We start from the raw sequence: 57,671 nt of genomic DNA on the forward strand, positions 1-57,671 counted from the left end.
GGCGCACCAAACGCACGAACTAACACAGTTCGCCTGTCTGCTTCAGACAACAAGTTTGCAACGGACTCGGGCAACAATTGAAACAACCAGGCCATCGCCAAACAATCGGTTGCAGCCCGGTGTCCTTCATAGAACCAACCTAAGCGAAGCAGCAGGTACTCAAGTTTCCGACTTTCAAAACCCAGTGCCTTCCAATCTATGCCGCTAGCTGAACAGGCCCAAGATAGATGGCCTAATGCAGCAAACCGCTTTTCAAAGAAAGGACGATCAAACTGTGCATTGTGTGCAACCACCAGCGGATCATCGGATAACCAACTCGCTACCAGAGCATCATCAATGCGCTGGCCTTGCACCATCTCATCGGTGATACCGGTTAACTCAGTAATCAGCTCAGGGATTGGCTTGCCGGGATCTTCATACAGGCTGATCACATCAACAATTGACACAATCCGCTTAGCTGATGGGCTGTAAAGCACCTTAACCATACCAAGCTCAATAATGGACTCATCATCGGCAGACAGTCCGGTTGTCTCTGTATCGAGCAGCACCATTGGCTGTTCATCACCGACCATAGGAGAAAGTTCAAGTGGCCAGGACTGCGGCTCACGCGTTAATGGAATACGCTCCAGCAATCTAAAATCTTCTGGTCTTTCTGGGATATCCGCGAGGCGCTCTAGCGGAAATGGCGCAGGGGCTCTTGTCATTGATTGTTCCTCTTCAATTTTATTGTTCGCTTTGATTTATTTCACTGTGCCACAGGTTGTACAAAATGCACCTTGGATACCTCAGCGTTTTTTTTAATCTTTCTACTGGGTGAACCCATGTATGAAGGCTTTGGCTAAGCCTTTCAGGTAGCCTTAGCTAAACCGTTTAGGTAACCCTTACCGAAACCCTTTACGCATGGCTTAGCCAACCCCTTTTCAAACGGTTGCAAAAGGCTTGAACTGAGTTCGACTGAGCATCTTAATGGTGCTCCTGACTTCGCTTTAAGCCTGTAAATTCAATACGAAGCAGAATTTTACTAACTGTTTTTAAACCCTTTGCAAAGGGTTCAACAAGCCTTGTTTGACGGTTACTTGACCCATGCGTTAACCAGTAGCAGTAACAGGATCAGTAACAGAAACAAGAGCAGTAGGCAGAAGCAGTATTGTCCAAGCCTTGCAGGCTTTGACGAGGGCGAGCGATCCCCCACATCAAGCTTTTCAACACAAAAAAGAAATCACTCACGACACAACGTCTTACTCGAACAACTACAATTTTACCTACAATTTTACTTGTAGAAATCAGCATAGCATTAGATACTGTATAAACAAACAGTATTGATTATAATTTTTCGAGGTTCGTCATGAGTATCTCGCTGATAGGCCGTAGCGGCGCACTTGCCTTCATCAAAGCCAAGCGCCTTCGTATTCCATTGTTTATGGAACGTGTTTCTGCTGGTTTTCCCTCACCAGCGCAGGATTATGTTGAGCAAACGCTCGACCTCAACGAGCTGTGCATCAAGCGACCGGCTGCAACGTTCTTTGTGCGTGTTGAAGGTGATTCAATGATTGATGCCGGGATTCACCAAGATGATATTTTGGTGGTTGATCGCTCTGTCCAAGCCGAACACGGTGACATTGTCATCGCGGGTATCCATGGTGAACTCACGGTAAAGGAGCTTCAACTAAGGCCGTGCGTCAAGCTGATCCCAAGAAACCAAGCGTATGAGCCCATCCATATTCCTGAAGGGACAGAGTTAGAGATATTTGGCGTGGTTACCAATGTGGTGCGAAACATGCGCCGCAAGTCGTGACTAGCCCATGCCAGTATTTGCCTTGGTGGACTGCAACAACTTTTACGCCAGTTGTGAGAAGCTGTTTCGTCCTGATTTAAAAGATACGCCGGTTGTGGTGCTGTCTAACAATGACGGCTGCGTGGTTGCACGCTCACGTGAAGCTAAGTTACTCGGTATTAAAATGGGCGTACCCGTCTTTCAAATCAAAGCTGAAATGCAGCGTCATGGCATTTTGGCTTTTTCATCCAACTATGCACTGTATGCGGATTTAAGCAGTCGAGTGATGCGCACTTTGGAAGAGATGGCACCACGAGTAGAGGTTTACTCCATTGACGAAGCGTTTTTGGACTTAACCGGTATTGAGTCTGCCATATCTCTTGTCGAGTTCGGACAACAAGTGCGAGAGCGCATAGGCCACTGGATTGGGATCACCGTCTGTGTAGGCATTGCACCGACTAAAACACTCGCCAAACTGGCTAACCATGCCGCCAAAAAATATCCAGCTACTCAGGGGGTTGTAGACCTGACCAATCCAGATCGGCAACGTCGATTGCTCGCATTAGTCCCGGTTGATGATGTTTGGGGCGTTGGTAGACGGCTTTCTAAGCGTTTAAATGCGTTGGGTATCACCACAGCCTTAGACCTCGCCAATGCCTCTCCTAGAGCCATCAGAGACCAGTTTTCGGTGGTTTTAGAAAGAACCGTCAGAGAGCTCAATGGTGAGTCGTGCATTGAACTAGAAGAGATCCCGCCAATCAAGAAACAAATCGTCTGTAGCCGTTCATTTGGCGTAAAAGTGACGCACTTTGAATTGTTACGTGAAGCCGTATGCGAATACGCAACCCGCGCCACTGAGAAGCTTCGCAAAGAACAGCAGCAAGCCAAAGTGCTGACCGTGTTTATACGTACCAGCCCCTTTAAGGACAACGAGCCGCAGTACAGCAACTCTGCATCGGGTGAATTGCTAATCCCCAGTTGCGACACGCGGGATTTTATCGAGCTGGCCAATCACTTACTCAAGCGGATATGGAAGGATGGTTTTCGTTATGCCAAAGCGGGCGTCATGCTGTCTGACTTTTACGATCCTGGCATGTTTCAACCAGGACTATTCGATGAGGTATCGACCCGCTCCAATAGCCAACAGTTAATGTCTGTATTGGACACCATTAATCAAAGCGGTGCCGGAAAGGTTTTCTTTGCTGGACAAGGTACGAAGAAAGACTGGTCGATGAAGCGAGAGCATTTGTCTCCCGCCTACACAACACGCTGGGACCAGTTGCCACGAGTGAAGTAGACCCTGTGATTCAATAGGCATTCACTCTGCGACGCAGCATGTTGAGCTTATCTACTTGGCGTCGAACATCACTGAAGAATTCTTCTTTCTCCATGGCCAGCGCTAACTCCCATTCTTTGGCTAGACCTTGGCAGTCCAAAAATGAGTATCTCAGCTTCGTCTTTGAAATACGCAGTCCCTTGCTAAAGACCACGCGCTTGCCACGTTGACCGTGAAAACTGTTGATGTACCACTCTATGCCAAAGCCATACTTAAAGTCTCTGATACGGACACCAAGCAGCCCCCAATCTTTAAAGGGCGCATTTTCGCGAACCTTGTAATGGGTAACCCAAAAGTCATCAACTTCAGCTCGTGCCAGCGCTTTTAGCCTGTCTGTTTCTTGCTGAAGTAAATCTGATACCTCTGCTTTCCATTGTTCATTGACGATTTCTACCAAACCAATTTCCCCATCCAATTAACCCCAAAAGCCAAAACCACTATCCGTTTGGCTTTTGGATCGAAACGCCAAACGTAAAACTGCCGTAGCAATCACTGTTTGGCGTCTCGATATAAATCGACTCGCGCAATCCCATATCTGACAAGGGATGCAGCCCGATTTCACTTAAAAACGCCTAAAAAGACGTATCGTCATGAAGATACAAACCGTTTGGCGAGTTCAGGCCAGAATGCAAACGACGTTTGGCGTCTCGATTTTTTTGGCTAGGTTATCCGCCGCCAAACAGAGCCTATTCTCATACTTTTGCGAAAATGCAATAGGCAGATAGATGAAAGGATTTGTCACCTTTCTGCCCACCGGCAGTGCACCAAATCCTGATAATGACATTTGAGTGAACCGCCAGAGCACTTGGAAATGCCCAAGCGTGAACAGCGCGGTTGATTGAAAACTGTTAGAGCACTTTGAGTGCACAGGAGATAAGTATGTTTATACTAGGCGTAGATATCGGTTACTCAAACCTGAAGCTGGCAATTGGCCAATCAGGCAGTGAACCGAAAACTATTATTCTACCTGCGGGTGCCGGTCCTGCGGATCGTATGCCTGAGCGTATCGGTGGAGGCGATGATGACACTTGTTTGTATGTGTCTGTCGATAATGAGCGTTGGGCCGCTGGTGTTCCTGCTGGACGCCTTCAAGGCTGGGAACGAGAGCTTCACCCGGAATATCCGACCACAAAAACCTATAAGGCGCTTTTTCATGCCGCCTTGTTAATGGCTGAAACAGAATCCATCGATTTGGTTGTCACTGGATTACCGGTTTCCCAGTTTCATGAACCACAACGTAAATCTGACCTTGTGAAGCGCCTAAAAGGTGTCCATCAAGTGACGCCTAAGCGCAGCATCACCGTTCATGACGTCAAAGTGCTGCCACAGCCTGCCGGTGCCTATATGGATCTGGTTCAAACAGGTGGTGATTTGGGCTTAATTGAAGAAGGTCGTGTCGTCGTCATCGATCCCGGCTTCTTTTCTGTTGACTGGGTTGCCCTTGAAGCCGGAGAAATTCGCTACAGCTCATCAGGAACCAGTCTTCAGGCAATGTCCGTGCTACTGGAAACCATTGATAAGCTGATTTCAGAAGATCATGGCGCCAAAGTGGGTATGGATCGACTTGAAAAAGCCATGAGAACCGGCGACTTACAGGTGCTGCTATTTGGAGAAAAGGTCGATATTTCACCTTATCTGAATGCTGCCATGAAAAAGGTAGCGCCTGTTGCTCTTACAGCCATGCGCCAATCCATGCGTGATGAAAGCATCAATGCGGACTTGGTATTGATCGCCGGAGGTGGAGCCATGGCTTATAAGGAAGCGGCCAAGGAGATTTTTTCACGAAGCAAGATCATCGTGCCGGAACAATCTGTTTTGGCGAACGTCCGAGGCTTCTGGTTTTATGGGGCATGATTATGAGAGTTGTGGTCAACATTCCCCCAGGGAGCCACCCTGAACTGCTCAAAGAATTGGAAAAGACGCCGCCACGGGAACGCGCTGAGCGCCTGCGGATGCTGGCCACCTTTGGCTTAATTCAAATGAGCCAAGCCAATCTATCCACGACATCTGTACCGGTGGATGGCCTTGCACCGGATGGTGACGTTACTTCTATGAGTACAGCGCCAGAACCCAAAGCAGAATCACGTAAACAATCATTAAAATCAAAACTAGGGCTGGGCCTTCAATAATCGTAAAACTTGGCCTGTATCCTCTACCTTATCAGCGAAAAAAATGACCCTAGAGCAAAGAGCCATAGGGTCAAAATTATCATCAAAAAATTTCATTTTACGCGATACCACGTGATTATTGGCTATCTCGCAAAGACTGCCGTTTCTCTATCCACTCATCAACTTCACTCTCTTTCCAGCCCACCGCTCTCATACCTAGCGGGATTGGCTTAGGAAATTCACCTCTTGAGATAAAAGCGTAGATCGTACTACGAGCGCAGCCAGTTTTCTCACTGAGCTCAGGCATTCTTATAATTCGTACCGTCATATAACCATCTCCTTATTTAGACTCATTAATAGTCTACAAAGCACAGTTTTGTCTGAAGACCATTTAGATGAACAATTTTCACACTTATCTGACTTGCATAACGTTTAAGACCGAGAACGAACCCACCGAGTTCTCTGAAATATAAGAACTCCACTTCTGCATCATTTCTCGGCGACGTTCCAAGTAGTCTGTCCGGTTGTAGGCATTTCGAATTCTATCTCGACCGACGTGTGCTAAAGCGACTTCAATTAAATCTGGATCTTCACCCCACTCATTCAACGTGGTACTTGCTAGTGAACGAAATCCGTGCGCAGTTGTTCGATTTTTAAAGCCAATTCGTCCCAGAGCTTTGTTGATTGATTCAGAATCGATATGACGGCTTAAACTGCGATTGGATGGAAAAATATATGGGCTGTTTGACGATAACGGCCTTATGTTTTCCAGTATCGATAAGGTCTCTGTTGTCAGCGGCACTCGATGCTCGCGCTTCATTTTCATCCGAGTACTTGGGATTATCCATGTGTTGGTATTGAAATCGATCTCATCCCAGCGAGCACCCGCAGCCTCTGATGGTCTTGCCATCGTGTGAAGTTGCCACTCGATAAGGCAGCGTGTTGTTATATATAAATTCGCGTGACCAAGCGCTCTCATTAAATCGGAAATTTCGTCAGGGCTAAGCGCCTTCATGTGCTCAACAATTGGCTTTTTAAAAACATCACGAATTCCACTCAATGGGTTATGTTCGATATAACCGCTGTTTACCGCAAAGTTCATCACCTCATTGAGCAATTGTGCCGTTCGCTTTACTGTTTCGAGCTTACCTTTGCTCTCTAGACTTCTTAAAGCTTCAATCACCATTGGAGCTTTAATCGACTTTAGGGGTATATTTCCCAGCTTGGGGAACGCATGAATCTCGAGTTTACGCCAGTTATCGTGAAGTGTTTTTTGCTTCAGTTGGCTAGATTTAAAATCTCGCCATTCCAGCGCGACTTGACATAAGGTTTGCGCTTGTGTCAGTTTCACTTGCGCCTTTTTCTCAAATTTATCTATCTTCGGATCAATTCCGTCAAGCAGAAGCCTACGCATTTCTTGAGCTTTTTCTCTCGCCTTAGCAAGAGTTATGTCTGGGTAAGGCCCAATCCCCATAAAGGTGTTCTTTCCAGATACTGGTCGTGTATATCTAAACTCCCAATATCGTGACCCCGATGGTCTAATGCAAAGGTATAATCCCCCGCCGTCCGAAAATCGAACCTGCTTATTGTTATCCGCTTTAAGAGTTTGAACTTGCTTTGCAGTCAACTTATTTAAGTTCGCCACGAGCACCTCCTTAGTCAAAAATGTAGGTGGATTAAGTGGTCGAATCTCGTCAAAAAAATCCACCTACACTTTTCGGTTTTATAATTATGATTTTCAATGCTTTAAGTAACTTATAAACATTGAAAAACAACCGTAAATGAATGCGACTTTTAGGGTAAAATAAGATGCAAAGTGTAGGTGGTTAGATAGATGAAAAAATCTGCGTACTATCTAACCTACACCCAAAATGTATATGGTGTAGAGCAACACTAGACATCTTTGGACGTAACTTATTGATTTGTAATATCTAGAGGCGTAAAAAAAGACGCTCTAAGACGTCTTTTTTTAAGAAATGGCGGTGAGTGAGAGATTCGAACTCTCGATTGCAAGCTACCAAGTGTAAACCATTAAATATCAATTACTTAAATTACACCAACTTCTAGCTTTGTACCAACTTTTTGTACAACAATACACGCAATATATAGCTTTAGAAGCTAACTTAATCTTTTCGAACAAATTAGACTCTGCGGTCGACCATTCAAAAGCTCAGCAGAGAACTCATTCATAAGGTGCTAATGTCAACGATGTTCACTTCGGCACCGAGCTAGCCGAAATGCTCCTTTCTGTGACAGTTTGGACATAAGGCTATGGCATTTTCTACAGTATCGTCTCCACCGTCAGCTAGGCGAATCCTATGATGAACTTCTAGGTAAGGCTGACCGTCCGATCTTTTCTCAAACGGAGCCTTGCTATTACAAGACTCACAATAACCCATCGCTCTGCTTAGCACTTCAGCTACAACATCTGGATTACGGTCATACACGTAGGTATGTACCACTCGTCGTTTCGGCTTCTTTGGGGCCTTAGCTAAGCGTTTCTTGCGCTTGTCAGATGACAACCTAAGTGATTCAGTAACTGACTGATTGAATACTTCAATCTCTGATGATTGGTTTATCTCAGGAGTTAATCCTAAAGCTCCAAGCTGGAACCACTTTGCATTTCCTTCGTCAAAATGGTTTAGGTACTTAAAGGCGCCTTTAAATTTAAACTTGGATTCATCATTGGTTTGACGAGTGAAGACAAAAATAGGAACAGAACCTGAATTGATAATGGCATGGTTTTCCTTGTAATCATCTTTGAATACATCACCGATGCTTTTCATGAAGTACTTAAGCAGCTTATTTTCAATCAACCATTTATTTTTATACTTGCCACCCTCGAAAGTTACTTTGACCAAAATACTTTTTAGTTGACCGTTTTCGAAGTATGGCAGAATCCCACCAGAACGAGTGTCATACCTGCCAACGATAGGAAGAAACTCTCTCGAGGAATATTCATTGTCAATGACAAACTCATCGAATGAGGTGAAGTCGTTTAGCTCGTGTTTAAACTTTTTTTCAAAATCAGGCAATATTTGCTCATATGACTTTAGCCCCAGCTGCTCAATTTCATCAACACTACCGTCTCGACTTTTCGTCGTGCTCAACAAGTACTTGTAAACATCACCAACTTTTCTGAAGCCGTTAATCCAAGGAATTTGGCTCTTGGTAACATTCTTCACCTTATCGGAAGTTCGGTGATCGTCAATTGCAGGTTTTAGTACAGACTCAAGAACAAATTTCTTAGCTAATTCAATGCTCACGGCTTCACCAGGTAATAGAGGTTTAGATAATATGGATACTACTAAAGTATACCGATTAGGTATACCCAAACGACTACGGTCAAACCTCCATCAAACAGTACCCATTAGGGTTGAATTAAAATTGTGACCACAATAAAATTTCTAACATCTTAGAGTTAAACGGGTACACCTAATGGCACACATAGCTTATCTGCGAGTTTCGACCACAGACCAAAATACAGACCGTCAACTTACAGATTCTGGTATCACCTTTGATAAGAGCTTTACAGATAAATGCAGTGGTGGCTCAACTAAACGGCCAGCGTTAGAAGCTCTTAAAGACTACGTTCGCGAAGGAGATACAATCCACGTTCATAGCATCGACCGCCTAGCGCGTAATTTGGTTGATTTAAAGCAGCTAATAAACGACTGGACTAACCAAGGTGTTAGCGTGAGATTCCACAAGGAAAACCTAAGCTTTAATGCTGGTGGAAGCGATCATATGTCTGAGCTCATGCTGAACATGCTAGGAGCTGTAGCTCAATTCGAGTTAGCAATGATTCAGGAAAGACGTCAGGAAGGCATTGAGAAAGCTAAAGCAGCAGGGAAGTATAAAGGTAGACCAACTAACACAACTAACCACCAGCGTATCGCTGAGCTACGTTCACAAGGAATGTCTTTAAGAAAGATCGCTTCCGAAGTGGGAGTCTCCTTATCCACAGTCCAAAGAGCCTTGGTAAAAGCTTAAAATACCGTAATCACAAAAAAATGAAAAAACGATCCGCTCATTTGGTGTAAAGATTACTACTAGCCGCAATCATGTTCGATATGTATTACCCCGAACCCTCCCCCCTCCTAGGGTTCCAATCAAACCAAAAAGAGAAACATTAATAATCAGTCATAGACCTACAGGTACATAACACACTATGAATCAATTCATGGCAGATAGCAGATTTGCGTATTTAGACCCTCGAACTCTCATACTCGATCCCGCGATGCAAGCCCGTGACGTTGAACTCATTAAAGACAAACGAGTACGTTCAGCGCAAGAGATTAAGCAAGAGAGTCAAAGCAAGGAGATTCTTGAAGACCTTCGTAATGGACAGCCTATAAGGCAGCCTATCACTGTTTTTGTGGTTGATGATAAGTATTACGTAGTGGATGGTTTCCACCGCACTGGAGCTTGTTTGAAGTACCTTGAAGAAAACCCTGATGCTGAATTGATGATTAACTCGTTGATCATAGAAAACCGTACTTACGCTGAGGCATTCTCAGCAGCCCAAGATGTCAATCAAGCGCATGGGGTTGGAGTTACTAAGGATGAAATAATGCAAGCTCAGTTTCGCAAGCTAATTGTTAACCGAGAGTTTGACCTGAGCGTCTCTCAAGTATGTGAGCTTGTTGGATGTAGTCGTGGTCAGGCTGCACACATTGCTAACGGCTTAAAAGCTTGTAAAGAAGCATTAGGGACTGACATCGAGATGAACGACTTAGAGAGCTTTGTTGAAGGCCTCCAGTTTGGCTTGGAGTCACGTTATTACCTACCCCAAAGCTGCTGGGACTCTAAGGGGTTTCCGAAGATTAGACGCCTCTCAGATGCTTTTAAGGGCAAAGATAATATATCTGACAAAGATGATGAGCAGTGGGAGCAAAAGCAAATTAAAGACGTCTCAAATAGCATCAGCCGCCTCATTGAGTTCTTTGGAGAGGATATCTTCAGGGAAGGTTTAAGAAAGGTCACTAGGGGATCTCAATTAGGTATCTCGATATCTCAACGGAGTAAGTGGCTGGAACAAGCTGGGACTATCGAAGGGAGTATTCAAGATAAAAATAGTGGAAATAAAGCTCCTAACGTAACCGAAAACTACGACTTTTAGAAATGACATTGCGAGCTCGTAAGCCTTATACCACAAGGCCTACGGGCTATTTAAGACCAAAGTGTACACGTGTGAACAGTGGGGAGACTTTAGGTGTACACAACAGTGTAAATACATTAACTAAAAGCTACCAAAGGCGTGGGACAGCCAACCTAGGCAAACAGTCTATTGCTTTCTTCTTAGCCTTCATATCAACCGTACCGTATGCTGCACCGATATTAGCCGGAGCGTGACCAGTGATAGCATCACTAACAGAATCAACCACTCCTAGACCACGCAAAACTGTTCTCAAAGAGTGCCTAAACGAGTGTGATGGCTGCTTGGTTATGCCTACCGTCTTGACCTGTTTACTCCACCACTTACCAATAGCACCAGACCTTTTACCGTGTTTGTTTGGCTTGTGCTCAGGGAATAGAAACTCTCCACAGGACGCCACATAATCCAAAAAGCCTAAATCAATGAGGTGCTCATGAATCGGTACTTGTCGAACAGACTTAACGTTTTTTACGTTCTGCTCTTCACCCTCACGAACATAAATAAAGTGAATATCTTCGTCTGATCGTTGTATATCTGAACTTCTAAGTTGAACCATTTCTTCAATCCGAGAACCCGTATACCTGCATAGAAGAGGCACCCAATAACAAGCCATGCCATAAGGCTTACTAGCAGTGACATCAGTGAATATATCTAGCTTAAATAACTGATTGATCTCACTAGGAGTAAAACCTTTAGCTTCCGCTACCGCAGACTTATTCTGTACTTTAGGAAGTGTTACGCCTTTGTACGGGTTGACGTCTATCAGACCAAGCTCAACAGCATAGCCAAATACAGGAGAAGTCTTTCTGAGAATAGTCTTAACGGTTGAAGGAGAGATTGTCTCAAGCCCTTTTGTTTTAACAAGCTCAAGCTGCTCAGGTACTGATTTGTTTCTAATCTCTTTAGCTTTAGACTTAGGCAATTGTAACAGGGTATCTTTGTATTTTGAGATATGACCTCTCGTTACATCAGCAACATCTAGATCCCCTATTATCTCTATAAGACGCTCTATCTGAGACTCAACCTCTGCCAAGGATTGAGAAGCTTTGCCATTAATAGATGCAGACTCAAGGTAACGCTTCAATAGACTCGAAATGGAGTTCTGAGATGGTTTCAAAGCCCTAGACGGTATCTTATCAGGCCTAGGTACTGAAATGGGCTCACTAGCGATTGAACTGGTTACGGGCTCATACCCAAAGTCTCGCTTGTGACGAGCCAAGCAGAGAGACTCAACTCGACGGGCGTAATCGTAAAAGGCACAGACCAAACGTCTATATGAAGCGCTTGTCTCACATACAACTAAACCTTCTATCTTTAGCTGTTCCTCAATGAAGTCTTTAAAACCTTCCAAAAGCTCTTGGTATTCCTCTTCAGTAGCTTTTGACGCATCTAGACCACTAAACTCAAATGTGTCAGACAAGCCGAATACGTGGAGACGCTTATCGCCCTCAACGCCATACCATTCATATCGAAGATAGCAATCATAGTTACCATTACCATCAACCTCATCTTTGACACGCAGATACCAACGCTCGGCAATGATCGCGCAATCACGGACATTAAGCTCAATATCAGATGAATTAGATAGCTTTAAATTAGCGAACTCGATTTGCTTGAGCGCATCATCAAGATGCTGAGGAAATCGCTGCTTTGCTTCAGAAAGGTTTTTCGTTTGAAGAGATTTCTTGAAGACTGTCTTACCGATTATAGGAACCAGCTTTTTTGGGACAGCCATTCTAAAGTAGTAAACACCAGTTTGAGGATGCTTATAAGGACTTGCCATGATGTTCGACATTGTACCTACTCTTTGTACCAGTAGGCAGCTTACATTAAAACACCAAACCCCTGTATTATAAGAAGTTCTTACACTACAAGGGCTTATAGAATGTGGCGGTGAGTGAGAGATTCGAACTCTCGATACGTTGCCGTATACACACTTTCCAGGCGTGCTCCTTCAGCCACTCGGACAACTCACCGAATCAAATTTTGGTTAGCATCATTGGCTAACGAGGCGCTAATTTAATGATTATGTGCCTGATGGTCAAGGCTAAACATAAAAAAAAGCGCCCTTTTCGAATCGATTGCTCACTAAGTAACTAAATTGAGCAAAACTGGGGCATTTAGATGCTTTGAGAATAACCGGGAACACGGAACCAACGGCGGCACATGTCCAAGAAGTACCCATACAACACACCCATGCCACAAGAAATAACAGCGTTACTTGCCACTGCGGTCACAATTTGATCTGTAGACGCGCCAACTGCGAATAAAATACCCGCATAAACTGGAGATTGAAATAGTACATAAGCGACCAGATCAGAGATGTTCTTCATAAAGGAAGACGGTGACACCTTACTACCTTGATACAGCATCCAATCACGAAAAACCCCATACGGCCAAGCAATGGCGATATTCACTGGAATCGATAGCGTACGCGATGCTAGAGATTGCTCAAATGTCATCCCTGAAATCAAAATCTCGACAATCATCCCTGTGATAAAGCAAAAAACAACCATAGCAAAGGTATCCGCTGCGGCGTGACGAATACAAAATGGTCCACGAGACTTCATTTACAAAACCCTTAAAATCAAACACTGCAATTAATAAAAATAATAAAACTATTAACCACTAAAAAGACATCAAGCCAGTTAATGATGCAATTAGAACACACAAAAACTAGCTTATGGCTCTGTATTTAAAATTAAGTTGTAAATTTATAACCAACTTTTAAAGTAAAAGTAGTTTTTTTCACCAATGGCGAGTAAAAACGCCTAAAATTACGTAAAAATGGTACAAAAACACGGATTTCACTTACATAAAAAGGGGTTACGATAATTATTTTGACGTAAAGTTAGAACAAAACTCGGACTGTAAACAGTCACTCCTATAGCTTATGCTACCAAGCTGCGAAAATTCAGAGTATTACCGATATAATCACAGTAGAAGGTCTTGCTGCTTTACTCGTAAAAGTAAAACTGCAAGCCTGTTCATTGCAGGTTAGAAGAGTTTGTGACGACGCTGGATGACGTATGAATAGTAAGAACAATTTACAGTTGCGCCATATTGATTCAGTTATGGTGAGGCCAGCAAAATCGTTAATGTATCGATATCATCTTGGTCCGGGGATTGCTGACGCTTTAAGTTACTTCTTATCCGTTCGGCGACTGAAGAAACGTCGCCACTGAGTTCAAGGGGAGCCTCCGCAATGATCGCTGAAATAGCCTCAAGTGCTTCATTAAGATGTCCATTATCTAGAGCGACATAGAAGTTGAGTAACCACTTTTCAGCATTAAAGCTATCTGCTGCATTTCCATCAAAGTCCGATTGGTACTGATATAACTGTGGCGCATGAAGATACAGTGCATCATTTAATTCAGACTCCACTATTGGTTTCGCTATTATGTGGTCTGCTCCTACATTAATCATACGCTCTTGTGTTTCTTTGAACACATCCGCTGTACAGCCAAAAATCAGTACCGACTTAGCAGGTGAACTCATTGCTCGAATGGCTGATATGGCCCCAACGCCATCTAGAACAGGCATATGATTATCCATCAGTATCAAATCAAATGGTTTGATCGCAACCTCATCGACTGCAAGCTGACCATTTTCGACACTTGTGCACTCAAAGCCCTTGGCTCGGAGGAAAGTTTCCATAATGATCGCATTTGTTCGGTTGTCTTCAACAATGAGTGCTTTCAACCCTTTACAGTTCAATTTATGTGTATTGATTGACTCTACTTTACCCGGCTTGCAAGGTGTAAGGGCAATTTCGACAGTAAAAGTCGTTCCAGCGTCCTCCTGACTCTCTACAACCACTTGCCCACCCATATGTTCCGCGATTTCTTTGACTATTGCTAAACCAAGCCCTGTACCACCAAACCGTCTAGTCGTTGATGACTCCGCTTGCTCAAAAGGACGAAAAATGCGTTTTTGTGCCTCTTTTGAAATACCAATTCCTGTATCTTTTACCTTTAGTATCAGCTTGGTGCCTGCCTTACTCGATTTCTCGGCTAGCTCTACCTCTACGATGCCACGATCGGTGAACTTAACAGCGTTATTGAGTAGATTGAACAATACTTGACGCAAACGGGCTTTGTCATTGTTGTACCAACGACCCGTTGGTAAATGCGAGACGACTCTAAAGCGAAGACCTTTTTCTGCACATAGCGTTTGATAAACACTCTTGATACTGCCGATAATCGACTCAATTGGGAAAGGCTTATTTTCAAACTCAACATGCCCTTGTTCAATTTTTGAGTAATCTAAAATCTCATTGAGTAATGTCATCATGTGATCACCTGAATCATAAAGTGTTCTCAGGTGCTTACGCTGCTCATCGGTAAGTGGTGTTTTTAACAGTATCTGGGCAGTTCCTAGTACACCGTTCATTGGTGTGCGAATCTCGTGGGACAATGTGGCTAAGAATGCCGTTTTAGCGTTTGTCGAAGCCTGAGCTTTTATTCTCTCCTGCTCTAAATAGATCGTCTTTTCATTGAACTTCTCGATAAGCTGTCCGATTTCGTCATCGCTATCGTAGTCAATATCTATGATCCCACCAGTTTTCGAGTCATCAATCTTAGCGGCAATGCGAACAATTGGTTCAACAATATAGCGATTCAGTAAGTAGTAACCGACCAAGACACACAAGAGCAAAAATGGAATGATCCTCCCCTCAACGCTCATCACTTGTTCAAACACTTGATCAGCGACTTTAGCTTTTGCGTTGACAACTTCCATGCGCCAATCGAACTCTCCGAAATCAAGCTCGCTGACATAAATTTCGTCCGTTAGTTGAAAGTTGTGCTCAATAATCACGTTTGAGTCAGCATCGCGAACCACTACCCCCAAAGAATGCTGGTTCGTGTGCTCTCGAATAAACTGAAAAAGTGCATCAAGTGATAGGTCTACCGTTACAACTCCAGCGAATCGACCGTTTTGGTAATATGGAGAAGATGCGGTAATCATCTGGACCTGAGTAAAGGTGTCGATGTAAACCGTAGACCAACTAACAGAACCTACCGGAGCATCGGCGGCAGCGACATACCAGGGTTCATTATCATAACCGCCAGATTCGGGGTTATTGTAGGAGTGAATTTGGTCAATACCACTATCACTGTTTTTATTGAAGAATAGACTTTTATATCTCCATTGTTCTGCTTTGAGCTCGGGTTTAGGCCATACGCCACCACTAACAAGCATCTTGTCACTCAATTGAAGAATATGTGGAATTATTGTGTTGAGAGATTGAATATTTTCAGTCCCTTGGGCTAGCCCTACTAAGCTGCTCAATACACCTGTAGAACTGAGGATGGGCTCTTTGATCTCAAGAGCCAGGAGTTGGGTACGTAACTCTAGGTTTTGCTCTAGCTTTTGTCTAACCGGTGGCTCAACAACCAAATAGGCGACAGAACCGATAGTGGCGATAAAGAAGCACAGGTAAAGTGTTAGGGCGAGAATGCTTTTTTTTCTAAGTGATGAGCGAATTTCCATAGATGTGTGAATCATTCCCTAATATCGATTTATCACTAATTGATTGGTAAGATGAGCGCAATCAACCAGCCCATTAACAAATGGTATTCTATTTTGAAACTACAAGACATCCTTTCTCTCCCAGAACTTGACGGTAAACTACTAAACCTAGCAAAAACTCAAGGCTTTGTAACAGCGATGGCTGCAGCGCCAAACGTATTAATGCCTCAAGAGTGGTTGCCATTCTTATGGGGTGGAGAAGAAACAGCGCCATTTACTGACGGTGAACAACTAGAGCAGTACATTGACGAGATTGTAGAAATGTGGAACCAAACTCGTCCCGCTCTCCTAGAAGGCACTTGGCAGTGGCCTGCAGGGTGCGCGCTAGATGAGCAAGACATTGTAACAAGTCAGGCTCGCGATTTCTGTGAAGGTGTATTACAAGGCTGGCAACTTGCGCGTGATGACTGGGAAACGTTGATGCCTGAGGATAGCGAAGATAATGCCCTACTCGGTGGTGTTTTACTTTCTCTTACTATGCTTTACGACCCAGAAACGACCATTGAAACATTGGCCGAACAAGGTATGGAAGGCTTAGAGCAGTTTGAGGAAATCTTCAATGCGATGCCAGTGATGTTATGTGGTCTTACCCAGCGCGGTGTTGCATTAGCTGAAGAACAATAGACGCAACGCTGTCGACCATCAAGATTGAACGGCTGAATAGACAAAAAGCTCTCCAAATGGAGAGCTTTTTTGATCATGTTAAAATTACATGTGGAATATACCGCGCCATATCTTGAGTCACTAAGCTACTGTCTTCCCTAATCGAAATACCGGCAGCTCTATCATTGACCAACCAACTGCCAATTAACGTATGGTTTTGCCCAAACTTAGGTAGTGGATGGTATTTCTGGACGATATTGAATTTAGATTCATAAGGCCCTGACGTTTTAACAAAACGTTTTCCATCGATGACGATCTCGATGTTCGCGCCCTCTCGAGAAAATAGTGGCTTGATGACATAATCTCTCATAGTGTTCGCTTTTGAATCGTTAGCAAAATAAGCGGGCAAAAGGTTCGGGTGGTTAGGAAAACGCTCCCACAATAACGGTAAAAGTGCTTTATTGGATAGAATCGACTTCCACATCGGTTCTAACCAGTTTACGTTCGCAGTCGCTAAGTACTTCGCATATTCCTCTTCAAACATAAACTCCCAAGGGTAAAGCTTAAACATCCAACGAATCGCTCTGTCGTCAGCATCCACAAACAGACCATCTTCCGTCACTCCAATATCTTCGACATGCACGAATGCCGTTGCTAACCCTGCCTCTCGCGCGCAATCCTCTAAATACTGGACAGTCCCTTTATCTTCTTCAGTGTACTTGCAGCAGCTAAAGTGAAGTGTTTGTCCTGGTTGGTATTTTGCTATTTCGGCAAAGCGCTCGATCAAAAAGTCTTGAAGAATATTGAATTGATCCGCGCTCTGGTGAACTCGACCTTTATTTACAACATCTTCTAGCCACACCCACAGCCAAAAGCCAGTTTCAAACAAGCTGGTTGGCGTATCCGCATTGTTTTCCAGTAATTTTGCTGGCGAGGTCCCGTTGTACGCGAAATCCAGCCGCGAATAAAGCGAAGGTTCGCTTCGTCTCCATGAAGAAGCGACCTGCTCCCACATAGATTCAGGGATCGCACATTGCGTCAGCAACCGCTCACTCCGAACGACTTCATCCACAATAGCCAGGCACATCTGATGCAGCTCTTCAGTGGGCGCTTCTATATCGCGCTCAATTTGCTCCAGCGTGAATTGATAGTAAGCACTCTCATCCCAATACGGTTGGTCATACATGGTATGGAAACCAAAACCAAACTGGCGTGCTAATTCACGCCAGTTTTCGCGCTCTTGTATTTCTCGTCGAAACATAGTGCTTTTTAACCGCCTCGACTGACCGACACCGCTTTACCAAACCCGCCTCGAGACATCGCCCTGCCAATGGTGCCGCCACCACGTTTATTAAGGCTATTCGTCGCAACTTTGGTCGGCTGATTTCGGTAGGAGCCAAAGAATTGTCCTGATCCATTATAGAATTTGGATTTATAACGGTACATCGGCTCTGAGTAATAGCTCTTGTTATAACCTTTCAACCCGCTTAATGAGCGACTGTAAAAAAAACCGCCAAAGTTAGGTACATAAGCTCGGGAACTGGAACTGTAGTAACAATCATCCTCGTAGAAATCATTCTCGCATTCGAACTCGCTGCGGTAGCGAGGGGCATTTTGTTCGGCACGAGCTAAAGCTTCTTGGTATGCAATGTCACACTGTTCACTAAACTCAGGCGAGTTAGATTTACACTCATCGGCATCAGAAAAAATGTACCCTTCTGTTTTTGACTCGTACGTAGCAAAGAAGAAAATACCACCAAAGGCAGCAAAGGGAAGAATTTTCCCAAGCTTTAAGCTTTTGTCCATGGAAGAACGTTTAACGTTAGAACTCCGCTTCATCGTTCCTCCTAGTAAGTCATGCAAGCGGCATTCAATACGCCAACCGAAACAGAAACTGCGGCTAATACAATACCAGCTGGCAGTTCATCTTTTTCGATACGCTCTGCCACTTTCGGTAGTAAAATAAAGCGTACAATTGCAAATGCGATAATTTGAGCAAGCATTGCGACAACGCCCCATACCATAAAATCGACGATATTGACTGAGTTTTTTGCCGCCCCCGAAATCGCGAGACAGTAACCAAGGAAAGCCCCACTTAGCGCAATCGCTGCTGCTGTATTTTGTTTTTCTTTAATCAGATGCCACTCATCGTATGGCGTCAACTTGACGTAGATGAACTTAAACGCCAATACAAAAATAATAGAAACAGAGAAATAGAGTAAAAAGTTTGGGAAGCCTGCTAACAGGCCGGCAATCATGTGCATTATTGTTCCTTGTTCATTTCTTTCCAGGCAAAATCTTCAATACGTTCATCTGCAATGTAAAACAGCTTGGTACTCGCGGGTACTTCAGCATCTAAATCTGGGTTGAGTTGAATACCATCGCCAATATCAAAAGCAATCAGCGTGGCATGATGGCGTCTTTTGAGAAAAACGAAGAGATTCTCAATAGTGGTGGCAGACTGACCCTCGGGATAAATAACTGAGTATTGCGTCATACCTCGTGTTGAAGCCAAAAGCTCCTGATGAAGCGCACTTGAGCCCGGGTCAACCGCCGCTTTTGCCAACATTTCTGCGCCAACAGCAGGTATGCATTCCGCTTTCGGGCAATGCTGACTTAGAAGTCGGCCGAGCGCTTCATCTTTAAAGTAAGCGACCAAATGAGCGGAAGGGTTTACAGATGCGCAGTACAGAGCGGCTGACAAGGTAATGTCGTCCGAGAGATTATCCACAATAATGCAAGCGGCTTCGGCAATATTGGCGTTTTTCATCTCTTGCGAATCGGTATAACTGGTCACTTTGATAAAACTGATTTCGCCAGGTAACGGGTTCTCTATTTCTGAACGGCTGCATAAAACAATCGGGCGCTTTCCCTCTTCTTCATGTTGTAACATGCGAATAAGGTGCATCGTTCTCGATCCATTCCAGCCCAACAATACAATATGGTTTTCCACTCTTACTCTCCGTTTTCCTAAAATACCCGCTCGCCAATAGTCCATCGCTGCTCCAGCGACACGCCCCAATAATGCGGCGAATAAGCTCAAACCGCCGGGGATTACAAATAGTACGACAACCCATTTACCCAAATCTGTTACTGGAGAATGGTCGCCATAACCCACCGTACTCGCCGTAACCATGAGGTAATAGATAAAGTTAGCGAAACTGTCTGTTAATGCGGTTTCACCAGCGAGAACCAACAGCCACCATGAAAGGCTCACATATAAGCCACTAAAGATGAGAAGGCTTCGGTTGCTCAATTTAAAAAGGTGTGAACTAAGCCACTTTTTAACTACTAACCACACCGCCATAAATTTATGACCTCGATATTCATTGATTGCATCAATAGTAACTCATTGATAGTAAGACACAAAAAAACCAGCCATATTCGGCTGGTTTTTGAGATTTACTTTCAGTTACGCCTACTTTTTAAGCATTACCTTTCACTTGCATATTTAGCTGCTCAGCAAAATCTAGCATGCGGTTAAGCGGTATAAGGGATTTAACACGCAGTTCTTCGTCAACAAAAATCTCGTGCTCTTCACCACCTTCACTAAGCGCTTTCTCAATTGCTTTCAAACCGTTCATTGCCATCCAAGGACAGTGTGCACAGCTGCGACATGTTGCGCCTGCACCTGCGGTTGGCGCTTCGATAAGTTCTTTCTCTGGCACAAGTTGCTGCATTTTAAAGAAAATGCCTTTGTCTGTCGCAACGATCATTTGTTTGTGAGGAAGCTCTTTCGCTGCTTTGATCAGCTGACTCGTTGATCCAACGGCATCGGCAAGTTCTACGACGCTTGCTGGTGACTCAGGGTGAACCAAAATAGCCGCATCTGGATACACGCTCTTCATTTTTCGTAGCGCATCAGCAGAGAACTCATCATGAACCACACACTCACCTTGCCAAAGCAGCATATCTGCGCCAGTTTTGTTAGCGATGTACGATCCTAGGTGACGGTCTGGTCCCCAAATAATTGGCTTATCTTCAGCGTCTAAGTGTTCCACGATTTCAAGCGCAATGCTCGATGTAACGACCCAGTCGGCACGGGCTTTAACCGCTGCTGAAGTATTTGCGTAAACTACAACCGTATGATCAGGGTGAGCATCACAAAACTCGCTGAACTTATCCGCAGGACAGCCAAGGTCGAGCGAACATTCCGCTTCCAACGTTGGCATTAGAATGCGCTTTTCTGGTGTCAGAATTTTGGCCGACTCGCCCATAAAGCGAACACCACCAATAATCAATGTACTTGCAGGGTGACGATTACCAAACTTCGCCATTTCCAACGAGTCACCAACAAACCCGCCAGTGTCTTCAGCTAGGGCTTGAATCTCAGGGTCGGTATAATAGTGCGCGATAAGTACCGCATCTTTTTCTTTGAGTAACTTTTTAATACGCTCAATGTAAGATGCTTTTTCTTCTTCGCTTAATGGAACTGGTTTCGGTGGGAATGGGTAAACAGTGTCGATTTTATCTAATATATGGCTCATTGCTCTTGCTCTACGCAACTTCCTTTAATCCGAGTATTGTAACCTCGTTAATTTTCAAAAACCAACTTGTCGCGGGGATTTCTAGCGGTCTAGCCGTATATCTTTGTTACAGGTAGCATTTCCGAGTAGCGAAATCGGTGCAACACAAGGTCAGAGGCTCTGCATCATTGCTATCGACTTAGCCGTTCTGCACCAACAGAAAATGGAAAAGAAAAAGGAAGCCGAGGCTTCCTTTTCAAAACATAACGTCTTACAGCTTAGAGCTGGCAAGTTTTGCAGATGCACTACCTGGGTATTCATCAACCACTTGTTGGTAGTACTTTTTCGCTTGAGCTGCATTGTTATTACGCTCAGCGATTTCGCCTAATTTAAGCAACGCATCGGCTCGCTTATTGGAGTCTTTGTAAGACACCACAGCGGCAAAACTTTTCACTGCATCCTCATCCTGCTTTTTAGCGAAGTACAACTGACCTAGCCAGTAGTGAGAATTCGCTGAATATGTAGAATCAGGATAATCTTTCTGGAACTGCTGGAACGCTGCAATTGCGCCAGTGTAGTCACGTTTCTTGAGGATGAGGTCGACTGCATTTTGGTATGCCGTTTGCTCATCAACATTTGGTGTGTACTGACCACCTGTTTTAGCCGGTTTCGCTTCTTGCGCAGGCGCGGATTTTATCTCTCCACGAACACGATCCAGCTCGACAAACAACTCTCGTTGACGTTGCAACATTTGCTTCATTTCGTAGCTATTTCGCTCTAATTGACCACGCAATTCACTGATCTCTTGTGACATTTGGTCAATTTGCTGTTGCATTTGGAGCTGAACGCGATTGCGATTTTGTAGCAAACGTTCTAGACGCTCTACTTCCGTTTCAGATGAACGGCTCTTAGAGACGGATGATGTGCTGTTGAGATCGGATACTGGAGCTGGTGCAGCGAACGCAAAGTTCGCTGCACTTGCCAGTAACGTAAGCGCAACAGCGCGCTTAGTGTTACTGAACATGAGGATTACCTCGAATTAGTATACTAGAACCGCGCGACGGTTCTTAGCGTAAACTTCATCTGATTGACCTAGAAGAAGTGGCTTCTCTTCACCGTAGCTAACGATTGAGATTTGGTCAGCTTGAACACCTAGTGCTTGTAGGTAGTTCGCTACTGCTTGTGCACGACGCTCACCTAGAGCAATGTTGTACTCAGGTGTACCGCGCTCATCAGCGTGACCTTCGATAGTTACGTTAAGTGCTGGGTTCTTGCTTAGGTAAGAAGCGTGAGCCGCTAGCATCTCTTCGTAATCTGCTGCAATTGTTGAGTTGTCAAAAGCAAAGTAGATTGTTTGAGTTTCACGTAGCGCTTGCTCTTTTAGCTCTTGCTCTGTCAACTGACCGCTTTGATCAATTGGCGTAGCTACTGTTGTTTCCACTGCGCCATTGTTGTTTGTTGCTGCACCAGTGTTAGAAGCAGCGTCGTCGCTTGAACTACACGCTGTAACAGCCATTACAGGAAGCGCGATTAGTAGCCCTTTTAGAACCTTGTTCAGTTGCATCTTATTTTCCTTTATTAATCAAACTTATTACTACAAAAACGGTGACCATGCAGGCGCTCGAACACGCCCATTTGTTGCCGGTAATCTAGCTTTGAATCGACCATCAATTGACACCATCGATAGTACGTTTTTCTTGTTGTAAATCGAGCTATACACAACCATGCCACCGTTTGGGGCAATACTAGGAGACTCATCAAGCAAGGTCTTAGTTAAGACTTGAAGAGCACCAGTTTCCAAATCTTGTTTCGCCAAATTAAATCCTGCGTTGCTGCGGTTCACCATAACTAGGAATCGCCCATCAGGAGTAATCTGACCACCCAAATTTTGGCTGCCTTGCCAAGTCAAACGGTCAATAGAACCGCTGCCCAAATTTACTTGATAAATCTGTGGTTTACCACCCCTATCCGATGTGAAAATCAACGATTTTCCATCCGGATGCCAGAACGGTTCCGTATTATTTGATCTGCCACGCGTAATTTGCGTCAGCTTACGAGTGTTAAGGTCAAACGTATAAACATGAAGCGAGCCTGTTTTAGAAAGAACAATCGCTAACTTATTGCCATCTGGCGAAAATCTTGGCGCACCATTGTGACGTGGGTATGAAGTAATTTTCTCACGTTCACCGGTGTAGATGTTCATGATGAAGATTTCTGCTTGGCCATTTTGGAAGCTAACATACGCAAGCTTTTTACCATCTGGTGACCACGCTGGTGACATTAATGGTTGCTTAGAACGTAAAACCAGACGCTCATTGTAGCCATCGTAATCAGCGACTCGAAGTTGGTAAGGGAAACGGTCTTTATCGTTCACTACCACATATGCGATACGAGTCATGAAAGCGCCACGGTCGCCAGTTAACTGTTCATACACCAAATCAGAGATACGGTGAGCGTACTCACGCATACGAGGCCCTTGAACAGTGGCTACTTTATTGAATAGCACATGATCTTTTGACAGAACCAATTCACCGTCACTACCAAGCGCCTTACTCTTCCCACCTGTTAACTGACCACGCACAATATCAACAAGTTGATAGTTGATAACGTAGTCACCTTGGTCGTTTTGCTTGATTGAACCAGTCAATAGCGCATCCACACCTAAATTGGTCCAAGCATCAAAATTAACTTCTGATTCACTGAACGGTGTTTGTGGCATTTTGCTCGTTGGAACTGGGCTGAATTTACCACTACGTTGTAAATCCGAGGCGATAACAGCAGAAACATCCGTTGGAAGCGCTTGTGTGCCCTCCCACTTAAACGGAACAACAGCAATTGGTCGTGCTGAATCAATACCATCGGTAATGACCAACTCTAATGCGGCATTCGCCACATTTGTCATACTGCTAAACAGTACAAACATTCCTAGTAAAAGGCGTCTAATCACGTCTTATTCCTTTTAGTCCAAAGCAACAGTTATGTTGATGTCTTTTAGTCTTTCATTGACCGCTGATTCTGAAGATTTAGGGAACGTCCCTACCTGAGCTATTGCTCGCTTCGCCGCAGCACATACTCGAGTATCACCACTCAAAACGGTAACACCAGAGACCATCATATCAGTTCCTGTCGGAATCAATTTGATGTTTACCCTACACTCCTTTCCCAGCAAGTAGTCATCCTTAATCAGCTTTTGCTGAATATTTTGAGTATAGATGGATGACATACGAGAAAGTTCGTCGTCAATAAATTGATTGCGCGCAGCACTGTTTTTACTGACCTCATCCTCGAGACCCGCAAAAATATCATCTAACGCGGCTTCTTGAGCTTTACGCTCACGCTCGGCACGCTCAGCTGCTTCTCTCGCTTTACGCTCTCGCTCCGCTGCCTCTTTTGCCGCTTTCTCTTTTGCGATGCGCTCTTGTTCAGCTTTTTCAGCTGCTTCACGCTCACGACGTGCTTTTTCTTCCGCTTCTTTTGCTGCTTTTTCACGAGCTAAACGTTCTTGCTCAGCTTTTGCGATAGCCGCCTCTTTTGCTAAACGCTGCTGTTCAGCTTTACGCACGGCTTCTTCTTTTTCCTTGCGCTCTTTTTCTAGCTTAGCAGCTCGCTCTTTTTCTTTGCGAACACGTTCTTCTTCCTGCTTGCGCTCTTGCTCTTTTTTCTTACGCGCAGCTTCTGCTTCTCGTGCCGCTTGAGCATCTTTCGCTTGCTGCTCTTTCAACTTGCGAATTTGCTCTTCTTCAGCTTTGCGGTTTTTTTCTAGCTGCTCAGCTTCGCGTCTCAGTTTATCAAGACGCTCTTGTTCTTTTTTCGCTGCCTTTTCGCGTTGCTGGCGAATTTCTTTCGCTTGTTGCTGCACAAGTTTTGGATCGATGACAACAGCTTGAACCATTTGCCCTGTAGGCTCTGGTTTAGACATATTGAAGTCCGTCCCCCAAAGCAGGGCTGCAACTAGAATTGCATGCAAACCAACCGATATTGCTATCGGTTTGGTGTATTGGTTGGGTTTCTTCTTGTGATCTTTCATAGATAATTGATGTCTATTCCCTGATATCGGTCATTAGACCTACCTTAGGGATACCAGCTCGACTTAGTTCATCCAGCAATAGAACAACATCGGCATATGGTGTTGCCGCGTCGCCACCTACCGCAACTGGTGAATCCGGCTTAACCTCTCGCTCCGCTTTCACTCGCACAATAACATCTTGCAACGACAAACCTCGCTGAACTTCTTCATCATTGACGCTTAGGCCTAAATTACCCTCGCTATCAATTTCGATGATAATAAAGCTACTGTCAGTCTCGCCAGCAAGGTCTTGCATAGATTCTGCAGTCGATGTTTTCGGAAGATCAACGTCGACGCCTTGAGTCACAAATGGAGCGGTCGCCATAAAAATGATCAACAGTACGAGCATTACGTCGATATACGGAACAACGTTGATCTCCGCTGTCATTTTTCGCTTTTTAGGTTGATAACCCGCCATGCTTTATTCCTTATCCGCGCTGTCTCGGCCAGCCATCGCTTGACGATGAAGGATGCTGTGGAATTCTTCAGAAAATGTTGCGTAAGTGTGCTCTAGTTTACTCACTTTATTGCTTAGGCGGTTGTACGCCATTACTGCCGGAATAGCCGCAAATAGACCCATCGCTGTCGCGATAAGTGCCTCGGCGATACCCGGTGCAACCATAGACAACGTAGCTTGCTTTACTTCACCCAGCGCAATAAAGGCGTGCATGATGCCCCAAACGGTACCAAATAGGCCGATATAAGGGCTTATAGAACCGACTGTTGCCAAAAACGGTAAGCTTGTTTCTAGCTCATCTACTTCACGAGAAACAGCAACGCGCATTGCGCGGCCAGTGCCTTCCATGATGTAAGCTGGTGAATTTGCGTTGCTCTTACGTAGGCGAGCAAACTCTGTAAAACCTGCGTAGAAGATTTCTTCTGTGCCTTCAATTTCGTCTTTACGCGCTTTTACTTTTTGGTAAAGCTGAGAAAGATCAGTACCCGACCAAAATTTGTCTTCAAACTGCTCTGCATTTTTTGATGCTTGAGAAAGCACTTTGCTGCGCTTGATGATCATTGCCCATGACACAATTGACATGCCAAGCAACGTCAGCATCACAAGCTTTACCAACAGACTGGCCTGAAGAAAGAGATCTAAAATGGAAATATCAGCAGTCACTATTTGTTAGCTCCGAATTTATAAAGGTTGGAATAGCTATTGGTTTCATTTTCTTATTATCGATACATGCTACCTTAACCGAGGCCTTGCACAATATCTTGCCTTGATCATTGACCAACTCTTGACAGAATTGCAGAGAAGCACGTTTTATTTCTGACACTCGGGTTACGACTGTCAGATGCTCGTCCAGCCTAGCCCCTTGGTTGAAATCGATATCCATGTGTCGGACAACAAAGCCGATATTTTGTTCCAGTAACACATGTTGAGAAATGCCTTTAGCACGTAACATCTCTGTCCGTGCGCGCTCAAAGAATTTTAGATAATTAGAATGATATACAACACCGCCCGCATCAGTGTCTTCATAGTACACGGTGATCGGCCAGTGAAAGAGATTTGATGTGCCTTGCAAGGGAGTACCAATATATTCAATTCTTTAAAGTAATTACTATAACTGAAGCGACAGCAATTGGTACCGAGCTAAGGAAATATTTTTGAAATTTGTAGAAAAAATAAAAGCTAGGCGAGATACCTAGCTTTTATTCGATGATTTAGTAACCGACTTTATTACAGCATATTTCAGCCTAAATGAAATAAAGTGCCGTTAGATAAATTAAGATAGCTAACGAGAAATAAGGACTAAACAAAACTTGCCAGTACCAGTTTCTTGGCTTGAAGCCCACCCCATACACCATGCTTGAACATACAGACCAAATCAGTGCTGGTGCGATGATTGAGTTAAAACCACCAATTGCTTGATGGTAAGCTTCAGGGTCCCACATCACCAATCCTACGTGCATAAAGCCAAGGATGAGAGATAAGACTCGTAGCAGAGTCTTATCCATTGGTGCGTGAAGTTTCGCTACCTTATCAGCGAGGTTACTCACTGTCTTTATCCATCATTTCTGAGTGCTCTAGCCAAAGAGCGTTGATGATACCGAATGCACAAGCAAGTAGTACACCTAGAATCCATGCGAAATACCACATAGTAAATGCTCCTTAGTAAAGTGAGTTTTTGTTGTCTTCAATGTACTGGTCATCAAGGCGACCAAACATCTTGTAGTAAGTCCAAGATGTGTAACCAAGGATGATTGGCACCATAACAAACGCAACGCCTGTCATTAGGTTCAGAGTCAGCTCAGATGACGTTGCATCCCACATTGTTAAGCTGTGGCTTGGCATTAAGTCTGAAGGCATGATGAATGGGAACATCGCAAAACCTGCAGTAAAGATAACACCAGCAACACCCAAGCTTGAAGTAATGAACGAAATCGCACATTTTTCAAGACGAGATGCCAATACAGCGAGAAGCGGCATTGCAACACCTAATACAGGAGCAGCCCATAGTAGTGGGTAGTTTTCAAAGTTCTTCATCCACGCACCAGCTTCACGGATAACCTCTTTGTTTAGAGGGTTAGAAGCAGCGTTAGTGTCGATACCGCCAACAATGACGTAGCCATCGATATTTTGGATCCAGAAACCAGCCGCTACAAACGCAGCAACCGTCAGTAAACCAGCCAACTGAGCAACGTTGCGCGCACGCACATGCACTTCGCCTGTTGTTTTCATTTGTAGCCAAGTAGAACCTTGCATCAAAATCATGAACAAGCTTACTAGACCACACAACAGTGCAAATGGGTTTAGTAGACCAAAGAATGAGCCATGGTATGTTGGCATCAAGAACTCACTCAATTGGAATGGTACACCTTGTAGAAGGTTACCAAACGCTACACCAAAGATGATTGGCGGAACAAAACCACTGATTGAGATACAGATATCCCAGGTATTGCGCCATTTTGGATCTTCGATTTTAGAGCGGTAGTCTAGGCCCAGAGGACGAAGCCATAGCGCTGCTAGTGTCAAAATCATCGCTAAGTAGAAGCCTGAAAATGACGTTGCGTAAACCAAAGGCCAAGCAGCGAACAGTGCACCACCAGCAGTGATAAGCCAAACTTGGTTACCATCCCAGTGAGGAGCAATTGAGTTAATCATGACACGGCGTTGCGTGTCGTTTTTACCGATGATAGGTACAAGCGCGCCTACACCCATATCGAAGCCGTCTGTTACTGCAAAACCAACTAGTAGAACACCGATTAGTACCCACCAGATGAGTCGCAAGATTTCGTAATCAAACATCTTGTTATCTCCTTACCTTACGCTTCTACTTGGCGACTAACTTTGTCTTCAACAGAGTCAGCATTTTGCTCGAAGTGGTAGCGACCCGTTTTCAGGCTACTTGGGCCTTTACGAGCGAATTTCAACATTAGGTAAACTTCTGCAATCAGGAATACCGTGTATAGCGCCAGAATTGCGAAGAGTGAAGTCCAGATTTCACCTGCAGTTAGTGCAGAAGCTGCAACATGCACTGGTAAAATTTCACCTACAGCCCAAGGTTGACGGCCGTACTCAGCGACGAACCAACCCGCTTCAATTGCAATCCAAGGTAGTGGAATGCTAAATAGTGCAGCTTTTAGAATCCATTGTTTCTGTTCAATCTTCTGACGACACGTTTGGATAAACGCCGCACCAAAGACAAACAACATGATGAAGCCACAAGCAACCATGATACGGAATGACCAGAATAGCGGCCATACTGTTGGGATTGAGTCGTCCGCAGCAGCTTGGATTTGCTCTTCTGTTGCATCAACAACATTGTCTGTGTAGCGTTTTAGAAGTAGACCGTAACCTAGGTCACCTTTCACTTCATCAAACGCAGTCATGTTTTCTTCTGACTTGTCGCCCGCACGAAGCTTCTCTAGAAGTTCATAAGCGTACATGCCGTCACGAATACGATCGACGTGTTCATCACGTAAATCACGAAGACCTGTTACTTGCTCATCAAAAGAGCGTGTCGCGATAATACCCATTACGTAAGGGATCTTAATTGCGTAATCGGTATGCATCGTTTCCTGGTTAGGAACACCAAATAACGTAAATGCGGCAGGTGCAGGTTCAGTGTGCCACTCTGCTTCAATTGCAGCGAGTTTCACTTTTTGAACTTCACCAAGCTCGTAGCCAGATTCGTCACCAAGAACGATGGTAGATAAGATAGCTGCAATACCGAAAGAAGCAGCAATAGCAAACGAACGACGAGCAAACGCAATGTCACGACCTTTTAATAGGTAGTATGAACTGATGCCTAGAATAAACATTGCGCCACAAGTGTAACCAGAAGCAACCGTATGCACGAACTTAACCTGTGCAACTGGGTTTAGTACAACCTCAGAGAAGCTCACCATTTCCATTCGCATGGTTTCGAAGTTGAAATCTGCGCCTACTGGGTTTTGCATCCAGCCGTTTGCGATAAGAATCCAAAGAGCAGAGAAGTTAGAGCCTAGTGCCACAAGCCAGGTAACCGCTAAGTGTTGGCGTTTAGATAGACGATCCCACCCGAAGAAGAATAGACCAACAAAAGTTGACTCCAGGAAGAATGCGACAAGTGCTTCGATCGCTAGCGGTGCACCGAAGATATCACCTACATAGTGGGAGTAGTAAGACCAGTTCGTACCAAACTGGAACTCCATGGTAAGGCCTGTCGCCACACCAAGTGCAAAGTTAATACCGAATAGCTTACCCCAGAACTTGGTCATGTCCTTATAGATTTGCTTGTTCGTCATTACGTACATCGATTCCATAATGGCCAGAAGGAAGGCCATACCAAGGGTCAATGGTACGAATAGGAAGTGATACATCGCTGTCAGTGCAAACTGCAACCGCGATAGATCAACTACGTCAATCATGGTAACTCCTATGTGTCGGCTGAATGACACTCTCTACATATTGCAATCCATATTCAGGTGTTATTTACACTTGAAAAATGTTGAATTATCACAACTCATTGTTGCAAAAATGTGCTTCATTGGTTAGTTAATTGTTAAGCATCAGCTAATATAGCTAGGGCTAATATTACTTGTAAAAACAGATTGTTTCAAAAGGTTTATAGCCGTAACGCGCTTTGATATACATCAATGTTTATGCGCGGAATTTGCACAAAAATCCATCACATTGATCTAGATCAACCAGTATTGGATACGGATGTTAAGAGAGAGTAATCAGGAGAGAAATTAACCAGTTGCAAGCAAACATCGAGTTAACAATCAATGCTTTTTACTTACTAAACCAGTATGAGAAAAAATTCAAAAAATGTGAGTTTGGTCAACTTTAATGAAGCGCTGGGCAACAAAGGCCCAGCGAGGGAATCTTATTTTTCAATTCCGAAATGCAAATACGCACGATCTGTCGCGATTCTTCCACGCGGAGTGCGTTGTAAATAACCTTGCTGAATAAGATAAGGCTCAAGAACGTCTTCAATAGTGTCCTTTTCTTCACCTATCGCCGCTGCCATGTTGTCGAGCCCGACCGGACCACCACCAAATTTTTCCATAATCGCGAGTAGTAGCTTACGGTCCATGTAATCGAAGCCTTCGGCGTCCACATCAAGCATATTCAACGCCTTATCGGCAACATCGGCACAAATGTGACCATTGCCTTTTACTTCCGCATAATCACGAACACGGCGTAGCAAACGGTTAGCAATACGTGGCGTGCCACGCGCACGTCTTGCCACTTCCAATGCACCTTCAGGTTCCATTGATAAACCTAAACAATCCGCGCTTCGCTGCACGATATCTTGGAGGTCTTTTATCTTATAAAACTCAAGGCGCTGAGTAATACCAAAGCGGTCGCGCAATGGTGACGTTAAAGAGCCCGCTCGGGTCGTCGCACCAATTAACGTAAACGGTGGTAAATCGATCTTAATAGAACGAGCGGCCGGACCTTCACCGATCATAATATCCAGTTGATAATCTTCCATCGCCGGATATAGCACCTCTTCAACCATCGGACTCAAGCGGTGAATCTCATCGATGAACAACACATCGTTTTCTTCAAGGTTGGTTAACAGCGCGGCCAAATCGCCTGCTTTCTCAAGTACAGGGCCTGAAGTAGTGCGAATGTTCACTTCCATTTCATTGGCAACGATATTCGCAAGTGTGGTTTTACCCAAACCTGGGGGACCAAAAATCAAAAGGTGATCAAGTGCTTCGCTACGTAACTGAGCAGCTTTAATGAAGATCTCCATTTGGTCACGGACATGGTCCTGACCTTGGTAATCCGCTAATTTTTTTGGCCGAATAGCACGATCAATGACATCTTCATCACGAAAGGCAGGGTTTTCTGGCGCGATTAAACGATCGGCTTCAATCATCTTTTTACCTTGAAAAATGGTTACCTGAGAGAATAATGCCGCTCGTTTAACAGCAAGTGGCATATTTCTATATCTCGTCATCCTGTACAGCGACGAAGGAGCGTGATACAGGATCTTCTATCCGAGCGATTTATGGTCAAATTGTTTCATTAACCGCTCAGCGTGCTGCTATTAGATTCCCAGTCTCGCCAGGCTCGCTGGAATGACACAAAAAACATCGTTAAGCGATTGGCATTAACCTTAGAGAATGAGTTATCTTGAACAAATGTTCACTGTGCAACCAGCGTTACACCATTGATTTTAGAGCTTCACGGATCATTTGCTCACTGCTCATGTCCGGTTTAGCGATCTGAGATACCACTTTCGACGCTTGAGTCGGCTTGTAACCTAGAGCTAGAAGCGCACTGATTGCCTCTTCTTCCGCGTTGTTGGATGTCGCACTAGAATCCGCAGGAGCAGCATCCGTAAATGGTGTAAATAGATCGCCAGCGCCCCACCCTTTCAAGCGGTCTTTCATTTCAACAACCAATCGCTCTGCGGTTTTCTTGCCAACGCCTGGAAGCTTAACCAGCGTAGAAACGTCTTCATGTTCCACACAAGTAACAAATTGCGTTGCTGTCATACCAGAGAGAATACCAAGACCGAGTTTAGGACCAACGCCATTGGCTTTGATCACTTCACGGAAAAGTGCTCGTTCTTTTACTGTGTTGAAACCGTATAGCAATTGCGCATCTTCACGGACAACAAAGTGAGTATAAATAATGGCTTCTTCGCCAACATTTGGCAGTTCGTAAAAACAGCTCATTGGCATCTGGACTTCATAGCCAATGCCATTAACTTCAATTAATACTTCAGGTGGTTGTTTTTCAATCAGTATGCCACGAAGACGTCCAATCACTATAAATACTCTTTGGAAATGAATTTGCGACAGGATAATAAAGAACTGGATAGACATCCAGTTAATTTTAACGGTAGCGCCCTTTTCTGGCACTGGTTGCTTTGCCCGCTAACGCAACGAGAGTCTTGTTAGTATTGGCATGACAAATCGCCACACCTAAAGCATCGGCTGCATCTGCTTGAGGCTTGGCGGGCAATTTAAGCATCTGCTGAACCATATGCTGAACTTGCGCTTTGTCCGCGCCACCAGTGCCGACGACAGCTTGCTTAATAAGACGAGCCGCGTATTCAAATACCGGCAACTCCGCATTCACCGCAGCAACAATTGCACTGCCACGAGCTTGGCCAAGTTTTAGCGCTGAATCCGCGTTTTTGGCCATAAACACTTGCTCGACCGCGAAAACGTCCGGTTGAAACTGGGTAATGATTTCCGTGACGCCTGCATAAATCTGTTTAAGCCGACCCGGAAGTTCTTTTTCTGAAGTACGAATGCAGCCACTACCAAGGTATTGCAAGTGGCGTCCATTTTGACGAATGACCCCATAGCCGGTAATGCGCGAACCTGGGTCAATGCCCAAAATAATTGACATGAATGTTCCTAAAAATGAGGCCTAATTCGGCCTCAGTCTTTTTATTATTACTTGCTAACTTCGGAGCAAATACCGCTCCCGACACCTTGAGTTTAATCTAGCGTAGCCGCAACGTCGTCAGAGATATCACCATTGTGATAAACCTCTTGAACGTCGTCCAGATCTTCCAAAGCGTCAATCAAACGAAGTAGTTTTGGCGCAGTATCCGCGTCCAAATCTGCTTTCGTAGATGGGATCAGCGACACCTCAGCGTTCTCTGCCTCAAACCCTGCGGCATCAAGAGCATCTTTTACGAGTCCAAAATCGCCTGGGGCCGTGTAGACATCAATCGAGCCATCTTCTGCCGTTTCAATGTCATCAGCACCACTTTCTAATGCTACTTCCATTACCCCATCTTCATCTAAACCTGGGCCATATGAAATCACGCCTTTCTTGTCGAAAAGATAGTTGACGCTACCATCCGTCCCCAGATTACCGCCTGACTTTGAGAATGCATGACGTACGCCAGATACCGTACGATTTCGGTTATCCGTCATACATTCGACCATGACCGCCGTACCACCTGGACCATAACCTTCATAGATCACGGTTTCCATGTTGTCGTCGCCTTCACCACCAGCACCTCGGCTGACAGCGCGGTTGACAGTGTCACGTGTCATGTTGTTAGACAGTGCTTTATCAATTGCTACTCGCAAACGTGGGTTATTTTCTAGCTCACCGCCCCCCTCTTTTGCCGCAACAACGATTTCACGAATTAATTTAGTAAAGATTTTGCCGCGCTTCGCATCTTGCGCTGCTTTACGGTGACGAATATTCGCCCATTTACTATGACCAGCCATAATTCACCTTTTAATGTATTTTGACGCTTAATAACAAAACATGTTCTAAAAGCGTTGCTTGGGAAATTGCTTTGGAAGTTTCTTGGGTTTATTTAAACAAAAACTCCCGCAGTTGCGGGAGTTTTCTTCAAATGTTGTGCGCTTATTCTGCGTCTTTTTCTTTCGCTGCAGTTACTGCGATTGCTAGCTCTTCTAGCGCTGCTGGGTTCGCAATACTTGGTGCGTCTGTTAGTAGACACGCCGCTGCTGTTGTTTTAGGGAACGCGATAACATCACGGATGTTCTCTGTACCACATAGCAGCATTACTAGACGGTCTAGACCAAATGCAAGACCAGCATGTGGAGGCGTACCGAATTTCAGCGCATCAAGCAGGAAGCCGAACTTAAGCTGTTGCTCTTCAGGTGTGATGCCTAGAATATCAAATACGGCTTCTTGCATATCTGCGTTGTGGATACGAACAGAGCCGCCGCCCACTTCGTAGCCATTTAGAACCATATCGTAAGCGTTAGAATTTGCCGCAGCTGGGTTTGCTTTTAGCTCTTCTGCAGTCACACCTAGAGGCGATGTGAATGGGTGGTGCATCGCGTGTAGGTTGCCTTCGTCATCTTCTTCGAACATTGGGAAGTCAACAACCCATAGTGGAGCCCATGCAGACTCATCCGTTAGCTCTAGGTCTTTACCTAGTTTCAAACGTAGCGCACCCATTGCTTCTGCAACGATGCCCGCTTTATCAGCGCCAAATAGGATAATGTCACCAGATTCCGCTTGAGTACGATCTAGAATGCCGTTGATCACGTCTTCATTTAGGAACTTAGCGACTGGAGATTGGATACCTTCAATGCCCGCTGCACGGTCGTTAACCTTCATCCAAGCTAGACCTTTCGCACCGTAGATGCCAACGAATTCACCGTAGCCATCAATTTGCTTACGAGTCAGAGAAGCACCACCTGGAACGCGAATAACGGCAACGCGGCCTTTTTCGTCGTTTGCTGGACCTGAGAATACTTTGAACTCAACGTCTTTCACTAGGTCAGCAACGTCTACTAGTTCCAGTGGGTTACGTAGGTCTGGCTTGTCCGAACCGAAACGACGAATCGCTTCGCTGAACGGCATTACTGGGAATTCACCTAGGTCAACGTTTAGTAGCTCTTGCCACATTTCACGAACCATTTTCTCAGTCGTTGCACGAACTTGGTCAGCCGTCATGAATGACGTTTCGATATCGATCTGAGTGAATTCTGGTTGACGGTCAGCACGCAAGTCTTCATCACGGAAACACTTAACGATTTGGTAGTAACGGTCAAAACCAGACATCATTAGAAGCTGTTTGAATAGCTGTGGAGACTGAGGAAGCGCGTAGAAGCTACCTTTGTGAACACGGCTAGGTACTAGGTAGTCACGAGCGCCTTCTGGTGTCGCTTTTGTTAGTACTGGCGTTTCGATGTCTAGGAAGCCGTTGTCATCTAGGAAACGACGAACAAAGCTAGACGCTTTAGCACGTAGCTTGATGCGGTCGCTCATTTCAGGACGACGTAGATCTAGGTAACGGTACTTCAGGCGTTGCTCTTCAGAGTTCTTTTGGTTGAAATCTAGAGGCAGAACATCAGAACGGTTGATGATTTCAAGACCTTTCGCAAGGATCTCGACTTCACCTGTTGCCATGTCTTTGTTTGCTTGGCTCTCTGGGCGAACGCGCACTTCACCCGTTAGTTTGATACAGAATTCATTACGAAGTGTGTTCGCCACTTCATACGCATCCGCCATATCTGGATCAACAACTACCTGAACGATACCTTCGCGATCTCGCATATCAATAAAAATAAGACCGCCTAAATCACGACGACGGTTAACCCAGCCGCAAAGTTCTACAGTTTGTCCTGCAAGGGACTTGTTCAGGTGACCACAGTAATGGGTACGCATAATGAAATTCCCAATCTCTCAAATGTTGTTAACTACGCTCTGTCAGCCTCATTGCTAAGCAGAGTAAAGATTCAGTTATACGCTGAATGTCCACGAAAATCGACTACTCAACATACAATTACGTGTGTTTTATCATTCACTGGTGCTTTTTAGTACAACAAATGTTCAAAAGCGCACCAAAGCGAAAAAATTGGGGAGGATTATAGCGTGAAATTACCTATTTCAGCAAAACTCTCGTAAAGTATTCACACGAGTAGCAAGCAGTAAAGAATAATGGATAACTTACCTCTTCGACTTGGATTGACAATGTGGTCACACAACCAATGGCAACAAAGTTTTTACGGCAGCGGGACAAAGCCCGCTGAACGTTTAGAAAGGTATGCGCAAGTGTTTCATACCGTGGAAGGCAACACGACATTTTATGCCACACCGACGCTCAATACAGTGCAAAACTGGAGAGCCGCAACCCACGATGATTTTCGCTTTACTTTCAAACTTCCTAAAGCCATCACTCATGAGCAAATGCTAAGAGGTTGCAGCGAACAACTGAGAGACTTCATGAAAGTCATGGAGCCTTTGCATGACCGTGTGGGCCAATGGACAATTCAATTGCCAGCCGCATTTGGTCCTGAACACCTTGTTCGACTGAAAAAGTTCTGTGCGAGCTTTCCACCTAACTTCCCTCTCGGTGTTGAGGTTCGCCATATGGCATTTTTCTCCAAAGGCGAAGAAGAGCGAGCACTTAACCAATGGTTAGTAGAGAATAATATTGACCGCATTATTATGGATAGCCGCCCAGTCTTTGCCGCTAAGCCCGACAATGAGGCGATTATTGATGCACAAATGAAAAAACCACGAGTCCCTGTTCACGCCATTGCTACCGCTTCACATCCTTTGATTCGCTTTATTGGTCATCCAGAAGAACAGCAAAACTACGAGTTTTTTAAACCATGGCTCAGCAAGTTGCCACAATGGATTGCCGAAGGTAAGCAGCCATATGTCATGATCCATACTGCAGACAATATAATTGCGCCAGAGTTGGCTGCAAACCTATATAAAGACATACAAAAGCGTATCACGCTCCCTGAGTTAGCGCCTTTCCCAGCTGACGATGGTAACTCGCAGTTACAGATGTTCTAACGCAACACATGACAGAGGCGCGAAATTCCCATAAAATACGCGCCTTTTTTGGTGCCTGACATTTTCAGGCGGCTTGTATGCAGAGACTTAGTTATGAACCCTAAGAGCAATCCAGATACTATTTTTTCGGCTCCAATCGATAAAATTGGGGATTTCACGTTCGATGAACGCGTAGCGGAAGTATTTCCTGACATGATTCAACGATCGGTACCGGGTTACAGCAATATCATTTCTGCAATCGGTATGCTGGCAGAGCGTTTTGTAAAACCTCACTCAAACATCTATGACCTTGGCTGTTCTTTGGGTGCTGCAACATTGTCTATGCGTCGCCATATCAAACAAGAAGGTTGCCAAATCATCGCAGTGGACAACTCTCCGGCGATGGTTGAGCGTTGTAAACTTCACGTCAACGCTTACCGCAGTGACACTCCTGTGGATGTAGTAGAAGCAGACATTCGCAATATCGAAATTGAAAACGCGTCAGTGGTGGTGTTGAACTTCACTTTGCAATTCCTCTCTCCAGAAGATCGTTACTCCTTGCTCGAAAAAATTTACGCTGGCCTTCGTCCGGGCGGCATTTTGATTCTATCTGAGAAATTCGTCTTCGAAGATGAAGTGTCGAACGAACTGTTAATTGACCTTCACCACGACTTTAAACGTGCGAATGGTTATAGCGAACTAGAAATCAGCCAAAAGCGCAGCGCGATAGAAAATGTAATGCGCCCAGATTCAAAGAAAGAGCATAAAGAGCGTTTCGCTAAAATTGGCTTTTCTAGCTACGATGTTTGGTTCCAATGCTTTAACTTCGGCTCCATGTTCGCGATTAAATAGACCATGCATACAAAGCCTGAACCATACCGATTTCGGCTTTTGTTAATAATTTATACCCATCAACTCAGCGATTAACTAACTATGTTTAACTTTGCAAATTTCTACCAATTGATTGCCCAAGACACCCGTCTTCAACCTTGGCTTAATGTGCTTCCACAACAGCTAACGGATTGGCAAAATGCAGAGCACGGTGACTTTGGTCGCTGGTTGAAAGCCCTGAACAAAATCCCAGCGGGTAGACCGGACAACATCGACATTGTTGATTCTGTCACGATTTCAAACAATGAGCCCATGCCTCAAGGGGAACTTAAAAAGCTAGAAAGCTTACTTCGTACATTCCATCCTTGGCGCAAAGGCCCATACCACGTACACGGCATCCATATTGATACTGAGTGGCGCAGTGATTGGAAATGGGACCGCGTGCTTCCGCATATTTCACCATTAAAGAATCGAAGCGTACTCGATGTAGGTTGTGGTAACGGCTACCACATGTGGCGCATGCTAGGCGAAGGTGCACGCTTAACTGTCGGTATCGATCCATCTCACCTGTTCCTGATTCAGTTCGAAGCAATTCGTAAACTAATGGGCGATGACCAACGTGCGCACCTATTGCCATTGGGCATTGAACAGCTACCTAAGTTAGAAGCGTTCGATACGGTATTCAGCATGGGCGTGCTTTACCATCGCCGCTCGCCTCTCGATCATTTAGTGCAACTAAAAGATCAATTGGTATCTGGTGGTGAACTCGTATTGGAAACACTCGTTATTGAAGGTGATGAGAATGCAGTACTGGTCCCGACTTCTCGTTACGCGCAAATGCGTAATGTCTATTTCTTCCCTTCAGCAAAAGCCCTAAAAGTGTGGTTAGAATTGGTCGGTTTTGAAGATGTTCGTATCGTTGATGAAAACATCACATCCGTAGATGAACAACGTACCACAGATTGGATGACGCATAACTCTCTACCTGACTACTTAGATCCGAACGACCCAAGCAAGACTGTAGAAGGCTACCCTGCCCCTCGCCGCGCGGTTCTTGTCGCTCGCAAATCATAATTCGCTGAGATTCCTGACATTGTCTTAACTCATTTTACGAGTTAAGACATTACCCTCTTTCCTCGTAATGAGCGAGTTTGTTTTTTGAATACATTTGTCACGTCAAAATATAAGTACGCTCTAAATAAGGATGCGCTTTTATGTCCTTGATTTTTGGCTTTTCATCACTATTCCTCAAACAATAAGTAATAGAGAAACATTCTTACTTGTGAGGCTTTATCGATATAAGCTAAACTCCTAAAAAATAAACAACTTAATCCAATCCCAAGGTTTTCAATGTTATTACGATTGACCCCGATTGTTGCCTTCGCCTTACTATCTGGATGCTCACTAACCAAAGGCGAACAGTACCACCAAGAAACGTTAGCGGCGATTCAAAATTCAGAAGCGAATGTCAATAATCGCATTACCAACCTAGAGCTACAGCTCAGCAACCAATCGGACTATATCGACAGCCTTGAAGAACAAGTCGATAAACTACAGGTTGAACTTCTTACATTTCGCGATGAAGCAATGGCAGAAGTAAAAAAACCGAAAGAGCCGATTATTGTCCAATCTCCCGCTCCTGTGGAACCAACCCCAACTCACGATATTGTCCTTGGCTCTATCGAAAAGGTCACTGTAGAGTCGATTAAGCAAACTTTTGATGCACGTATCGACACTGGTGCCGCGACGTCGTCTTTAAATGCCGTTGATATTGAAGAGTTCGAAAGAAATGGCAAAAAATGGGTCCGATTCCACTTAGCAGACACCAGTAAATCCGAAGAAGAGAAAAGTACTTGGATCGAAGCTCCTGTCATTCGCTACGTCAAAATCCGCCAGGTTACCAGTGAAGAGTTAGAACGCCGCGCTGTGGTAGAACTTTGGGTGCGCGTTGGAAAAATTCATGAAAAAGCGCAATTTACGTTGGCAGATCGCTCACATATGAACCATCCTATTTTACTGGGTAGAGAATTTATGCGCGACATAGCACTTGTCGATGTAAGTCGTACCTATATCCAAACGGACGAAGATAAAAAATAATAAGGTAGATTATGACGTCAAAAATACCGTTTTACCTTTCTATCATCTTATTGGTGATTGCGGGCATTGCTCTGAGTGTTTTCAGGCATGAAAACTACGGCGTGCCTTGGACGCCAGGCGAAACTCGCCAGGTGTGGGATGTAGAAGCTCGTATTGAGTTCAATGCTAACGGCAACGAAGTAAAAGCGTCACTTGCAGCACCTCATACACAAAGTGGTTACACACTTATCGGTGAATCTGCTTCCTCATCAGGTTATGGCGTTTCCTACATCAATGACGATTCAGGCCGTCGTGCAGAATGGTCAATTCGCCAAGCTCAAGGGCCACAAACCATATACTACAAAGCCCAGTTCTTAGTAGACCCTCAGGCTAAAGTCACTCCTTTACCGCCAACGGAAGACATTACGCCACCAACGCTATCAGCACCACAAGCAGCAGCGGCAAATGCCCTTATCGAACGTGCGATGAGTCGCTCAGCCGATAATGTGACGTTTACTCGTGAGCTTATCAAAGCGCTTAATGACCCAGATAGCCAAAACTCGTCGCTACTACTGAACGATTTCAGCCGTACTGATGCACTGCATAATATTTTGCTTACCGCAGGTATACAGAGCAAAACCGTCGGTGTTATCGAACTAGAAGATGGTCGTCGACGCCAAACAATTCAACCAATGGTTCAGGTTTGGTCAGGTAAAGATTGGGTACTGTTTTCGCCAAAATCCGAACAAAAAGCAGTGAAACCCAACTTGTTAGTGTGGGATGAATCAAACGTATCCTTACTTGACCTTGTTGGTGGTAAAAATAGCCAAGTGCATTTCTCGATGATTAAGCAAGAAATGACACCACAACAAGCTACAAACAACAAAATAGAAGCAGATGGATTACTGAATATTTCAATTCATAGCCTACCTTTGGAAGAGCAAGCGATGTTCAAAACCATCATGCTCATCCCTATTGGTGCTCTGATCGTTGTGTTCTTGCGTGTGATTATCGGCCTGAAAACATCCGGTACCTTCATGCCTGTGTTGATTGCCGTTGCTTTTGTTCAAACTCAACTATTAACGGGTATTGTCGGTTTCTTGCTAATTGTAGGTACAGGCCTGATTATTCGAAGCTATTTGTCTAGGTTGAACTTATTGCTGGTAGCAAGGATATCTGCGGTCATTATTACCGTTATTATGATCATCTCGGTGTTCACCGTTGTTGCGTTTAAAATGGGCTTAACAGAAGGCCTAACAATTACCTTCTTCCCTATGATCATCTTGTCTTGGACGATTGAACGTATGTCAATCCTATGGGAAGAAGAAGGTGCGAAGGAAGTTGCTCTGCAAGGTGGTGGTTCATTGCTGACAGCGGTATTAGTTTACCTTGCAATGACGAACTCATACATTCAACACTTAACCTTTAACTTCATTGGTCTACAGTTGATTGTTCTGGCCGGTATTCTATTACTAGGTACTTACACAGGTTACCGCCTCACTGAGCTACGACGCTTCAAACCACTAGCGGAGGACTAAACGATGTTCGAAAGTTTTACTTCGCCGTCTAAGCTTCGCCATAAAGGCATTATGGGGATGAACAAGCGTAACCACAGCTATATTGGCCGTTACAATGATCGTTCTAAATACCCACTTGTCGATGACAAGCTAAAGACCAAAATTATTGCACAGGCAGCAGGAGCAACAGTTCCTGCCCTGATCGGTGTCATTCACAACCAAGCTGAAGTTAAGACTATCCACAAAATGGTTGAGAACTGGCCTGGTTTTGTAATCAAACCTGCACAAGGTAGTGGCGGTAAAGGCATTCTGGTTGTTACGTCTCACAAAAACGGGGTATATACCAAACCCTCCGGCTCTACAATTGGTAGGGATGAGGTCGAGCGTCACATTAGTAATGCGCTTGCTGGCCTTTTCTCTCTTGGTGGTAAAAATGACGTTGCTGTGGTTGAAAACTTAATCAAGTTTGATGACTGTTTTGATGGCTTCAGTTATGAAGGCGTACCAGATGTTCGGATCATCGTATTTAAAGGTTATCCAGTTATGGCGATGATGCGCTGTTCTACAGCGGCTTCCGACGGCAAAGCAAACCTTCACCAAGGTGCCGTAGGAGTAGGCATTGACATCGCGACAGGTAAAGCCGTCAGAGCGGTGCAGTTCGATCATCCAGTTACTCATCACCCTGATACAGGTAAAGACCTTTCGACCCTTCAAGTACCGCATTGGGAGCGCTTGCTGGAGCTTGCGTCAAGTGCCTGGGAAATGACAGGTTTGGGATACATGGGTACGGATATGGTGCTGGATAAAGATGAAGGACCTATGGTTTTAGAGCTTAACGCTCGCCCTGGTCTGGCAATCCAAATCGCTAATGGTGCAGGCTTGCTTCCTCGTTTGAAACACATAGAGAGCCTTGGCACACCTGCTGAGTATCCAAAACCGATTGAACGCGTCGCTTACGCGGCAGAGCAGTTCGGTGTGAAGCCGTTGTTCTAACCCTCCGACATAATGTTCGTTATTACTCGCCAGTAATTGTCATGATTACTGGCGTTTTTGTTCCCGCATCCAAAAACCTTGCAGTTGCTCTCCTTATTAAACACATCCTTCTCATATATAAGTTGAATCAATGATCGAGCTAACAAAATCAACATAGATCGTTTCTTTTCTACTTTGCCTTTTGAGTATGATGAGAGCTCCCCTTACTCAACTTGAGAGGTTGGGAAATGCTAATAAAACAAACAAACAATGATGAACCAGAGCTTGAAGAACAAGAGAGCTTAGACCAACACCTACAACGCTTGTCTGAGCTTTCTGTCCAAGCACTTGAAGAGCTTGCTGAAATGATCGAAGTCAGGGACGATATTCCAGAGGAATAAACGTCGCTTCCTCATTAAGTTCCGCTAATAAGCCGAGACTGCCGTCCTACAGTCTCGGCTTATCTTATGTAGTTCGAAGCCTGCCTCGCAAACAGATACAAAAACGCCCGCGTTCATTGCGGGCGTTTTATTAGATTCGGAGTTTACGATTCAAACTCTTCAATCATCTCTTGCGCTTCAGTCTTAGGCTTATCCGTTTGACCAAAACCACGCAGACCAACTACGTGTACGTGCTCGTGGTCTTTAAACACCTTACGCACCAGTTTGTAGGTCGTACCTTTCTCTGGGCTGATGTTTTCAGGTGCCGCGATGAGAAGCTGCATATCCAGACGGTCACACAATTCGAACAATGTCGCGATCGATTTCGCATCCAGACGCGCGGCTTCATCCAAGAAGAGCAGACGACAAGGCACAATGTCTTTGCTGCGTAGACGACGAGACTCTTCTTCCCAGCTTTGAACAACCATAAGAAGGATTGACTGACCGGTACCGATCGCTTCACCTGTTGATAGCGCGCCAGACTCAGCCTGTAGCCAACCATCTGTACCACGGTTCACTTCTACACTTAGCTCTAGGTAGTTACGGTAATCCAGTAGCTCTTCACCCAGAACTTGAGGTGAACGTTGACCCATATCGATGTGTGGGTTCACGCGTTGGAACAGTTTCGCCATTGCTTCAGAGAAGGTAAAGCGAGTCGATTCAAACAGGTCTTTATGCTGCTCTTGCTGTGTCGCTAGGCCGCTCAGTAGCACTTCGTGACTTTCGCGGATCTTCACGTTCAGACGTACGCCCTTCACCTGACCGAACGAAATATTCGACAGGCCTTGGTTCAGCATACGAATACGATTTTGCTCACGCTGAATCGTCTTCTTAATGATGCTCGCTACTGACTCAGAGCTGATCGCTAAGCGGTTTTCACGTTGGGTTAGCTCTTCCGTTAGACGCGCTAGCTCAACTTCCATCTCTTCGATCGCTTCAACTGGATCATCAGTACGGATGATATCCTGACGAATGCGCTCGCGAAGATGTTGGTAAACCGCGATGTAGAACAGAACTTTACGCTCTGGACGTGCATTGTCTTCTGATAGACGCAGCGCATCACGCAGGTCGTCATTGTTCGCAACCGCTAGACGCAGCGCACCCAGTGATTTATCCGACATCGAACGCAGTTCATCCGCTGACATGTAAGCCAGTTCACGCTTGTGTAGACGACGCTCAACATCGTTCTCACGCGCCAAACGAAGTACTGAACACCAGCCGGCTTTCGCTGCAACAACAAAGGTACGCAGCTCAACGTATTCTTTCTGAACTTTCTTCAGACGTTTCGCCAAGCCTTTCATCTCGAGTTCAGTAGAGGTGATCGTGCGCTCGTATTCGCTCTTACGGCTGCGAGACGTGTGTAGACGCTCGTGCAATTCGTCACGACGACGCATTGCGCGCTCTTCTGCACCTTCGTCAGCGTTCACGCCAAACTCTTGAAGCTCTTGTTTGAACTCTTGAACCGTTTCCAGTTTCGCTTGGTGTGAACTCTTCAGAGAAGCCAATACTTGGTTGTATTGGTTCATTTGACCTTGCGATTGCTTCAACTCTTCACGAGAGCGAGTACGCATTTGTTCAGCTTGAACCAGTTTAGCTTTTAGCTGCTCACTCAGTTCGCTACTCTTGTTCAGTAGGTCTACTGAATCTGAGTAAGCGAAGTAGTGACGACGTTCAACGAGATCCGAGAGTGCAAAGATTTGCTTCTTAAGATCTTGTAGCCGCTCGTCTGCCGCTTTGTATTCTGCTTCTAGTGCATCGAATTGCTCTGGGTCAGCATCAAGCGCAGACGCAATATTCTCTAATTGCGTGACGGCTTTTGCATGGTTGTTTAAGAAGTTTTTTGCCTCTGCAAGCTGAGCGATTTTCTCTTCTAGCTCATCAAAACGCGCTTGCAATGACTCATCTTCAACAAGCACCATGTGTGACGCTAGCTTGTCCAGAGAAGACAACGCTTGCTTGCTGGTTTGAAGCTGAGAACGTTGTTGTTGCTCTTTCGCATCCAGATCCGCCAACACGCGAGCAATTTGGTTACGCTTATCACGAATAGTTGCCAGTGCTTGTTCTGGATCGGCGTCAAAAGCAACCTGAATGTGGTTAGACACAAATAGGTTAAACGCTTGGTACAAGCGCTGCATTTTCTGAGAATCAAACGCCGCTTTCGCGTGTTTCTCTACCACTTCTTCTCGTTCGTTACGCAGCAACTCTAGACGCTGCTCACGTGCCGCACGGCCAAACAATGGGATCTCAGGCAAGCGAGAGTAACGCATTTGGCGATCGTTCATACGAACGCAAACCGCGCCCTCTAACTCTTCTGCATCGAACGAGCTGTCATCAAAGGCATCGATGTCACCTTCAATGATGTACAAGTCTTCTGGACAGTCGTCTAGCTCTACCAGTTTTTCTTCGATGCCTGACAAGTCAGAAACAACGATAGCGTGACGAGCCGGACCGTACATCGCACTGAAGTAAGGCGCGTCATAAATCGTGATGTCATCGTAGATCTCAGACAGCAATACACCGCCCAGCGTATCTGCCAAACCTTTCAGGCGAGGGTCATTTGAACCACCAGGAGAAGCAAGACGCTCAATCTCAGCGTCTAGCTGGCTACGGCGCTCAGCAAGCTTATCTTTAGCTAAAGACAGCTCCCTTTCTTGTTCAAGGACAACTTGCATGTGGTTCATTACCGCATGGCGATCCTCAAGCTCTTCACCGCTCTGCTCTCTCAGTTTCTCTAGCGCATCGTTCGCCGCAATCCAAGCTGGTGCTATTGCTTCAAGCTTACTGATTTCTGCCACCGCGTTTTGCTCTAGACGGCGCTGTTCACCACGCTGATCACGAACTTCTTCTTGAGCTATCTCTAGTGATTCGATTTGCGTCGCATGACGTTCACGTTCTTGTTCAAACGTAACCTCATCGGTTAGTTCAACGTGATATTGCTTTTTGTATTCAGCAACCAGTTCACGTGCTTGACGCTGCTGGTTAAGGCTGCGTTCGAGATCACGGTGTTGTGCTCGCCATTGTTGTTCGTTTTGTGCAATTTGTTGTGACTCACGCGCTTTCGCAATTGCGGTTTTCGCATGTTCAGACGCGTCTTTGCGCTCAACTTGACCAACGATGCTTTGTACTAGTTTAAGCGCGGTTTCAAACTGCTCTGCCGCTGCAGAAGACATGTCCAGCTTGTGCTTAACCGATAGCAACGCATTGGTGTTTTCTGATTCTTTGCTCTTAAGCTCAGAGACAAGCGCTTGAGCCGATTCCGCCGTTAGGCTGTCATCGCCAAGTAGCTTCTTCGCTTTCTCCAGCGCTTGAACTGCTTGTTGATATTGAAGGGCGCGAGTTTGCTGAACGTCAAGAGCTTGCTGGTAATCAGCAAGTTGCGTCTTAAGGCTATCCACCTCTTCTTCTGCAACGGTAGCTTGCTCTTCAGCCATCATCACGCGTTCTTGCGCTTCTTCCACTACCATCATTTGTTCTTCAAGACGCTCGCTCAGCTCTTCAAGATCTTCTTGGTAGCGTTCGATCTTCTCTTGCTGACGCAGCGCGTTTTGCACCAGTTGCAAGTGATCAGAAGCCGCTTGGTAGTCTTGCTCTAAAGAAGATTCTGATTCGATCAGCAGTTCCAGCTCTTCTTGAACGCGGTTAAGCAGATTGTTTTGCTCAATCAAGGTCTCGCGAGAACCAAATAACTCTGAACGCAAAGACAATGTCTGTTCTAGTTTTTTACGACGCTCGTTAGCATGGCGCATATAGTCCGCTGCCACGTAGTTAGTCGACTCTGTGATCAAGTGTTTGAACAAGTCACGGTCTGCTTGCGTAGTTTTGATCGCTTCTAGCGTCATGCGGTTTTCACGCAGCGCCGATTCCATATCTTGGAACGCTTTCTTCACGCCGCCGTTTTGTGGCAGAAGGTAGTCACGTAGCGAACGGGTAATCGCACTTGAGATACCACCGTAAAGCGATGCTTCGATCAGGCGGTAGAATTTAGAACGGTCACCAGAGTTACGCAGTTTCTTCGGAATCACACCGAATTCAAACATTTGTGCGTGGTAATCCACGATAGAAGAGAAGGCTTTAAATTGAACGCCTTCAAATTCTGCGATTGATTCTTTTACTTCATTGATTTGACGTACACGAGCTTGAGTCGCAGATACGCTTTCAACCAAGATATCTGTTGGTTTCACATGGCTTGGAAGACCTTGGATAACAAACGGTTTGATGTCTACTTTCTTATCACGACCCGCAACTTGCTGCAGTTTTACTGCGAACAATAGGCGTTGGTTACGTGAGTTCACCACATCTAGCGCCGCATAACATGCGCCCGGCTGTAGCTTACCGTACAAACCTTTGTCGCGAGACGATTGGCTGCTGCCTGCTTCTGTGGTGTTACGGAAGTGCAGTAGCGTTTGGTCAGGAATCAATGCGGTGATGAACGCCGCCATTGTGGTTGATTTACCTGCACCGTTACCACCTGATAGCGTGGTGACCAGACCATCGATGTCAAACGTACGGGCAAAGAAGCCGTTCCAGTTGACCATGGTCAGCGATTGGTATTTACCGCGTTCAATCATGCTCATGCTTCACCCTCTTCTGTCGTTTCTTCTTGGGCTTGGTCGTCTTGATCTTCTTCAGACAATAGGCTGCCTTGGCTTGGCTCTTTGGTGTGCACTACTGCTTCACCATCACGGATCAGACGCAGTTGCGCTTCACGCATGTCATCGCCAATACGTACATCGGCACCAAAGCGGAATACCGCTTCACTGATGCTGAACTTACCGGTTTCACCGATGTTGATGATCATGCCTAGGCGACGCAGACGACGAAGTGACGTACGTACTTTTTCAAACAGCTTTTCTTTATCAAGGTCAGAACCGGTAGCACGGTTCGTCACTAGCTTCATCAGCTTATTTTCATCTGCTAGAGCAAGCAGTTCGTCGTACAGCTCTTGGTTAGTGAAGATGCCTTCGTGCGCAAGACGCTCTGGGCTTAGATAAAGGAAACACAGTACCTTACCCACCAGCATATCCAGTTCAGAAAGAACACTACGGCCAATCAGAGACGTTGAACGAGGACGAAGGTAGAAGAAACCTTCTGGCGCTTTCACCAATTCGGTGTTGTAGCGTTGGTAGAAAGAAGAAAGCTCAAGTTCGAAATCCGACAACAACGCGTGATTGTCTAGATCTTCACTTGAGATATGACGCCCTGCTCGAAGCATGCTGTCTAGCGCTGGGAACAGAGGGTTAGAAATTGCTTTTGCCAGATTCTCTGACATGTATTCATTAGTATCGGTCGATGACATTCGCTTGTACCTTTGCCCCAAATTCGTTGATTGCTTTCCAGTCTGGTTGAATCGCTTGGTAATCCGATTCTGAATACCCTAGACGTACAGCTTGATCGACGATAATGCGAGCTAAATCAAAATGATGAGTGTAAGGGTGCTGTGCAAGGTAATCTCGCAGTACCACACTCAAATCGATTGGTGTGCCTTGATCTTTATGCGCTTTCAGCATGTCACCAATTCGCTCTGCCAACTCATCATTGACTTGTTGAAACTCTTCGTATTCTACTTCCATCGGAACTTGACCCGTGACCTCGTCATCACGCAGTACTAGGGCCTCATCACGAAGGTCGGAAAGCCTCTCCGCATCTGCATAAGTCAGATACCAAGGCGCATCGAAGTAATCTTTGACAGATTGACGCAGACGCGAGCTAAACGCACGATTCTTATCCATATCGATTGCAGTACGGATAAACTTGTGCACGTGTCGGTCGTAACCAATCCAAAGGTCGATAGCTTGCTGGCCCCAGCTTGTGATTCGGTCCAGCTTCATTTGCAGACCAAACAAGGCTTCTTCGATAAACTCCAGCTCAGGGTCACCGTAAACAATTTCTTGAATATCGAGGATCTGAGTTTGCAGTTCATCACTGGCGGCTTGCAGCGTATCTTGAAGTTCACGCAACGTGCTTGATGTTTCTGACAGTAGCGCTTCACAGTTGTTGATCGCTTCACGCCAGTCTTTGTTAAGCAGATCAGCAATCTGTTGTTTAACAGACTGTTGCTGCTCATCCATCACACGTTGGTTAAGGTCGATTTGATCGAAGATCTCGCCTACAGAATATTTCAAAATTCCGTAAACGTTTTTCTTCCAGTGGCCCGGAGTGCCACCCTTTTGTGCAGCTTCAATCGCTTTTGCCATTTCATCCGCTACCATCGATAGCTGGATAGAAAGACGCAGTTTCGAGAACTCGCGATGACGCACGTAGTAGTCGGTAATTCCTATCGCTAATGGCGACAAGCGGTAAATGCTCGCTCCGTCAGTAATCTCACTGACAAAACGGCTCATAAGACGCTGCTTAACCATCTCGTTGATGGCATTGTTCGCACGGAAAGCCGAAGCTTCGCCGGTCTCATCAAAAAGTCGAGTGACGATGGCAAATGCGTCGTGCAATTCACCTTCACCCAATTCTTCATCGAACCTTTCATTACTTAGTACAGCGATAGCAATCAAAAATGCCAATCGCTCAGTGGTCAGGTTCAACGAGAAATCGTGCTGCTTAACCCAGCCAACCAACTCATCGATTGGTTGCTCTGCAGCATTGAGAGTCATCTCACTCATCGTTATTCCTGTTTATCGTTCTTCTTAGCCCACACGTGTATGTAGCGGCCTAATGAGAGGTATGGCTCTTGTCGACAAAGTTGTTTTTCTAGCGCCAACACATCTTCAAACTCGTAATCGCCCATGTATTGCATATTGCCTATGTAATCACTGAAGGAACGAATACCAGATTTGCCACAAATACTAAAACCAGAATCTTCTATCCATTGATAGACCTCTTCGGGTTTTAGGCCTTTCTGTGGCTGTAGTTTAAATCTTTTCCGGTGAGGCATGCCGTCTAAAATATGAGGAATGTTGCCACAAACCACATTTTTATAGACTAAACCGTGGTGGTTGTAGAACATGACTGATGCGATGCCTCCCGGTTTTACTTGCTCTAGAACTGTTTCAAGTGCGGCCTTAGGATCAACCAGCCACTCCATCACAGCGTGGAACATAACCAGATCGACCTGTACATCCATATGTTCACCGATGGATTGGACAGGCGAATGAATCAGGCGATACTGCTCAAGCAAACCGTTTTTTTCAATATCCTGCTTAGCCAACTGCAGCATTTCCGAAGATAGATCACATAAAGCGATTCGATGTCCGAGCTTAGCAAGCTTTTGCGACATTTGTGCCAAACCACCACCAGCGTCTAACACTTCTAGGGGTTGCTGGTCAGCATCTAATTCACTTAGAATCTTTAGAAAATCTTCCCACACAATGATTTGGCGGATCTCCCCTTTATCGGAGCCGTAAATATTTTTTGCAAATTTGTGGGCGATATCGTCGAAATTGCGGTCTTCTGTCACTTCTGCTGAGTTATCATAACGGATTGTGCCGCTATTCTGGCACAAGGAAAGCAGGAATAAAGAGGGATACCCTCATTTTTATTATCAATTGATGTTTTTTCGGACTATTTATGTATGTTTGAGCTGAAAAAAGTAGTGTCAGCCATGCTTATGCCCCTTCCGGCATTGCTGCTGATAGGCTTGTTGGGTCTTGCTCTCATTAGTTTTACTACAAAACGTAAAACTGGCTGCTTCGTTGTTCTATTCTCTTTTGTTGGCATTTTTCTTGTTGCCTTCCAACCTGTTTCAACCAAGCTTCTTATGCCGTTAGAGCGAGAGCATAAAGCCTTTTTGCCAGTTTCTGGCACCATCGACTACGTGATGGTTTTAGGGAATGGTCATGTTATCGATGACGAAATTCCACCCACCTCGCAGTTAAGCCGTGCAGCATTAATGCGCTTAACTGAGGGCATTCGTATTTTAAGAATGTATCCAGGCGCGAAATTAATCTTATCCGGCTATGCTGGCGGATCTGAAATTAGCCACGCGAGAATGATGGCGAACGTTGCCCTTGCGTTGGGAGTCGCGAAGTCCGATATCATTTTATTAGAAGATGCGAAAGATACGTGGGAAGAGGCGCGTCAAGCGGCTGCATTCGTTCAACAAAAGGAGATTGTGTTAGTCACTTCTGCGAGCCACATGAGCCGTGCATTGTATGAGTTCAACGCAGCAGGCATTAAACCAATCCCAGCCCCGACCAACTTCTTAGCTATTAGAGAGATAAGTCAACCTTGGGATAAATACTCACCTAAAGCGCGTTACTTAGAACAAACAGAGCTTTATTGGCATGAGTACTTGGGCAGTATTTGGCAAAGGTTGCGTGATACTGTCGGCCAAACACCAATGGTTGAAGCAAACTAGTATTATCTTGAAGCCACAAAAAAGGAGAGCCGAAGCTCTCCTTTTCTTTTTACTACTGAGTTATGTTCAAACTAGTCACCAGCAAACATATAGCCTTCGCCGTGCACCGTTACAAAAATCTGTGGGTTCTTAGGATCGAACTCCATTTTTGCGCGCATACGTCGAATAAGAACATCAATGGTGCGGTCATTCGGCGCATCCACTCGATGGCTAATCATGTTCAAAATACGCTCACGACTTAACACCTGGTTAGGGTAAGACGATAATGCCACCAAAAGTTCATACTCTGCTTTAGTTAGTTTTACTGGCTCACCGTTGCGGCTAAGTGCGCGACGTTGAATGTCGAATGTCCACTCCCCAAAGCGCACAATGTGCTCTTCACTGGTTTCATTCGCTTTCGAGCTGCCACTACGCGCTGCTGAAATACGCCACAGCAAGTTTTTAACGCGAACTAACAGCTCTCTCAGTTCAAAAGGTTTTGTCACATAATCGTCAGCACCCATTTCTAGGCCTACGATTTTATCAATGCTATCCGTGCGTCCTGTTACTAATATGATACCAATATCCGATTGGCTACGTAACTCACGAGTAAGCATCAGGCCGTCTTCACCAGGCAGGTTAATATCCAGCATGATCAGGTCTACATCGCCCGCTTGCAAAACTTCACGCATTTCTGCGCCACTCTCTGCTTCGCTGACTTGGTAGCCCTCATTTTGGAAATATCCCGCAAGCTTACTACGAGTTACAACATCATCTTCTACGACTAATACGTGATAGCTCATTTACACCACTTTTCTGTCTTCTTATTATCCAAGACGTATTCTATTCATAACTAGTAACATTTCTAGTCATAGATACATTAAAACGCAAGATTTAGCGTTTTTATTGATTCAAAACAAGCTTGCCCATTGCTATTAATAAACGGTCATTTTTGACCATAAAACATAACAATTATAGTTACTGCTATTCATTTTAATTGATTACACTTAGGGGATATCCCTAATTGACTTTGTGATGCATGACTTGAAGCATCATTCAGGAGCCCAAAATGCAAGAAGTGAAAGCTTTTAATGAAAAACGCGCTGAAATTTACTGGTGGTTTTCGAGCTTGTTCGCAAAAGAACTAACAGAGAAAGAATTGGAAGCCTATCACAGTGTTGAAATTCGCAGTTTTCTCGCAGGTTTAGGTGAAAATGAGTCGCTAAAACCAGCCGTTGATAGCCTAGTTGATGCATTGAATCGGTTACAAGATCGTGAAGATGCACAACTAGAGCTTGCAGCTGACTTTTGTGAACTGTTTTTGAAGACAGAAAAATACGGCGCTCTTCCTTACGCATCCATGTACATTGGTGAATCAGGTTTACTGAATGACAAGCCAGCTGAGGAAATGGAAAAGTTGATGGCTGAATTTGGCGTTCAAGTAGACGAAAACCTAAAGGAACCTGCGGATCACTTAGCCGTTGAGCTCGACTTTCTCGGGAACATGATTATCCGCTCAAACGAGCTTGAACAAGAAAAACACATGGAAGAAGCCTTCGTTAAACAAAACGACTTTATCCAGCAACAATTGATGTCTTGGTTACCTCAGTTTTCAGACAAATGTAAAAAATTCGACGAATTTGGATTTTACTCGAGTGTCGCGAAACTATTAGTTGCATTTTGTAAACTAGACAGCGCCTACCTTCTTGGTGAATAATTGCCGCCTATTTTTAGGGAGCCTGCCTATCGGGCTTCCTGTATGCCTGAAAGTGACCAATTGTAAGTAACTTGGGTATAATATTCGTTTGCCTTAACTTAGCGCAAAGACGCTTGGTTATTTAGCAGTCAAAATGTGACTTCAAATACACAAATCTCTTGCTGAAAACATTGCTAGTCAGTCCACATAGGGCTAAAATGTGAGCGCAAACGATTAAATATGATTTATATGTAAACCGCTGAAATATAGCGGTTTTTGTGTTTTCTTAACAGGTTGATGGCAATTTCTCATCAGATAGAAAAAAGATAAAATTCATCGACCGATGCTGCTACGTACCCTTTTGTCGCACTTGGATCAACCGCTGCCGAGACACTTAGCGCCAATTTTATATTGCTAGGTGTGAAACCATTAGAGCATCAGGTACATCCAATACGACATATTTCAGTAGCTCGATACAGGACACCATTTATGGCCACGATAAAAGACGTTGCTCGCTTAGCCGGCGTTTCCACTACGACAGTTTCGCACGTTATCAATAAAACGCGTTTCGTTGCAGAAGCAACGCAAGAAAAAGTAATGAAAGCCGTTGACGAGCTGAATTACGCGCCAAGTGCCGTTGCACGCAGCCTAAAATGCAACTCAACTCGTACGATTGGCATGTTAGTAACTCAATCAACTAACCTATTTTTCTCAGAAGTGATTGATGGCGTTGAGAGCTACTGTTACCGCCAAGGCTATACTCTGATTTTATGTAACACAGGCGGGATTTACGAAAAACAACGCGATTACATTCGTATGCTGGCTGAAAAGCGCGTTGATGGCATCCTAGTGATGTGTTCTGACTTAACCGAAGAACTAAAAGAGATGCTTGACCGTCATGCGGACATTCCTAAAGTGGTCATGGATTGGGGCCCAGAGAGCTCACAAGCAGACAAGATCATGGATAACTCAGAAGAAGGTGGCTACATTGCAACCAAACATCTGATTGACAATGGTCATACGGATATCGCTTGTCTAAGCGGTCATTTTGAAAAGCTTGCTTGCCAAGAGCGCATTGCAGGTTTCCGTCGCGCAATGAGCGAAGCGAACCTAGCTGTAAATGAAGACTGGATCCTTGAAGGTAACTTTGAATGTGATACGGCCGTATTAGTTGCAGATAAAATTACCGCAATGGACAAGCGCCCGACGGCGGTATTCTGTTTTAACGACACAATGGCTCTAGGCCTAATGAGCCGCTTGCAACAAAACGGGATCAAAATTCCTGAAGATATTTCAGTGATCGGCTACGACAACATCGAGCTTGCGGAATACTTCTCTCCACCGCTAACGACTATCCACCAACCTAAACGTCGTGTTGGTAAAAATGCATTCGAAATTCTACTTGAGCGTATCAAAGATAAAGAACACGAAAAACGAATTTTCGAAATGCAACCTGAGCTTGTAATTCGAAATACTGTGAAAAAAATGAACTAAATTTCACTGTATTTAACACGGTTAAATAAGCGCTCTACAGGGGCGCTTATTTTTTTGGAAAAATTAAGCATTCTCTAATACTTCACACCACTCTAATAACAATTGACTAACGTTAACTCCCTGTTTTATATAAATGTAATATATATTAAGAACTCCTTTTCAAAGGCCAATTTGCACCTTTCCATATGCAAAATAGAGCATTCAATCTATCATTTTTATTGAACCGAAATCACACTTTTAACGCTAAACCGTGATGTTAATTCAATATACGAAGTATGCTCATTCTGTCACGCACAGGGCAAACCATTCGAAAGGGTGGGACGCAAAGCCTCCGGCCTGAACCATAGTACTATATGGAAGGTAGCGGGGTTACCGATGGCAAGTGTGCAAGCGATGACTTTACCCTGTAATGACATTGCTTTTGCGCATGTTTGCTACTCTCTCGGACCTGACTTTTGGTGGCGTAATATTAATTACACCGAGATAACAAAACATGGATAAACCGATACTCAAAGACTCTATGAAGCTATTTGAGGCACTTGGTAATATCAAGTCGCGCTCAATGTTTGGTGGCTTCGGACTATTCGCTGATGAAACAATGTTTGCACTAGTTGTAAATAATCAGCTTCATATAAGAGCAGACCAACAAACTTCATCTGACTTCGAGAAACAAGGGCTAAAGCCTTACGTTTATAAAAAACGTGGCTTCCCAGTCGTTACTAAGTACTACGCAATTTCCAACGATTTATGGGAGTCTAGCGAACGCTTAATCGAAGTAGCTAACCAATCGTTGAAAAAGGCAAAGCTTGAAAAAGAACAGCAAGCAACTACAAAGCCTAATCGCTTAAAAGATTTGCCTAACTTACGACTGGCGACTGAACGCATGCTAAAAAAAGCAGGCATTGAGTCAGTAGAAAAACTGGAAGAGGAAGGTGCACTTAACGCTTATAAAGCGATAAGAGATACGCACTCTGCAACCGTCAACATTGAGCTGTTATGGGCACTAGAAGGGGCTATTAACGGTACTCATTGGAGCGTTGTACCTCAAGCTCGCCGAGATGAGTTGATGAACGGCCTCCAATAAAAGTCGGCCTTAAAAACTATCTTGTAAAACCGCAGTCTAATCTGCGGTTTTTTTGTGAAATTTTTTCGACTTTCCTTCTGTCTTATTACATATATCCCAAATTGGAATCATAAATATGAATAAGAAACTGATGTTAGGCCTAATCCTGGTCGCGATCATTATCTTTTTAGGCGTTAACTTTAGTCAGTATTTAACGTTGGAAAATGCAAAAGCCCAACAAGAAGCGCTGACCACATACATCGATCAGAACTTTGTTTTTTCGGCAGCTATTTACTTTTTTGCCTACATTGCAATTACCGCTTTTTCTATTCCTGGGGCAGCTGTGGTTACATTACTTGGTGCGGCTCTATTTGGTTTTTGGACGAGCTTATTACTGGTTTCTTTCGCCAGTACTATGGGTGCAACACTAGCATTTTTAAGCAGCCGATATTTGCTGCGTGACTGGGTACAAAACAAGTTTGGCAATAAGTTAATCGCAATTAACCAAGGCGTCGAGAAAGACGGAGCATTTTATCTATTTTCCTTACGCCTCATTCCGGTATTTCCTTTCTTTCTTATCAACTTGTTGATGGGCTTAACGCCAATGTCTGTAGGTCGATTTTATCTTACTAGCCAAGTAGGTATGTTGCCAGGCACTGCAGTTTACTTAAACGCCGGTACTCAGTTAGCCACAATTGAAAGCCTGTCAGGCATTGTTTCACCTGCGGTATTGGCCTCTTTTGCATTACTGGGGCTGTTTCCAATCATCACTAAATGGGTTATGAATAAAGTAAGGCCAACACCGAGTCAGCAAAACTCATAATTAGTAAGTGGACGTGTTTAATGAAAATATTCATTGCTAAAAACCCAGCAGAAGCGCATATCGTGTGCGAATTATTGAAAACCGAGCAAGTCTATTGTGAAGTCCGCGGAGAAGGTATTTTCGGTTTAAAAGGAGAGCTGCCGTTTAGTGATGATACCGATCCTTATGTCTGGCTTTTTGACGCCAAACAACAAGTAAAAGCAGAAGGAATAGTACAAGCCTACCGCAAACAATCCGATGGAAATGAGTATCAAGATTGGCAGTGCCCGAAGTGCCATGAGGTAAACGAGGGGCAGTTTGGTGCTTGTTGGCAATGTGGACATCAAATAGGGGAGCCTTAATAACTCCCCTACTCCTACTCAATCGATTTATTCAGCGCTATGCAGAAACCGTTTGCTGCTTAATAAATTCGATGGAATGTTGATTGAAATCTTCAGGGCGCTCAACATTACAAACATGACCACAGTTGGGGATCTCTCGTAAAACACTAAGCTTATGCGCCGCAACCATTTCTTTAACAGGCTTAATAAACATGTAATCTCTATCGCCCATTAAATAGAGTGTGGGAATGGGTAACTCTCGATCTTTAAAATACTTCATTAAAGGATTTACATCAGCAGCAAGAATAAACCAACGTTTAAATTCTTTTTGGCAAAGCTTCTTGGCCTCACGAATAAAAAGATGGCGAGACTCTCGCTGGCTTCTCTGTGGCATAACAATGTACGCAAAAAGTTTGTAGAGCCACATGTACGGCAGAATGTGCTTACAAAAATTACCTAATTTAACCAATATTTGAGAACGAGTATTGAGCCTTGTGACAGCGCCACCGAGCACCATTGAACGCACGCGCTCTGCTGATAATTCAGCAAGGTTTCGAACAATAATGGTACCAAGCGACATACCGACAAAATGAGCGGATTGGATCTTTAAATGGTCCAATACTTTCAAAATATCTTGGGTAACTTCCGTAAAGGTATAACGGCTGGCAATGAGCTCTTTAAGTAACTGATTTGACTTTCCATGACCTCTTAAATCGATCAGCAATAAGTTAAAATGTTGCTTGTAAGCTTTGATTTGCTTGAACCAGATAGAAGAGCTACCGCCAGCACCATGCACAAATACAACCCACTCATGACTAGTAGGGTGCAAATAGGTTTTATGAAAAAGTAGCGGCTGGGTCATATTCAAGTATCAAAAAGGTCGTGCTATTGAGTAAAAAGCCATCCTATCACACTCCCCTTACTCAAGATAATAAAGGCACCTCATTCGGTGCCTTTCGTTACAATTTTAAGTCAATTTAACGCCGAATTGTAAAGTTGCAAATAAGCTTCTGCGGCCTTTTGCCAACAAAAATCTTGTTGCATCGCGTGCAACTGTACTTTATTCACTTCAGGTTCGTTTTGAGCATAGAGCAACAGTGCCCTTAGCATCGTTAACAACAATGCCTGCGGTGTCGGTTCAAAAAAGACAAACCCCGTCGCTTCAGAAGGGTTCACATCATAATCGTTGACGCTGTCTTTTAAACCACCGACACCACGTACTATCGGTAATGTCCCATAAGCCATACTATAGATTTGGTTTAAACCACATGGTTCAAACTCAGAAGGCATCAGAAAGAAATCAGAACCCGCTTCAACGATATGCGCAAGTTCATTATCATAAGCTTCTACGAAGACAAATTTACTAGAAAACTGTGCAGCAACCTCTTCTAGCTGAGCGGCTAGTACAGGGTCTCCGGTC

General features: G+C 44.7%; 56 protein-coding genes, 1 tRNA gene and 1 riboswitch (1 of these 58 running past the window's edge). Of the genes, 20 read left to right on the forward strand and 37 right to left on the reverse strand.

The genetic code is table 11. The annotated features are described in order from the left end of the window. On the reverse strand, positions 1-704 hold a 704-nt coding region (locus R7Z49_RS13100; RefSeq protein ID WP_318111726.1), incomplete at its 3' end, for a 3'-5' exonuclease. A gap of 641 nt (positions 705-1,345) precedes the next feature. Between R7Z49_RS13100 and umuD the strand changes: the two genes are divergently transcribed. After that, positions 1,346-1,795 (forward strand): translesion error-prone DNA polymerase V autoproteolytic subunit, encoded by a 450-nt coding sequence (umuD, locus tag R7Z49_RS13105; protein ID WP_238777583.1) that lies wholly within the window; start codon positions 1,346-1,348, stop codon positions 1,793-1,795. A 7-nt stretch (positions 1,796-1,802) separates the two neighbouring features. Then, positions 1,803-3,071, forward strand: a complete 1,269-nt coding sequence (gene umuC, locus R7Z49_RS13110) for a translesion error-prone DNA polymerase V subunit UmuC (protein WP_213966033.1) — start codon at positions 1,803-1,805, stop codon at positions 3,069-3,071. Positions 3,072-3,081: 10 nt separating this feature from the next. Here umuC and mobI read toward each other — a convergent pair whose 3' ends face one another. Next, positions 3,082-3,525: a conjugative transfer protein MobI(A/C) gene (gene mobI / locus R7Z49_RS13115; protein WP_029627953.1), complete on the reverse strand. Its 444-nt coding sequence runs from the start codon at positions 3,523-3,525 to the stop codon at positions 3,082-3,084. Positions 3,526-3,989: 464 nt separating this feature from the next. Here mobI and R7Z49_RS13120 point away from each other — a divergent pair, with 464 nt between their 5' ends. Both R7Z49_RS13120 and R7Z49_RS13125 read left to right on the forward strand, forming a co-directional pair. Next, positions 3,990-4,964: a ParM/StbA family protein gene (locus R7Z49_RS13120; protein ID WP_213966034.1), complete on the forward strand. Its 975-nt coding sequence runs from the start codon at positions 3,990-3,992 to the stop codon at positions 4,962-4,964. Positions 4,965-4,966: 2 nt separating this feature from the next. Further along, complete coding sequence (locus R7Z49_RS13125; protein WP_041154127.1) at positions 4,967-5,239, forward strand: hypothetical protein; 273 nt, start codon at positions 4,967-4,969, stop codon at positions 5,237-5,239. Between the two features lie 115 nt (positions 5,240-5,354). Here the strand turns inward: R7Z49_RS13125 and R7Z49_RS13130 are convergent, their stop codons facing one another. The 3 genes from R7Z49_RS13130 to R7Z49_RS13140 all read right to left on the reverse strand — a co-directional run bounded on the left by R7Z49_RS13130 (position 5,355) and on the right by R7Z49_RS13140 (position 8,553). Further along, positions 5,355-5,546 carry a helix-turn-helix transcriptional regulator gene (locus R7Z49_RS13130; RefSeq protein WP_065274308.1) on the reverse strand — a complete coding sequence of 64 codons (192 nt, stop codon included), beginning with the start codon at positions 5,544-5,546 and terminating at the stop codon, positions 5,355-5,357. 84 nt (positions 5,547-5,630) lie between these two features. Then, positions 5,631-6,863 carry a tyrosine-type recombinase/integrase gene (locus R7Z49_RS13135; protein ID WP_213966035.1) on the reverse strand — a complete coding sequence of 411 codons (1,233 nt, stop codon included), beginning with the start codon at positions 6,861-6,863 and terminating at the stop codon, positions 5,631-5,633. 583 nt (positions 6,864-7,446) lie between these two features. Further along, positions 7,447-8,553: an HNH endonuclease signature motif containing protein gene (locus R7Z49_RS13140; protein WP_318111729.1), complete on the reverse strand. Its 1,107-nt coding sequence runs from the start codon at positions 8,551-8,553 to the stop codon at positions 7,447-7,449. Between the two features lie 103 nt (positions 8,554-8,656). Between R7Z49_RS13140 and R7Z49_RS13145 the strand changes: the two genes are divergently transcribed. Both R7Z49_RS13145 and R7Z49_RS13150 read left to right on the forward strand, forming a co-directional pair. Next, entirely contained in the window at positions 8,657-9,211 is a 555-nt protein-coding gene (locus R7Z49_RS13145) for a recombinase family protein (RefSeq protein WP_069513722.1), read from the forward strand. Positions 9,212-9,401: 190 nt separating this feature from the next. Continuing rightward, positions 9,402-10,340 carry a hypothetical protein gene (locus tag R7Z49_RS13150; RefSeq protein WP_242531368.1) on the forward strand — a complete coding sequence of 313 codons (939 nt, stop codon included), beginning with the start codon at positions 9,402-9,404 and terminating at the stop codon, positions 10,338-10,340. 127 nt (positions 10,341-10,467) lie between these two features. On the opposite strand, the gene R7Z49_RS13155 is transcribed toward R7Z49_RS13150, so the two are convergent. The 4 genes from R7Z49_RS13155 to R7Z49_RS13170 all read right to left on the reverse strand — a co-directional run bounded on the left by R7Z49_RS13155 (position 10,468) and on the right by R7Z49_RS13170 (position 15,869). Next, a complete protein-coding gene (locus tag R7Z49_RS13155; protein WP_193291840.1) occupies positions 10,468-12,171 on the reverse strand; it encodes a site-specific integrase in 1,704 nt (567 codons plus the stop codon). A gap of 93 nt (positions 12,172-12,264) precedes the next feature. After that, a tRNA-Ser gene (locus R7Z49_RS13160) sits at positions 12,265-12,352 on the reverse strand. Positions 12,353-12,496: 144 nt separating this feature from the next. After that, positions 12,497-12,946 carry an L-alanine exporter AlaE gene (locus R7Z49_RS13165; protein ID WP_206949123.1) on the reverse strand — a complete coding sequence of 150 codons (450 nt, stop codon included), beginning with the start codon at positions 12,944-12,946 and terminating at the stop codon, positions 12,497-12,499. Between the two features lie 502 nt (positions 12,947-13,448). Beyond that, the gene (locus tag R7Z49_RS13170; protein WP_258615441.1) at positions 13,449-15,869 is read right to left on the reverse strand and encodes a hybrid sensor histidine kinase/response regulator; all 2,421 of its coding nucleotides are present in this window, start codon (positions 15,867-15,869) and stop codon (positions 13,449-13,451) included. A gap of 51 nt (positions 15,870-15,920) precedes the next feature. Between R7Z49_RS13170 and R7Z49_RS13175 the strand changes: the two genes are divergently transcribed. Beyond that, positions 15,921-16,532 carry a YecA family protein gene (locus R7Z49_RS13175; RefSeq protein WP_155604193.1) on the forward strand — a complete coding sequence of 204 codons (612 nt, stop codon included), beginning with the start codon at positions 15,921-15,923 and terminating at the stop codon, positions 16,530-16,532. A 73-nt stretch (positions 16,533-16,605) separates the two neighbouring features. Here R7Z49_RS13175 and R7Z49_RS13180 read toward each other — a convergent pair whose 3' ends face one another. From R7Z49_RS13180 to aspS, 21 genes are all read right to left on the reverse strand, one after another. Next, positions 16,606-17,772 carry a glutathionylspermidine synthase family protein gene (locus R7Z49_RS13180; protein ID WP_318111731.1) on the reverse strand — a complete coding sequence of 389 codons (1,167 nt, stop codon included), beginning with the start codon at positions 17,770-17,772 and terminating at the stop codon, positions 16,606-16,608. Between the two features lie 8 nt (positions 17,773-17,780). Beyond that, a complete protein-coding gene (locus tag R7Z49_RS13185; RefSeq protein WP_258615378.1) occupies positions 17,781-18,350 on the reverse strand; it encodes a DUF1190 domain-containing protein in 570 nt (189 codons plus the stop codon). Between the two features lie 8 nt (positions 18,351-18,358). After that, on the reverse strand, positions 18,359-18,775 hold the full coding sequence (locus R7Z49_RS13190) for a DUF350 domain-containing protein (RefSeq protein WP_005378281.1): 417 nt from the start codon (positions 18,773-18,775) through the stop codon (positions 18,359-18,361). Further along, the gene (locus R7Z49_RS13195) at positions 18,775-19,818 is read right to left on the reverse strand and encodes a potassium channel protein (RefSeq protein WP_017635053.1); all 1,044 of its coding nucleotides are present in this window, start codon (positions 19,816-19,818) and stop codon (positions 18,775-18,777) included. Before R7Z49_RS13195 ends, R7Z49_RS13190 begins: the two co-directional genes overlap by 1 nt. Positions 19,819-19,936: 118 nt before the next feature. Next, the gene (nadA, locus tag R7Z49_RS13200; RefSeq protein ID WP_064367997.1) at positions 19,937-20,998 is read right to left on the reverse strand and encodes a quinolinate synthase NadA; all 1,062 of its coding nucleotides are present in this window, start codon (positions 20,996-20,998) and stop codon (positions 19,937-19,939) included. A gap of 250 nt (positions 20,999-21,248) precedes the next feature. Beyond that, complete coding sequence (gene ybgF, locus R7Z49_RS13205) at positions 21,249-22,001, reverse strand: tol-pal system protein YbgF (RefSeq protein ID WP_005387926.1); 753 nt, start codon at positions 21,999-22,001, stop codon at positions 21,249-21,251. A gap of 15 nt (positions 22,002-22,016) precedes the next feature. Next, positions 22,017-22,541 (reverse strand): peptidoglycan-associated lipoprotein Pal, encoded by a 525-nt coding sequence (pal, locus tag R7Z49_RS13210; RefSeq protein WP_005378293.1) that lies wholly within the window; start codon positions 22,539-22,541, stop codon positions 22,017-22,019. 30 nt (positions 22,542-22,571) lie between these two features. Beyond that, positions 22,572-23,924, reverse strand: coding sequence for a Tol-Pal system beta propeller repeat protein TolB (gene tolB, locus R7Z49_RS13215; RefSeq protein ID WP_005387925.1), 1,353 nt, complete (start codon positions 23,922-23,924; stop codon positions 22,572-22,574). Positions 23,925-23,936: 12 nt separating this feature from the next. Continuing rightward, complete coding sequence (gene tolA, locus R7Z49_RS13220) at positions 23,937-25,004, reverse strand: cell envelope integrity protein TolA (protein ID WP_258475017.1); 1,068 nt, start codon at positions 25,002-25,004, stop codon at positions 23,937-23,939. Between the two features lie 13 nt (positions 25,005-25,017). Next, on the reverse strand, positions 25,018-25,461 hold the full coding sequence (locus tag R7Z49_RS13225) for an ExbD/TolR family protein (RefSeq protein WP_005378298.1): 444 nt from the start codon (positions 25,459-25,461) through the stop codon (positions 25,018-25,020). Positions 25,462-25,464: 3 nt separating this feature from the next. Then, positions 25,465-26,163 carry a protein TolQ gene (gene tolQ / locus R7Z49_RS13230; RefSeq protein WP_005378301.1) on the reverse strand — a complete coding sequence of 233 codons (699 nt, stop codon included), beginning with the start codon at positions 26,161-26,163 and terminating at the stop codon, positions 25,465-25,467. Then, on the reverse strand, positions 26,153-26,572 hold the full coding sequence (gene ybgC, locus R7Z49_RS13235) for a tol-pal system-associated acyl-CoA thioesterase (RefSeq protein WP_017820044.1): 420 nt from the start codon (positions 26,570-26,572) through the stop codon (positions 26,153-26,155). The genes tolQ and ybgC overlap by 11 nt, the downstream gene beginning before the upstream one ends. Positions 26,573-26,744: 172 nt before the next feature. Then, the gene (gene ybgE / locus R7Z49_RS13240) at positions 26,745-27,047 is read right to left on the reverse strand and encodes a cyd operon protein YbgE (RefSeq protein WP_005378304.1); all 303 of its coding nucleotides are present in this window, start codon (positions 27,045-27,047) and stop codon (positions 26,745-26,747) included. After that, positions 27,040-27,147, reverse strand: a complete 108-nt coding sequence (gene cydX / locus R7Z49_RS13245) for a cytochrome bd-I oxidase subunit CydX (protein WP_000270284.1) — start codon at positions 27,145-27,147, stop codon at positions 27,040-27,042. Before cydX ends, ybgE begins: the two co-directional genes overlap by 8 nt. 12 nt (positions 27,148-27,159) lie before the next feature. Continuing rightward, complete coding sequence (gene cydB / locus R7Z49_RS13250; protein WP_006742909.1) at positions 27,160-28,296, reverse strand: cytochrome d ubiquinol oxidase subunit II; 1,137 nt, start codon at positions 28,294-28,296, stop codon at positions 27,160-27,162. 17 nt (positions 28,297-28,313) lie between these two features. Beyond that, positions 28,314-29,900, reverse strand: coding sequence for a cytochrome ubiquinol oxidase subunit I (gene cydA, locus R7Z49_RS13255; protein WP_005378311.1), 1,587 nt, complete (start codon positions 29,898-29,900; stop codon positions 28,314-28,316). Positions 29,901-30,361: 461 nt separating this feature from the next. Beyond that, on the reverse strand, positions 30,362-31,366 hold the full coding sequence (gene ruvB, locus R7Z49_RS13260; RefSeq protein WP_005378312.1) for a Holliday junction branch migration DNA helicase RuvB: 1,005 nt from the start codon (positions 31,364-31,366) through the stop codon (positions 30,362-30,364). Between the two features lie 286 nt (positions 31,367-31,652). After that, the gene (gene ruvA, locus R7Z49_RS13265) at positions 31,653-32,264 is read right to left on the reverse strand and encodes a Holliday junction branch migration protein RuvA (protein ID WP_017820041.1); all 612 of its coding nucleotides are present in this window, start codon (positions 32,262-32,264) and stop codon (positions 31,653-31,655) included. Between the two features lie 67 nt (positions 32,265-32,331). Continuing rightward, positions 32,332-32,853 carry a crossover junction endodeoxyribonuclease RuvC gene (gene ruvC, locus R7Z49_RS13270; protein WP_318111734.1) on the reverse strand — a complete coding sequence of 174 codons (522 nt, stop codon included), beginning with the start codon at positions 32,851-32,853 and terminating at the stop codon, positions 32,332-32,334. Between the two features lie 92 nt (positions 32,854-32,945). Continuing rightward, on the reverse strand, positions 32,946-33,692 hold the full coding sequence (locus R7Z49_RS13275; RefSeq protein ID WP_318111736.1) for a YebC/PmpR family DNA-binding transcriptional regulator: 747 nt from the start codon (positions 33,690-33,692) through the stop codon (positions 32,946-32,948). 142 nt (positions 33,693-33,834) lie between these two features. Next, on the reverse strand, positions 33,835-35,613 hold the full coding sequence (aspS, locus tag R7Z49_RS13280) for an aspartate--tRNA ligase (RefSeq protein WP_258483675.1): 1,779 nt from the start codon (positions 35,611-35,613) through the stop codon (positions 33,835-33,837). 273 nt (positions 35,614-35,886) lie between these two features. On the opposite strand from aspS, the gene R7Z49_RS13285 reads away from it, so the two are divergent. From R7Z49_RS13285 to R7Z49_RS13315, 7 genes are all read left to right on the forward strand, one after another. Then, on the forward strand, positions 35,887-36,753 hold the full coding sequence (locus tag R7Z49_RS13285; RefSeq protein ID WP_053349443.1) for a DUF72 domain-containing protein: 867 nt from the start codon (positions 35,887-35,889) through the stop codon (positions 36,751-36,753). A 93-nt stretch (positions 36,754-36,846) separates the two neighbouring features. Next, positions 36,847-37,584: a carboxy-S-adenosyl-L-methionine synthase CmoA gene (gene cmoA, locus R7Z49_RS13290; RefSeq protein ID WP_017635063.1), complete on the forward strand. Its 738-nt coding sequence runs from the start codon at positions 36,847-36,849 to the stop codon at positions 37,582-37,584. A gap of 81 nt (positions 37,585-37,665) precedes the next feature. Continuing rightward, positions 37,666-38,637, forward strand: a complete 972-nt coding sequence (gene cmoB / locus R7Z49_RS13295) for a tRNA 5-methoxyuridine(34)/uridine 5-oxyacetic acid(34) synthase CmoB (RefSeq protein WP_005387902.1) — start codon at positions 37,666-37,668, stop codon at positions 38,635-38,637. 276 nt (positions 38,638-38,913) lie between these two features. Continuing rightward, positions 38,914-39,660 (forward strand): ATP-dependent zinc protease, encoded by a 747-nt coding sequence (locus R7Z49_RS13300; protein WP_158173762.1) that lies wholly within the window; start codon positions 38,914-38,916, stop codon positions 39,658-39,660. An 11-nt stretch (positions 39,661-39,671) separates the two neighbouring features. Beyond that, the gene (locus R7Z49_RS13305) at positions 39,672-41,177 is read left to right on the forward strand and encodes an inactive transglutaminase family protein (RefSeq protein ID WP_005378389.1); all 1,506 of its coding nucleotides are present in this window, start codon (positions 39,672-39,674) and stop codon (positions 41,175-41,177) included. Between the two features lie 3 nt (positions 41,178-41,180). After that, positions 41,181-42,149 (forward strand): alpha-L-glutamate ligase-like protein, encoded by a 969-nt coding sequence (locus R7Z49_RS13310; protein WP_005378387.1) that lies wholly within the window; start codon positions 41,181-41,183, stop codon positions 42,147-42,149. Positions 42,150-42,376: 227 nt separating this feature from the next. Next, complete coding sequence (locus R7Z49_RS13315) at positions 42,377-42,529, forward strand: hypothetical protein (RefSeq protein WP_165401733.1); 153 nt, start codon at positions 42,377-42,379, stop codon at positions 42,527-42,529. Positions 42,530-42,672: 143 nt separating this feature from the next. On the opposite strand, the gene mukB is transcribed toward R7Z49_RS13315, so the two are convergent. Genes mukB through cmoM form a run of 4 tightly spaced genes read right to left on the reverse strand, consistent with a single transcriptional unit; the run spans position 42,673 to position 49,976 of the window. After that, complete coding sequence (mukB, locus tag R7Z49_RS13320) at positions 42,673-47,136, reverse strand: chromosome partition protein MukB (RefSeq protein ID WP_258490000.1); 4,464 nt, start codon at positions 47,134-47,136, stop codon at positions 42,673-42,675. Between the two features lie 2 nt (positions 47,137-47,138). Beyond that, a complete protein-coding gene (mukE, locus tag R7Z49_RS13325) occupies positions 47,139-47,864 on the reverse strand; it encodes a chromosome partition protein MukE (protein ID WP_005378379.1) in 726 nt (241 codons plus the stop codon). Continuing rightward, complete coding sequence (gene mukF / locus R7Z49_RS13330) at positions 47,845-49,182, reverse strand: chromosome partition protein MukF (RefSeq protein WP_005378378.1); 1,338 nt, start codon at positions 49,180-49,182, stop codon at positions 47,845-47,847. The genes mukE and mukF overlap by 20 nt, the downstream gene beginning before the upstream one ends. A gap of 2 nt (positions 49,183-49,184) precedes the next feature. Then, the gene (cmoM, locus tag R7Z49_RS13335) at positions 49,185-49,976 is read right to left on the reverse strand and encodes a tRNA uridine 5-oxyacetic acid(34) methyltransferase CmoM (RefSeq protein WP_031778994.1); all 792 of its coding nucleotides are present in this window, start codon (positions 49,974-49,976) and stop codon (positions 49,185-49,187) included. Positions 49,977-50,090: 114 nt separating this feature from the next. On the opposite strand from cmoM, the gene elyC reads away from it, so the two are divergent. Beyond that, positions 50,091-50,876, forward strand: coding sequence for an envelope biogenesis factor ElyC (gene elyC, locus R7Z49_RS13340; RefSeq protein ID WP_005378371.1), 786 nt, complete (start codon positions 50,091-50,093; stop codon positions 50,874-50,876). 71 nt (positions 50,877-50,947) lie between these two features. Here elyC and torR read toward each other — a convergent pair whose 3' ends face one another. Continuing rightward, positions 50,948-51,658: a two-component system response regulator TorR gene (torR, locus tag R7Z49_RS13345; protein ID WP_005378370.1), complete on the reverse strand. Its 711-nt coding sequence runs from the start codon at positions 51,656-51,658 to the stop codon at positions 50,948-50,950. A 266-nt stretch (positions 51,659-51,924) separates the two neighbouring features. Here torR and torD point away from each other — a divergent pair, with 266 nt between their 5' ends. The 5 genes from torD to R7Z49_RS13370 all read left to right on the forward strand — a co-directional run bounded on the left by torD (position 51,925) and on the right by R7Z49_RS13370 (position 56,272). Beyond that, the gene (torD, locus tag R7Z49_RS13350; RefSeq protein WP_005378369.1) at positions 51,925-52,572 is read left to right on the forward strand and encodes a molecular chaperone TorD; all 648 of its coding nucleotides are present in this window, start codon (positions 51,925-51,927) and stop codon (positions 52,570-52,572) included. A gap of 468 nt (positions 52,573-53,040) precedes the next feature. Next, positions 53,041-54,045, forward strand: coding sequence for an HTH-type transcriptional repressor PurR (gene purR / locus R7Z49_RS13355; RefSeq protein WP_005378368.1), 1,005 nt, complete (start codon positions 53,041-53,043; stop codon positions 54,043-54,045). A 287-nt stretch (positions 54,046-54,332) separates the two neighbouring features. Continuing rightward, positions 54,333-54,422: riboswitch (cyclic di-GMP riboswitch) on the forward strand. Between the two features lie 116 nt (positions 54,423-54,538). Then, positions 54,539-55,129: a TfoX/Sxy family DNA transformation protein gene (locus tag R7Z49_RS13360; RefSeq protein WP_005390721.1), complete on the forward strand. Its 591-nt coding sequence runs from the start codon at positions 54,539-54,541 to the stop codon at positions 55,127-55,129. Positions 55,130-55,244: 115 nt separating this feature from the next. Continuing rightward, positions 55,245-55,931 carry a TVP38/TMEM64 family protein gene (locus tag R7Z49_RS13365; protein WP_256955052.1) on the forward strand — a complete coding sequence of 229 codons (687 nt, stop codon included), beginning with the start codon at positions 55,245-55,247 and terminating at the stop codon, positions 55,929-55,931. 20 nt (positions 55,932-55,951) lie between these two features. Next, a complete protein-coding gene (locus tag R7Z49_RS13370; protein ID WP_005390719.1) occupies positions 55,952-56,272 on the forward strand; it encodes a hypothetical protein in 321 nt (106 codons plus the stop codon). A 37-nt stretch (positions 56,273-56,309) separates the two neighbouring features. On the opposite strand, the gene R7Z49_RS13375 is transcribed toward R7Z49_RS13370, so the two are convergent. Both R7Z49_RS13375 and glgA read right to left on the reverse strand, forming a co-directional pair. Then, positions 56,310-57,113 carry an alpha/beta fold hydrolase gene (locus R7Z49_RS13375; protein ID WP_006742124.1) on the reverse strand — a complete coding sequence of 268 codons (804 nt, stop codon included), beginning with the start codon at positions 57,111-57,113 and terminating at the stop codon, positions 56,310-56,312. Positions 57,114-57,223: 110 nt separating this feature from the next. Beyond that, positions 57,224-57,671, reverse strand: partial view of a glycogen synthase GlgA gene (glgA, locus tag R7Z49_RS13380; RefSeq protein WP_318111739.1) — the end only. It continues 1,010 nt past the right edge of the window; 448 of the gene's 1,458 nt are visible here — the last part of the coding sequence; the start codon falls outside the window, past its right edge; its stop codon occupies positions 57,224-57,226.

Origin of the sequence: Vibrio sp. 1562 (genome assembly GCF_033340155.1) — a bacterium.
Classification (GTDB): Bacteria; Pseudomonadota; Gammaproteobacteria; order Enterobacterales; family Vibrionaceae; genus Vibrio; species Vibrio alginolyticus.

What these genes read in the sequence shown, in the direction of transcription:
- cydA (WP_005378311.1), bottom strand. Translation starts at nt 29,900, where the DNA reads ATGATTGACGTAGTTGATCTATCGCGGTTGCAGTTTGCACTGACAGCG.
- umuC (WP_213966033.1), top strand. Translation starts at nt 1,803, where the DNA reads ATGCCAGTATTTGCCTTGGTGGACTGCAACAACTTTTACGCCAGTTGT.
- R7Z49_RS13370 (WP_005390719.1), top strand. Translation starts at nt 55,952, where the DNA reads ATGAAAATATTCATTGCTAAAAACCCAGCAGAAGCGCATATCGTGTGC.
- R7Z49_RS13170 (WP_258615441.1), bottom strand. Translation starts at nt 15,869, where the DNA reads ATGGAAATTCGCTCATCACTTAGAAAAAAAAGCATTCTCGCCCTAACA.
- pal (WP_005378293.1), bottom strand. Translation starts at nt 22,541, where the DNA reads ATGCAACTGAACAAGGTTCTAAAAGGGCTACTAATCGCGCTTCCTGTA.
- R7Z49_RS13130 (WP_065274308.1), bottom strand. Translation starts at nt 5,546, where the DNA reads ATGACGGTACGAATTATAAGAATGCCTGAGCTCAGTGAGAAAACTGGC.
- R7Z49_RS13360 (WP_005390721.1), top strand. Translation starts at nt 54,539, where the DNA reads ATGGATAAACCGATACTCAAAGACTCTATGAAGCTATTTGAGGCACTT.
- R7Z49_RS13150 (WP_242531368.1), top strand. Translation starts at nt 9,402, where the DNA reads ATGGCAGATAGCAGATTTGCGTATTTAGACCCTCGAACTCTCATACTC.
- R7Z49_RS13120 (WP_213966034.1), top strand. Translation starts at nt 3,990, where the DNA reads ATGTTTATACTAGGCGTAGATATCGGTTACTCAAACCTGAAGCTGGCA.
- ybgF (WP_005387926.1), bottom strand. Translation starts at nt 22,001, where the DNA reads ATGTTCAGTAACACTAAGCGCGCTGTTGCGCTTACGTTACTGGCAAGT.
- nadA (WP_064367997.1), bottom strand. Translation starts at nt 20,998, where the DNA reads ATGAGCCATATATTAGATAAAATCGACACTGTTTACCCATTCCCACCG.
- R7Z49_RS13165 (WP_206949123.1), bottom strand. Translation starts at nt 12,946, where the DNA reads ATGAAGTCTCGTGGACCATTTTGTATTCGTCACGCCGCAGCGGATACC.
- R7Z49_RS13185 (WP_258615378.1), bottom strand. Translation starts at nt 18,350, where the DNA reads ATGAAGCGGAGTTCTAACGTTAAACGTTCTTCCATGGACAAAAGCTTA.
- ruvC (WP_318111734.1), bottom strand. Translation starts at nt 32,853, where the DNA reads ATGTCAATTATTTTGGGCATTGACCCAGGTTCGCGCATTACCGGCTAT.
- R7Z49_RS13155 (WP_193291840.1), bottom strand. Translation starts at nt 12,171, where the DNA reads ATGTCGAACATCATGGCAAGTCCTTATAAGCATCCTCAAACTGGTGTT.
- R7Z49_RS13375 (WP_006742124.1), bottom strand. Translation starts at nt 57,113, where the DNA reads ATGACCCAGCCGCTACTTTTTCATAAAACCTATTTGCACCCTACTAGT.
- tolA (WP_258475017.1), bottom strand. Translation starts at nt 25,004, where the DNA reads ATGAAAGATCACAAGAAGAAACCCAACCAATACACCAAACCGATAGCA.
- R7Z49_RS13225 (WP_005378298.1), bottom strand. Translation starts at nt 25,461, where the DNA reads ATGGCGGGTTATCAACCTAAAAAGCGAAAAATGACAGCGGAGATCAAC.
- mukE (WP_005378379.1), bottom strand. Translation starts at nt 47,864, where the DNA reads ATGTCATCGACCGATACTAATGAATACATGTCAGAGAATCTGGCAAAA.
- R7Z49_RS13310 (WP_005378387.1), top strand. Translation starts at nt 41,181, where the DNA reads ATGTTCGAAAGTTTTACTTCGCCGTCTAAGCTTCGCCATAAAGGCATT.
- R7Z49_RS13125 (WP_041154127.1), top strand. Translation starts at nt 4,967, where the DNA reads ATGAGAGTTGTGGTCAACATTCCCCCAGGGAGCCACCCTGAACTGCTC.
- R7Z49_RS13365 (WP_256955052.1), top strand. Translation starts at nt 55,245, where the DNA reads ATGAATAAGAAACTGATGTTAGGCCTAATCCTGGTCGCGATCATTATC.
- R7Z49_RS13195 (WP_017635053.1), bottom strand. Translation starts at nt 19,818, where the DNA reads ATGGCGGTGTGGTTAGTAGTTAAAAAGTGGCTTAGTTCACACCTTTTT.
- elyC (WP_005378371.1), top strand. Translation starts at nt 50,091, where the DNA reads ATGTTTGAGCTGAAAAAAGTAGTGTCAGCCATGCTTATGCCCCTTCCG.
- mukB (WP_258490000.1), bottom strand. Translation starts at nt 47,136, where the DNA reads ATGATTGAACGCGGTAAATACCAATCGCTGACCATGGTCAACTGGAAC.
- R7Z49_RS13300 (WP_158173762.1), top strand. Translation starts at nt 38,914, where the DNA reads ATGTTATTACGATTGACCCCGATTGTTGCCTTCGCCTTACTATCTGGA.
- ruvB (WP_005378312.1), bottom strand. Translation starts at nt 31,366, where the DNA reads ATGATTGAAGCCGATCGTTTAATCGCGCCAGAAAACCCTGCCTTTCGT.
- R7Z49_RS13285 (WP_053349443.1), top strand. Translation starts at nt 35,887, where the DNA reads ATGGATAACTTACCTCTTCGACTTGGATTGACAATGTGGTCACACAAC.
- R7Z49_RS13275 (WP_318111736.1), bottom strand. Translation starts at nt 33,692, where the DNA reads ATGGCTGGTCATAGTAAATGGGCGAATATTCGTCACCGTAAAGCAGCG.
- R7Z49_RS13145 (WP_069513722.1), top strand. Translation starts at nt 8,657, where the DNA reads ATGGCACACATAGCTTATCTGCGAGTTTCGACCACAGACCAAAATACA.
- mukF (WP_005378378.1), bottom strand. Translation starts at nt 49,182, where the DNA reads ATGAGTGAGATGACTCTCAATGCTGCAGAGCAACCAATCGATGAGTTG.
- cmoA (WP_017635063.1), top strand. Translation starts at nt 36,847, where the DNA reads ATGAACCCTAAGAGCAATCCAGATACTATTTTTTCGGCTCCAATCGAT.
- aspS (WP_258483675.1), bottom strand. Translation starts at nt 35,613, where the DNA reads ATGCGTACCCATTACTGTGGTCACCTGAACAAGTCCCTTGCAGGACAA.
- purR (WP_005378368.1), top strand. Translation starts at nt 53,041, where the DNA reads ATGGCCACGATAAAAGACGTTGCTCGCTTAGCCGGCGTTTCCACTACG.
- cydX (WP_000270284.1), bottom strand. Translation starts at nt 27,147, where the DNA reads ATGTGGTATTTCGCATGGATTCTAGGTGTACTACTTGCTTGTGCATTC.
- cmoB (WP_005387902.1), top strand. Translation starts at nt 37,666, where the DNA reads ATGTTTAACTTTGCAAATTTCTACCAATTGATTGCCCAAGACACCCGT.
- R7Z49_RS13315 (WP_165401733.1), top strand. Translation starts at nt 42,377, where the DNA reads ATGCTAATAAAACAAACAAACAATGATGAACCAGAGCTTGAAGAACAA.
- cydB (WP_006742909.1), bottom strand. Translation starts at nt 28,296, where the DNA reads ATGTTTGATTACGAAATCTTGCGACTCATCTGGTGGGTACTAATCGGT.
- R7Z49_RS13175 (WP_155604193.1), top strand. Translation starts at nt 15,921, where the DNA reads ATGAGCGCAATCAACCAGCCCATTAACAAATGGTATTCTATTTTGAAA.
- R7Z49_RS13305 (WP_005378389.1), top strand. Translation starts at nt 39,672, where the DNA reads ATGACGTCAAAAATACCGTTTTACCTTTCTATCATCTTATTGGTGATT.
- torR (WP_005378370.1), bottom strand. Translation starts at nt 51,658, where the DNA reads ATGAGCTATCACGTATTAGTCGTAGAAGATGATGTTGTAACTCGTAGT.
- R7Z49_RS13190 (WP_005378281.1), bottom strand. Translation starts at nt 18,775, where the DNA reads ATGCACATGATTGCCGGCCTGTTAGCAGGCTTCCCAAACTTTTTACTC.
- torD (WP_005378369.1), top strand. Translation starts at nt 51,925, where the DNA reads ATGCAAGAAGTGAAAGCTTTTAATGAAAAACGCGCTGAAATTTACTGG.
- umuD (WP_238777583.1), top strand. Translation starts at nt 1,346, where the DNA reads ATGAGTATCTCGCTGATAGGCCGTAGCGGCGCACTTGCCTTCATCAAA.
- R7Z49_RS13180 (WP_318111731.1), bottom strand. Translation starts at nt 17,772, where the DNA reads ATGTTTCGACGAGAAATACAAGAGCGCGAAAACTGGCGTGAATTAGCA.